The organism is Streptomyces humidus, from assembly GCF_014649655.1.
GTDB classification, from domain to species: domain Bacteria; phylum Actinomycetota; class Actinomycetes; order Streptomycetales; family Streptomycetaceae; genus Streptomyces; species Streptomyces humidus.
Map to the genome: position 1 here is coordinate 1 of NZ_BMTL01000032.1, position 55250 is coordinate 55250.

Genomic DNA, 55250 nt, shown 5'->3' on the forward strand with positions numbered 1-55250 from the left:
CCGAGTACGTCCAGTACGAGTGCTTCCGCCCGGCACGCCGACAGCACGCACCAGACGCCGCTCCTTCTCGGGCGAACATTGCCTGCCGCGGCACTAGTACTGCGTCTGCACGTGCTCCCAGAAGCCGTCGCGCAGCGCGCGCCTGAGGTCCGCCTGGCCGCGCAGGGAGTACTGCAGGATGCCCTCGGCCTCCACGAGGAGGTCCTGGTCGACGGAGCCGGGGAGATAGGGGTGGCCCGGCAGCAGCTCGGCCAGGGTCTCCCTGCCCCGCGCCGCCAGCCATTTCGCCGCGATCTGCGCGCCGACGAAGCGCACGGCCTCCCGGGTGGGGCGGCTCACGCCGGCCGACTCGTAGGCGGCGGTGCGCCGTGAGACGTAGGGCTTGAAGAAGTCGAGGTCGAGAGTGCGCTGGCTGTCGACCTCCCAGAGCAGCGGCTCGGCCTGGTTACGGCCGTCCGGCGCCTCGATGCCCCACAGGTGGACGCGGGCGCCGTACCCCTGGGCGGCCTCCACCGCCGAGACCAGGTCCTCGTCGCCGCCCAGCAGGGCCGCGTCGCTGATCGCGCGATGGCGGGCCAGGGACTCGAGGTCCGAGCGGATGAGGGAGTCGACGCCCTTCTGCTGGTTGTTGGCGTTGAGGTTGCCCAGCCGCACCTTGACGTCCGGCAGCTCGGCGATGGACTGCTGTTCGGCGGTGTGGATGCGGCGCCGGGCGCCGTCGTACCAGTAGACGCGCAGCAGCCGGCTGTCGGCGAAGATCGAGCGGGCGCGGTCGATGAGCGCCTCGATCAGGCCCTCGGCGTCGAGGTCGAAGGCCCGGCGGTCCTCGGTCCCGGCCACCAGGCGTCCCGCCGCCGCGTACAGGTATCCCGCGTCGACGAAGATCGCGTGGGTCGAGGGTGTCTTGGCCACCTCGGCGAGCATGCGTGTGAGCAGCTCGTTCGTGCGGTCGATGCGGGCGGCGAGGGCCGGAAGGTCGTCGTTCATCGTCCCCCATTGTCCTGGTGGTCACGCTGCGAACACAACCGGTCCCGTTCAGTCTCCGCAAAGCCTCTTACTCGCTAGTAATTAGTCGTTCGAAAAATTTCTTTAGCGTAGGGAATGTTCGTAACATGCGCCGTGTTGACTACTCACGTAGCAGCAGGCACAGCAATCCTCCGCGAGGGGGATGACCAGACGAAGGGAGAAGCAATGCGCTTCGAAATCATGCGACTCGACGACGTCGACGGCACGCCCGTGGACAGCACCGTCGTGGACGCCGCCTCCGTCAACCGGATCGTTCAGCAGGCCGCCGCCATCGGGCAGCGGCTGTGGATCCGTCCGGCCGACACCTCGGCCTCATAACACGGTCCCGCACAGGTTTCAGAGCCCCCCACGGCGATGCCGTGGGGGGCTCTGTGTGCGCCGGGGGGGCGTCGGGGCACGTCAGCCGCCCCGGATCACCTGCGTGACGCCGTTGATGATCTGCTGCACGGCGATCGCGGAGAGCATCATGCCCGCGAGCCGTGTCACCAGGACCACGCCTCCGTCCTTGATGACCCGGATGATCAGCAGCGAATACCGCATCACCAGCCACAGCACCCCGTGGATGGCGAGGATCGCCGCCCACACCGACACCTGCGCGGCGACGCTGTCGGCCTTCTGCACGGCGAGGATGACGGACACGATCGCCCCCGGTCCGGCGAGCAGGGGCATGCCCAGCGGGACGAGCGCGACGTTGACGTCCTTGGTCTGCTTCGGCTCGTCGGTCTTGCCGGTGAGCAGGTCCAGCGCGATCAGCAGGAGCAGCAGCCCGCCCGCGATCATCAGCGCGGGCACCGAGACGTGCAGGTAGTCGAGGATCTGGTGGCCCAGCAGTCCGAAGACGGTGATCACGCCGCCGGCCACGCAGACCGCCTGGAAGGCCATCCGCTTCTGCACCTTGCCGGGGCGTCCGGCGGTCAGGGCGAGGAAGATCGGGGTGATCCCGGGGGGATCCATGATGACGAAAAGGGTGAGGAACAGGGAGCCGAAGACGGCGACGTCGAACATCAGTGCGGGAGCCTTGCGGGAGGAAGTCAGAAGGGGGACGCGGGGACGAGCCTCAGGCTCCGCCGGTGCCCGGCACCGGGAACGCTCCGGTGGCGCGCCGGGTGATCTCCGCGTACACCTCGGGATCCGTCGTGTACTCGCCGAGTTCGCACGTCTTGCGGCTGCCGTGGTAGTCCGAGGAGCCGGTGACCAGCAGCCCCAGGTCCTTCGCCAGCCCGCGCAACCGCCCCCGCGTGTCCGCGTCGTGGTCCATGTGGTCGACCTCGATGCCGTCGAGGCCTGCGGCGGACAGCTCGGCGATCACCGACTCCGGCACCGTGCGCCCCCGCTTGTCGGCGGCCGGGTGCGCGAAGACGGTGACCCCGCCCGCGCCCTTGACCAGCCGGATCGCCTCGAAGGGGTCGGTCTCGTGCTTCTCGGCGTAGGCGCGCCCGCCGTCGGCGAGCCAGTCCTGGGTGAAGGCGTCGCCCACCGTGGGGACGACGCCCAGTTCGACCAGGGCGGCGGCCACGTGCGGCCGCCCGACGGACCCCTCCCCCGCGATCCGCGCGACCTGCTCCCAGGCGACCGGCACGCCCAGCTCGTTCAGCTTGGCCACCATCGCGCGCGCCCGCGGCACCCGGTCGTCGCGCACCAGCTCGCGCTCGGCGAGCAGGGCGGGCTCCTCGGGGTCGAACAGATAGGCCAGCATGTGCATGCCGACGCCACCGATCCGGCAGGAGAGCTCGGCGCCGGTCACCAGCGTGAGCCCCGACGGCAGCGCGGCGATGGCCTCGGCGTGTCCGCGGGTGGTGTCGTGGTCGGTCAGCGCGACGACGTCCAGACCGGCGGCGGCCGCGTTGCGCACCAGCTCCGCCGGGGTGTCCGTGCCGTCGGACGCGGTGGAGTGGCAGTGCAGATCGATGCGCACGACGCAGCTCCGGGCGGTGACGGTGACGGAAGAGGACGCTCCAGCATAACCGGTGGCCAAAGCCGCCTGTCACACCCAATACCCCGGAGCACCCCCTACATGCGCTCCACGGGCTCCTCCCGGTAGGGCTCTGGCAGCGATGCCTGGCGCGGGCGCGGTCGCCGCACACGGTGGCGTCAAGGCCCGGGCACGCGAGGCGCGGGAGCTGGAGCCGTGGCGCGCCGGTAAGTCGGGCCACCTGAAGAATGCGAGCTACATCTACGTCCTTCCGTGCGGCCGCTCCTCGATCGGTTTCCGTCCGGACGGGTGATCGTCCTTGACGTGGGCGGGCTCGGGTAGGACCGTGGGGCCCTATGAGGGGCGAACCCAGTTGCCCGAAGTGCGGTGGCCGGGTCAGGGCTCCCGGACTCTTCGCCGATTCCTGGCAGTGCGACGTGCACGGGACGGTGCATCCGCTGCAGCCCGTGATCCCGCCCAGCGTCGAGGCCCTCGGCGTCGTCGTGCACCGCACTCAGGTACCCGTGTGGATGCCGTGGCCGTTGCCGGTCGGCTGGCTCTTCACCGGTGTGACGTACGCGGGCGACGACCGCAGCGGGGGCCGTGCCACCGCCGTGGCCTGCTCCGGGCCCGGTCCGCTCGGTGGAGTGGGTGAGCTGATCCTGGTCGCCGAGGAGCTGGGCGTCGGGCTCGGCGCGCACTACGCGGGCGTGGACGGGCCCGACCCGGGGCCCTATATGAGCGTCGAGAAGCCCCCGCAGGCCAAGGTCCTCGCGGCCGGCCGCCCGACCCCCCTCTGGCATGTGTCCGCCACCCCGGACGACCGCGCGGTCTTCGCGGGCGAGGCCCGGGGGCTGTGGCTGTGGGCGGTGGTCTGGCCCGAGCAGTCCGGGCTGCTGATGTACGACGAACTCGTGCTGACGGACCTGCGGGACGCGGGGGCCGAGCTCGAGCTGGTGCCCTGCGGGGCGCTGTCGCCGCGGCTGCTCAAGCCGTAGAGCCCTGCCGGGCGGGAACCCTGCCGGGAGTCACCGCCGCGACCGCTCCCGCCGGACGGGGCAACTGGCCTTCCCCGCAAGCGTTTCGGTGACGTTCCTCACGCAGCGTCAGTCGAGCGGGACGGACGTCCGGGACGGGTCCCGCAGGTCCGTCCCGTTCGTCAGCCAGCGCTCCTGAAGGGCTTGGGCGCCGTGGACGCGCTTCCAGGCGGCCTCGTTGGGGGTCATGGGAAGCAGCGGCAGGAAGCGGACCGGGTCGAGGGGCTCGTCGAGGTCGAGATCCTCGACGAGGCCGCCCGGCTCGGCGACCAGGACCGAGGTGAAGGCGGCCCCGGGCCACAGCGGCCCGCCCACGTCGAGGGACGCCCCCGGGGCCACGACCACCCCCTCGACCTGCGGGGACGCCGCGAGCACGGCGAGCGGGCGGAGCACCTTGTCGGTGTCGGCGCCGCCCGGCCGGACGGACAGGAGCAGTTCGGCGCGCGGGCCCCGGACCGGGTCCGCGAGCACCGCCGTGGGGTCGCTCATCGGCTGCGCGGACATGCCGAGCGTGGCGTAGCGGACGACGCCGCCCTCGTGGAAGCGCAGCACCTCGACGCGGTCCGCACCGAGGAAGGTGACCGCGGCGCGGGCGTCCGGCTCGCCCAGCGCGGTGCGCAGACGGGCCTCGACCAGAGGAAGAACATCAGCCATGCGGCGAGCATAGAACTCGTCAGTACGGGGCAAAGCAGCGCCTTGACACTTCGGCCGGCTGATACTCTGGCCCGGTGGTTCGGGGCAGCACGCAGAAGCGTCGCTATCTTGCCTCGACGCAGACGAGACTCCCTTACGAGGGACCGGCTGGAGGAGGTGGGGCTGTCATGGATCGAAGTCACCCGTGCAGTACCACTCGCTCTTCCCGCCGCTGATACCGCTGCTCTGGCCTCTTCGCCTCCGGCTGGTCGCCGCCTGTCGCACTCATCTTCCCGCGGAAGAGCACTTCGTTTCGTTTTCTTACTTGATCTGCCCGATCCATCCGGTCTGCCGGATCTCTCCGGTCTGATCCAGCAGCGAAGCTCGCCACCGCGACGGAGCGGTGCTCCCCGCTTTGTGGACGTGCCAAACCTTTTCCCCAGCCCTGAGGGCCGGGGAGGCCCCCGGTCAGGACGTCCCCATTCCGGGCAGTTCCAACCGTCGTGACGGTCTTTCTTTGCTCGTCGCGAAGGAGCCTGCCATGTCGATGATCCGCGACCTCCGTGCCGTCGTCCGCCCTGCCCGCCCCTCTCTGCGCAAGGGGGGCGGGCGTATGGACAACGGCGCCTACGACACCACCCGCGACCCGGGAACCCCGTCGGCCGTCGTCGACTGCGCCGTCTACCGCGACGGCTCGCGGGTCGTGTTCCCGCAGGCGCCGACCCCGCAGGAGGCCATGCGCCAGGTGCGGCGCGACGGAGGCTTCGTGTGGATCGGCCTGCACGAGCCGACCGAGGCCGAATTCGCCGGTATCGCCAGCGAGTTCGGGCTGCACCCGCTGGCCGTGGAGGACGCGGTGCAAGCGCATCAGCGGCCCAAGCTGGAGCGCTACGACGACTCCCTGTTCACCGTCTTCAAGACCATCCACTACGTCGAGCACGACCGGCTCACGGCCAACAGCGAGGTCGTGGAGACCGGTGAGGTCATGTGCTTCACCGGCAAGGACTTCTTCATCACCGTCCGGCACGGCGGCCAGGGTTCGCTGCGCGCACTGCGCCACCGCCTGCAGGACGACCCCGAACTCCTCGCCAAGGGGCCCTCGGCGGTGCTGCACGCCATCGCCGACCACGTCGTCGACGGCTACATCGCGGTCGCGGACGCCGTGCAGGACGACATCGACGAGGTCGAGACCGAGGTGTTCTCGCCGGGCCGCAAAGGCACACCGCGCGGCACGGACGCCAGCCGGATCTACCAACTCAAGCGCGAGGTACTGGAGTTCAAGCGGGCGGTGTCGCCGCTGCTGCGGCCGATGCAGCTGCTGAGCGAGCGGCCGATGCGGCTGGTCGACCCCGACATCCAGAAGTACTTCCGGGACGTCGCCGACCACCTCGCCCGGGTCCAGGAGCAGGTCATCGGCTTCGACGAACTGCTCAACTCGATCCTGCAGGCCAACCTCGCGCAGGCCTCCGTCGCGCAGAACGAGGACATGCGCAAGATCACGTCCTGGGCCGCCATCATCGCCGTGCCGACGATGGTGTGCGGGGTGTACGGGATGAACTTCGACTACATGCCCGAACTGCACTGGAAGTACGGCTATCCCGTGGTCATGTCGGCCATGGTGGCTCTCTGTGTGGGCATCCACCGCACGCTGAAGCGCAACGGCTGGCTGTGAGGGCCGCCCGGAGGGACCCGGCCGGGGCCGGTCGTCCGGATCGGTTCGCAGGGCGTCTGCGGGGCTCGTCGACGCCGGTGAGCGGGGGCCGGTGCGGGCAGCCGCGAGGCGCGGGAGGACGTCGCCGCGATGAGGGTCCCGCCGCGCGAGCGCGGTGGGGCGTGGGAGAGCCGGCGGCCGACGGCAACGCCGCAGAGGTGCGCGCCCGCCCCGGCGTCCACGGGATGATCCGAACGACAGGCCCTCTAGGCTGGGCGGCATGACAAGCGAGCTGCGGGGACAGGCCCTCGTCGACCGGACCCTCGTCGAGGAGGCCGCCAAGAAGTCCGGCCTCGTCTGGGTCCGGGGCGCGGACGGGACGGCCGCGCGGGCGCTGTGGCACGTGTGGCACGAGGGCGCGGTCTGCCTGGTCGGCGACGGGCCCGGCGAGCAGCCGCTGCCGGGGCTCGTCGACGGCGGCCGGGCCGAGGTCACCGTCCGCAGCAAGGACAAGGGCGGCCGGCTGGTCACCTGGACGGCGAAGGTCGTAGAGCTCGCCCACGGCACCGAGGCGTGGGAGGCGGCCGTCGCCGACCTCAAGGGCAAGCGGCTCAACGCTCCCGACGGCGAGGCCATGACCGGGCGCTGGGCGCGCGAGTGCCGGGTGCTCCGCCTGGAGCCGACGGGCGCCACCTCGCCGCTCCCGGAGGGGAGTCTGGCCGCGCGGCCCGTCCCCTCGCCCGCCACCACACGGGAACCGGCCCCCGCCGGACTGCCGAAGCTGCTGCTGCGCCGACGCAAACGCACGTGACGCCCGCCCGGTGAAGGGAACGGCGGGCACCCGGCGACCAGGCGACCCGGCGGCCGGTCACGACGACGGGAGCTGCTGCCCGTAGTCCACCGTCTCGTCCTTCGCCGGCTCCTCCAGGGCGAAGTCCTTGCCCCAGGACGAGAAGCGCAGCGTCCCGGCCCCGCCCGCGCGTTGCAGCAGCAGGGGATACGGCCGGCCCTCCAGCGACACGTCCAGGGTGCCGCCGGAGCCACCGTCGCCGGTGATGCGGACCGTGCGCACGCCGGACTGCTCGTGATGGCCGTCGGTGGCCAGCGCGCCGTGCAGCGTCAGCAGACCGTCGAGGAGGAGGTCCTTGTCCGTGAACCCGCTGAACTTCTTGTACGAGGGGTCGCCCGTCGGCACCTTGACGTACTTGCCCTCGAGCTTGTCGGCGGCCGCCGTGTCGGAGCCGCCGCCGGACGTGCCGTCCCCCTTCTTCCAGAACGCCGCGTCCGCCTTGAGGAACAGCTGCTCGCCCACCCGCAGCAGATGGAAGGTGGCCCCCTGCGCGGTCACCGACCCGGCGCCGCCGTCCGCCTTCAGGCTCATGTCGAGCTTGTACGTGCGCCCGCTGGTGACGACGCTCCCCGACAGCCGCACCGCGTCCACGGAACCCGCGGCCGCCTTGGTCCTGGCCTGGATCTGCGCGGCGGACAGCTTGCCCACCCCGTTCGTGCCCGCGTCCGGATCCTCGCTGCACCCGGCCAGCGCGACGCCCGCCACCAGTGCGCACATCACGCTCGCCGACAAGGTCCGGCGAGTACGGCCCTGGGGAATCGCAGTCACAGAGAAGGCTGCCTTTCTGCGGGGGTGTGCTGAGCGGCGTACGGCAGCGTACCGGGGTCGCGCGGGCCGGGCGGAGCCAGTCCGTCCGCACGGCCCACCAGGGCGTATCCGATCGGGACGGGCTAGCCTGAAGCCCGCAGGAGCGGGCAATTGGGAAAAGAGCATCACCGGCAACAGCGCGCACCGGCGCGTACGACAAGAAGGGGCGGTCATGGCAGCGGGAGCCCCCCGGATCTTCGTCTCGCATCTCTCGGGCATCCCCGTGTTCGATCCGAACGGCGACCAGGTGGGGCGCGTGCGCGAGCTGGTCGTCGTGCTGCGCGTGCGGCGGCGGCCGCCGAGGGTGCTCGGGCTGGTCGTCGAACTGTCCACCCGGCGCCGGATCTTCCTGCCCATGACCCGGGTGACCGGCATCGAGTCCGGTCAGGTCATCACCACCGGCGTGCTCAACGTCCGCCGCTTCGAGCAGCGGCCCACCGAGCGGCTGGTGTTCGGGGAGCTGCTCGACCGGCGCGTCACGCTCGTCGAGACCGGCGAGGAGGTCACCGTCCTCGACGTGTCGGTGCAGCAGCTGCCGGCCCGCCGCGACTGGGAGATCGACCGGGTCTTCGTGCGCAAGGGCAAGAAGGCGACCGCCTTCCGGCGGGCCAAGGGCGAGACCCTGACCGTGGAGTGGTCGGCGGTCACCGGGTTCTCGCTGGAGGAGCACGGGCAGGGCGCCGAGAGCCTGCTGGCCACGTTCGAGCAGCTGCGCCCCGCCGACCTGGCCAACGTCCTGCACCATCTCTCCGCGAAGCGGCGCGCCGAGGTGGCCGCCGCCCTGGACGACGACCGGCTCGCCGACGTCCTGGAGGAGCTGCCGGAGGACGACCAGATCGAGATCCTCGGCAAGCTCAAGGAGGAGCGCGCGGCGGACGTCCTGGAGGCCATGGACCCCGACGACGCGGCCGACCTGCTCTCCGAGCTGCCGGAGGAGGACAAGGAGCGGCTGCTGAGCCTGATGCAGCCCGACGACGCGGCCGACATGCGACGCCTGATGGCGTACGAGGAGCACACCGCGGGCGGTCTGATGACCACCGAGCCGATCGTGCTGCGCCCCGACGCCACCGTCGCCGACGCCCTGGCGCGGGTGCGCAACGCGGACCTCTCCCCCGCGCTGGCCGCGCAGGTCTACGTCTGCCGCCCGCCCGACGAGACCCCGACCGGCAAGTACCTGGGCACGGTCCACTTCCAGCGGCTGCTGCGCGATCCCCCGTACACGCTGGTCAGTTCGATGGTCGACGACGACCTCCAGACCCTGGCGCCGGACGCGGCCCTGCCGGTCGTCGCCGGGTTCTTCGCGACGTACGACATGGTCGCGGCGCCCGTCGTGGACGAAGCCGGCTCGCTCCTCGGCGCGGTGACCGTGGACGACGTCCTGGATCACATGCTGCCGGAGGACTGGCGGGAGACGGAGTTCCACCTGGAGGACGAGCCCGCGGCCGGGCCCGGGACCGAGGGGCCCGGCCGGCATGGCTCCTGAACGCGAGAACACCGGCCGCGAGCGCGCCCACGCCGGCGGGGGCCGTGAGCGCACGCCCACGGGCGCCACGGCGACCGGCCGCACCCGGGCCCGGCTGGACCAGCCGCGGCCGCCCCGGCACCGGATCCTGCCCGAGTGGGACCCGGAGGCCTTCGGCCGGCTGTCGGAGCGCATCGCGCGCTTCCTGGGCACCGGCCGGTTCATCGTCTGGATGACGGTCGTCATCATCGCCTGGGTCCTGTGGAACATCTTCGCCCCGCCGGATCTGCGGTTCGACAACTACCCCTTCATCTTCCTGACCCTGATGCTGTCGTTGCAGGCCTCCTACGCGGCCCCGCTGATCCTGCTCGCGCAGAACCGGCAGGACGACCGCGACCGGGTCAACCTGGAGCAGGACCGCAAGTCGAACGAGCGGTCCATCGCCGACACCGAGTACCTGACCAGGGAGATCGCCGCGCTGCGCATCGGTCTGGGCGAGGTCGCCACCCGGGACTGGATCCGCTCCGAGCTCCAGGACGTGGCCAAGGAGCTGGAGGAGCGGCGGGACGGGCACCGCGAGCACCGCGAACATGCCGTATTCCCGGCAGAACGGTCGCGGGCACGTGACGTAGACGACCGGTGACGGGCTTACCGGCGTCACCGGGGATCCCCGTACCATCGTTCTCATGGCTAGCGAAGACGCGGTGCGCGAAGCACTGGCGACGGTGAACGACCCCGAGATCAACCGCCCCATCACCGAACTGGGGATGGTGAAGTCGGTGGAGGTCGCCGCGGACGGGGCCGTCGCGGTCACGGTGTACCTGACGGTCTCCGGCTGCCCGATGCGCGAGACGATCACCCAGCGGGTGACCGACGCGGTCTCCGCGGTGGAGGGCGTCACCCGCGTCGACGTCACGCTCGACGTGATGAGCGACGAGCAGCGCAAGGAGCTGGCGAACGCCCTGCGCGGCGGCCAGACCGAGCGCGAGGTCCCCTTCGCCAAGCCCGGCTCGCTGACCCGCGTGTACGCGGTCGCCTCCGGCAAGGGCGGCGTCGGCAAGTCGTCGGTGACGGTGAACCTGGCGGCGGCGATGGCGGCCGACGGCCTGAAGGTCGGCGTGGTCGACGCCGACATCTACGGCCACAGCGTGCCGCGCATGCTGGGCGCGGACGGCAGTCCCACCCAGGTCGAGAACATGATCATGCCGCCGTCGGCGCACGGCGTGAAGGTCATCTCCATCGGCATGTTCACCCCGGGCAACACCCCGGTCGTGTGGCGCGGCCCGATGCTCCACCGCGCGCTCCAGCAGTTCCTCGCGGACGTCTACTGGGGCGACCTCGACGTCCTGCTCCTGGATCTGCCGCCCGGCACCGGCGACATCGCGATCTCGGTGGCCCAGCTGGTCCCGAACGCCGAGATCCTGGTCGTGACGACCCCTCAGCAGGCGGCGGCCGAGGTCGCCGAGCGGGCGGGCTCCATCGCCGTCCAGACCCATCAGAAGATCGTCGGCGTGGTCGAGAACATGTCCGGCCTGCCCTGCCCGCACTGCGGGGAGATGGTCGACGTGTTCGGCACGGGCGGCGGACAGTCGGTGGCCGAGGGCCTGACCCGCACGACCGGCGCGAACGTCCCGGTCCTCGGCTCCATCCCGATCGACGTCCGGCTGCGCGAGGGCGGCGACGAGGGCAAGCCGGTCGTCCTGACCGACCCCGGGTCCCCCGCCGGCTCCGCCCTGCGGGCCATCGCGGGCAAGCTGGGCGGCCGGCAGCGCGGCCTGTCGGGCCTGTCGCTGGGGATCACCCCGCGCAACAAGTTCTAGCCGGGCGGGTTCACCGCGCGTTCCCGGCCTTTCCGGCCCGGCACGCGGGTCCCGTGCCCCGCTCCGCCTCGTGACTGTGGGGGACCGTCCAGGTGAGGACGGTCCCCCACAGTCACGAGGCGCGGGCGTAACCGCCGGTCAGGCGTATGTCTCGATGTCCTTGACCATGGCGAAGCCCATGCCGTACGCGCTCATGCCCCTGCCGTACGCCCCCACGTGCACCCCCTGCGAGGTCGAGCCGGCCAGCACCCAGCCGAACTCCGACTCGCGGTAGTGGAACGGGGTCGGCACCCCGTCGACCGGCAGGGACAGCATGGACCAGTCGGGGCCGGCGAGGTCGTCGGCGAGGACCCACGCCGTCTCGGTCTGCTGGTCCAGCCAGTCGTCGCGCAGGCTGTGGTCCATCTGGCCCGGCCAGGTGAAGGACAGCAGCCCCACCCCGGCGAGCCAGGCCGCCGACGACACGGAGGTCGCCTCCAAGAGGCCGGTGCCGTCCGCGCTGCGCCGCACGGGGTTCGCGGCGACGGTCACGACGACCGCGAACTTCCCGCGGTCCTCGCCGGCCGTCTCGTGCCGCACGGAGGGCTCGTCCCCGTGTCCGATGGAACCGTGCTCGACGGCCCCGTCGGCGGCCGTGCCCACCTGCATCAGCCAGCGCGGCCCCGTGAAGGCCTCGTCGAGGCCGTACCAGGGGAAGCGTGCCTCCAGGTAGCCGTCGACCGTACGCCGCGCGGAGGGGACCTGCTGTCCGTCCTCCGCGGGCGGCGTCTGCGCGACTGCCCGACTCGTCGTCTCCATGTGCCCGGACGCCTCCTCGTTCTCGACGGAACGACCGGCCCGCCCCCCTTCGGGCGTACTGGTCCGCTCCGCACAACAACCAGGCAGCATAGCCACCCCGCTCCGGGCTGCCGGGGATCCACCCGGCGCGTGGAGCGTGCGCCCCCTCACATCGGGGGTCGCCGACGGCTCAGGTGGCGTCCGCGTCGAAGGGCGGGCGGTCGTCCTCGGCGGGCTTCTCGGGGCGCTTGGTCATGTCGATACGCGCGCCACCGGACGAGCCCGGCGTGCTCGGCGTGCCCGCGGAGCCCGTCGCGGAGGGGATGTCCGTGTCGCGGCTGTGGACCGCGTCCGTGACCTCGGCCATCTCCTTCTTCAGGTCGAAGCCGTTGCGGATCTCCTTGAGCCCCAGCTCGTCGTTGTCCAGCTGCTTGCGGATGAACGTCTTGGGATTGAGGTCCTCGAACTCGAAGTCCTTGAACTCCGGGCCGAGTTCGCTGCGGATGTCCGCCTTGGCGCTCTCCGAGAACTCACGGATCTTCCGGACGGTGCGCATCACGTCCTGGATGACCTTCGGGAGCTTGTCCGGACCGAAGACGAGCACGGCCAGGACGATGATCGTCACCAGCTCGAGCGGTCCTATGTCATTGAACACCTGAAGCTCCTTGCGATGTCCGCGGTCCTCGGCCCTCGGCCCTCGGCCCTCAGTGGTCAAGTTCGGGTCTTCCGTGGTCCGGGCCGGGTCCACGGTACCTGTCGCACCTGTCCGATCGATACCGTCCCGAGGCCTCCGACCGGGTGTACACGGCCGGTTTTCCGCGTTGTTTGCCTTGCGGGACCGGATTTCAGGGTCCGGCCTGTGACGTTCGCGTCAGTCGAGGCGAGCGGGGCCGGCGTCCGCGCCCGCCGACCGGGCGACGGGCGCACCAGTCTCAGCCGCCGTCGGACGAGCCGAGCACCAGGGTGAGCGTGCGCTCCCGCCCGGCGCGTTCGACGGTCAGCTCGAGCCGGTCGCCGGGGCGGTGGGCGCGGATCCGGACGATCAGTTCCCCGGCGGTGTGGACGCGTCGGCCGTCGGCCTCGGTGATGACGTCGCCGGCCCTGATACCGGCCCGGTCGCCGGGGCCGCCGGCCGTGACCGGGGCGTTTTCGTCGGCGCCCGTGGCGCTGACTCGGGCGCCGTCCCCCGTGTAGTCCGTGTCGAGGCTGACTCCGATGACCGGGTGGGTCGCCCTGCCCGTGTTGATCAGCTCCTCGGCCACCCGCTTGCCCTGGTTGATCGGGATGGCGAACCCGAGACCGACCGAACCGCCCTGGGCGTCGGCCGCGTCGGCGCCGTCGACGCCGGACCGGATGGCGGAGTTGATGCCGATGACCCGGCCCCGCGCGTCGAGGAGGGGGCCGCCGGAGTTGCCGGGATTGATCGGCGCGTCGGTCTGGAGGGCGTCCACGTACGAGACGTCGGTCGCGTCGCCGTCCCCGCCGCCGGCGACGACGGGCCGCTCCCGGGCGCTGATGATGCCGGAGGTGACCGTGCCCTCCAGGTCGAAGGGCGCGCCGATGGCGACGACGGGATCGCCGACCCGGACGTCGTCGGAGTTGCCGAGGTGGAGGGGCTTGAGGCCCTTCACCCCGGTCACCCGGACCACGGCCAGGTCGTAGCCGCTGTCCCGGCCGACGACCTCGGCCTCGACCGTCTGGCCGCCGTCGAAGACGACGGATATCCCGCCCCCGCTCTTCGCGGACTCGACGACGTGGTTGTTGGTGAGGATGTAGCCGAGGGAGTCGAGGACGAAGCCGGTGCCCGTGCCGGACTCGTCGCCGCCGCTGACATGCAGGGTGACGACGCCGGGCAGGGCCCGCGCGGCGATCCCGGCCACGCCGTCCGCGGGCCGCCCGACGGGCTCCGCGGAGGACTGCGACAGGCGTATCGGGCGGAGCCCGCCGTTGCGCTCCAGCGAGGTCCCGACGGCGCCGCCGATCCCGCCGGAGACGAGCGCGACGGCCAGGGCGCCGCCGACCAGCTTGCCGCGCATCTGGCGGCGCCACTGGGTCTCGTCGGCGGACTCCGCCCCGGTGGAACCCGCGAACGGGGCCGCGGCCCAGGGGTCGTAACGCTGCCAGGGACCGGAAGGAGAGCCGGAAAACGAGGGGACGGAGGGGGCGGAGGGGACGGAGGGGGCGGAGGGGGCGGATGACGCGGGGGAAGCAGGGGAGGCCGGGGCCGGCACAGGAGCAGGAACAGGAGCAGCGGGGGACGGCGCGAGGGGCGTGTGCCCCGGCCGCGGTTCCGGGCCCGCGGGGTGGACGGCGGCGAGGGGTGTGACGTCGGTTCCGGGGGCCGGGAACGCGGTCCCGGCCCCCGGAACGGGAACGGGACCGGGAACGACCGCCGGGTGCTGGACCGGGGGCGCCGGGGCCCAGGGGCCGGGTTCACCGTACGGCGGGGTGCCGTACGGATCGGGGTCGTGCAGCGGCCTGCCCTGCCGCTCCTCCACGACCGGCTCGGCCGGCCCCGAGGGAACGGGATCGACGGCGGGGGCGTCGGCGGAGGCGGCCTCGGGGCCGCCTGTTTCCGGCTCCGCCGACGGGTTCGGCCGGGCCGGCTCGAAGTCGCCGCCGGCCCGGTCGGGCGCCGGGCTCGCGGACTCGGCCGTCGTGTCGTCGGCCCGGTCCGCCGGGTTCTGTTCCGACGGGTTCTGTTCCGCCGGGGACGCCTGCGGTCGAGGCAGGCTCCACCACTTCGCCTTCGTGGGCTTCCCCTCGTCCATGCTTCTCTCCCCCAGTCGGGCCGACCGCGACGTCGAGCCGGTGGTACCCCCGGCCCTGCCCGGCGCACTCCGCTGTCGCGCCCGGCTGCCCGGCAGGACGCGATACACGATTCAACCAGGTTCGCCGCGCGAGGCGCAGGGCTCGGGTCAGCGGGTGTGCCGCGTGGACGGGAGGGAAGAAGAGGGGCCTGGAGAGGACGAGGTGAGAGGGACGGGTGCGGCGAGCAGACCGGGGCCGGCGAGTTCGGGGCCGGTGGTGGTCCAGGCGGTCAGGGAGACCGGTGAGTTCGCGCCGAGCGGCCGTATCAGGGGCGACATGACCGCGGCGCCGGCCACCATGGGGGTGGTCAGCCGGTGCAGGGCCTGTTCGACCGGGCTGCCGGGCTGAGCGGGCATCCCCGGCAGCAGCGGGGCCGACGCCTCGGTCGGGACCACCGGAACGTCGCCGAGCCCGCCGCCCTGGGAGAGCAGGGGACCGGTGGCACGGCGACGCTGGTTCTCCGCCGCCGCGGAGCCCGTGCCCGGGGTACGGGCCGGTGTCACGTTGCTTCCGGCGCCTGACCCGGCACGGCCGTCCGCACTGGTGTCGACCGGCGCGACGGTGGTCATGCCGCCCAGCGCGATCGCCGCCAGCGACACCGCGCCGGCGGCGACGAACGCGAAGCGCATGCCACGCGACCGCTCGGCGTCGTGCCGGTCGCCGGCGCGGCCGACGGGGTGGATGCGGAAGCCGCGGTCCGGGGCGGGAGAGAGGACGGAGCCGTGGTCCCCGGCGGGCACATAGCGGAAGTCGAACGGCTCGTCCCGTCTCGTGCCCCTCACTCCGAAGACTCCGCCGCCGAAGCCTCCCCCGCCCAGCGGCGTACCACCGCCGTCGGAGTCACCTCCTGCGGGAAGCCCCTGCAGCCGGGCCAGGAAGCTTTCGGAAGGGGCGGGCGGGGCGACCTCGGCGAAGACGTTCTTCAGCCGGCGCTGCGCGTCGACTTCCGTCTTGCACTTCGCGCAGGTCGCCAGGTGTGCGAGTACGCGCTCGCGGGTGTCGTGACCGAGCTCGCCGTCCACCAGGGCCGAGAGCCGGTCGCCGAGATGCTGCTCCGCGAGGAGCCGCTCGGCTGCGTCGTGTCGGGATGCGTTCACGCGGTCGCGCCCCCTCCTCCCAGAGCGGGCACCCGGGCCACGAAGGAGCGACGCCCCGCGCGGGCCTCGGGCGAACGGTGTGCGAGGGCCTTGCGCAGCTGCGAGCGGCCGCGGTGGATGCGGGAGCGGACCGTGCCCAGCTTGACGCCCAGGGTCGCGGCGATCTCCTCGTAGGAGAGCCCCTCGATGTCGCACAGCACGACCGCGGCGCGGAACTCGGGCGCGAGGGTGTCGAGGGCCTGCTGGACGTCCGCGTCGAAGTGGGCGTCGTTGAAGACCTGCTGCGGGGTGGGCTCCTTGCTGGGCAGCCGCTCGGCCGCGTCGTCCCCGAGGGCGTCGAAGCGGATGCGCTGCTTGCGGCGGACCATGTCCAGGAAGAGGTTGGTCGTGATGCGGTGCAGCCAGCCCTCGAAGGTGCCCGGCGTGTACGTCGACAGGGAACGGAAGACGCGGACGAAGACCTCCTGGGTGAGATCCTCGGCGTCGTGCTGGTTGCCGGTCAGACGGTAGGCGAGCCGGTAGACCCGGCCGCTGTGCATGCTGACGATCTCCTCCCACGTGGGCGGAGTCCACGCCTGCCCGTCCGCGTCGGTGGTGAAGGTCGCGGTCTGGGCTGGGCCGACGGCGATGCCGGCGGAGTGGCTGGGGTCAGCAGCGGTGTCGTTCACGGATTTGGGCCTGACTGCCGACCCGAGAAAGCGCCTCAGCACTCCTCCCCGATCCACAGGCGCGGCCGCACCTCCCCTGTCGGCATTGGTGGTGTCGAGTGGAGCCCCTACCATAGCCACCTCGCCCGTTAGCTCCGGATAAGCGGTTTTACGAGAAATTGATCTGTGCTGATACGGCTCATGCGGCTGCGTCAGCACTTGCTCGGCGCCCTGTCCCACGTCGTGATCCAACCGTGTCCCCCCGTAGTCGTTCCCACCCCTTCAAACGACCGGTCCCATCTGCGGGTTCCCGACGGCAGCGGATACAGTCACGCCCAGGCAACCACGGGGACAGGAGAGGGTCATTACCGGCAACCGGCAGGCAAGCTGGGCGTTCGCCGACGCCTACGCCGCCGAGGACGAAGCGCTGCGCTGGGCCCGTGACCGGGCCCGCGAGGCAGGGCTGCGCTCGGTGTCGCCCAGCACGGGCGCCGCGCTGCGGATGCTCGCCGCCACCGTGGACGCGAAGGCGGTCGCCGAGATAGGCACCGGCACCGGCGTCTCCGGGATCCACCTGCTCCACGGGATGCGCCCGGACGGCGTCCTGACGACCGTGGACCCCGAGCCGGAGCACCAGCAGTTCGCCCGGCAGGCCTTCCGCGCGTGCGGCTTCGCCAGCAACCGGGCCCGGTTCATCCCCGGCCGCGCGCTCGACGTCCTGCCCCGTCTGGCGGACTCCGGCTATGACCTGGTCTTCTGTGACGGCGACCGGCTGGAGCTGCTGGAGTACCTCGCCGAGTCGCTGCGTCTGCTGCGTCCGGGCGGGCTGGTCGTCTTCGAGGGCGTGTTCGCCAACGGCCGCACGGTCGATTCGGGGCCGCAGCCCACGGAGGTCATACGCATCCGGGAGCTGTTGCGGGCGGTGCGCGAGAGCCAGGAGCTGGTGACGTCGCTGCTGCCGGTGGGCGACGGGCTCCTGTGCTCGGTCAGGCGCTGAGTCGCTGAGAGGTTCGGGCCGGGGCGTTGGGCCTTTCGGGCCGGGCAGCCACGGCGAACCGGCGAGAACCCGGGGAAGACAACCGCTCCGGCACCCAGAAGGAGGCCGGAGCGGTCGAAAGTGCTGGGTCGCTTCGCGTCAGCCGACGACCTTCTTCAGGGCGTCGCCGAGCGCGTCGGCCTCGTCAGGGGTCAGCTCGACGACGAGCCGCCCGCCGCCTTCGAGCGGAACGCGCATGACGATGCCCCGCCCCTCCTTGGTCACCTCGAGCGGGCCATCACCCGTTCGCGGCTTCATGGCCGCCATGCTCGTTCCCCTTCCTGAAACCAGCTCATCGCCATAGCCGACGGCCCGTGGAGGGCAGCCGCGGTCCAGCGTGGGACCCGCGGCACCGGCATCGAACACATTGCTTCCAGGCCATTATCCCGCATCTCAGGACCTGATGACCAACATCAGTCGGCATCGCTTGGGCAACGCGCGCGAGCAAAACCACTCAATTCGGCGATGTGGCTGCGATACTGCGCGGCCGCACGCACTTCCGACCGCCGGAATCGGTCCCGAATTCTTTGACGCAGGTCACACGTCGGGTCCGGTCCCCGGGCGGTGATCTCCGCCATGCTGTCCTCGTACAGGGGGCGTACCGGCCGGTAGGACGCCCCTGCCGCGACACGGAGGGGAAACGCCATGGTCGACACCGTGCTCTACGAGGTGAGTGACGGGCTCGCGACGATCACGCTGAACCGCCCCGAGGCGATGAACGCGCTGAACGTCGCGACCAAGGTCGCTCTCCGGGAGGCGGTGCGGTCCGCGGCCGCCGACGACGCCGTACGGGCCGTGCTGCTGACCGCCGCCGGCGAGCGCGCGTTCTGCGTGGGGCAGGACCTCAAGGAGCACATCGGGCTGCTGGCCGAGGGCTCGGAGCAGGTCATGAGCACGGTCGCGGAGCACTACAACCCGATCGTGCGGGCGCTGACCGAGGCGCCGAAGCCCGTGGTCGCCGCGGTGAACGGCGTGGCCGCGGGCGCCGGCTTCGGCTTCGCGCTGGCCGCGGACCACCGCATCGTGTCCGAGACGGCGTCCTTCAACACCTCGTTCGCGGGGGTCGCGCTCACCGCCGACTCCGGCGTCTCGTGGACGCTGCCCCGGGTGATCGGTCCGGGCCGGGCCGCCGACCTGCTGCTCTTCCCGCGCAGCATCAACGCCCAGGAGGCGTACGAGCTGGGCATCGCGAACCGTGTGGTGCCGGCGGACGCGCTGCGCGCGGAGGCGGAGAAGGTGGCCCGGGCGCTCGCCGCGGGGCCGACGGTGGCCTACGCGGCGATCAAGGAGGCCGTCGCCTACGGGTCCGCGCACACTCTCTCCGAGACGCTGGACAAGGAGGACGAGCTGCAGACGCGGGCGGGGGCCTCCGAGGACCACGCGATCGCGGTGCGGGCGTTCGTGCAGAAGGAGAAGCCGAAGTACCTGGGCCGCTGAGGCCGTCCGCCGTCGGGTGTGTGTCCGCGTGCCGGTGCGCGCGTCTCGCTGCGTGTGTGCGTGTGGGGGGGGGCGGGCGGCCGTGCGGCCGTCGGGCCCGGCCCGCCCCCGTCAGCGGGCGCTTCGCCCCACGCACGACGCCAGGTGGTCGTTCACCAGGCCGCATGCCTGCATCAGCGCGTACGCCGTCGTCGGCCCGACGAACCGCAGGCCCCGCTTCTTCAGCGCCTTGGACAGGGCCGTCGACTCGTCCGTGACCGCCGGGACGTCCGCCAGGGTCTCGGGCGCGGGGCGGCCGGCCGGGTCGGGGGCGTGCGACCAGATCAGCTCGTCCAGGTCGCCCGCCGCCCAGCCGGCCAGCACGCGGGCGTTGGCGAGGGTGGCGTCGATCTTGGCGCGGTTGCGGATGATGCCCGCGTCGGCCAGGAGGCGTTCACGGTCCTCGTCGGTGAAGTCGGCGACCGAGGCGATCTCGAAGCCGGCGAAGGCGGCGCGGAAGCCGGCCCGGCGGCGCAGGATGGTGATCCAGGACAGGCCCGACTGGAAGGCCTCCAGGCTGAGGCGTTCGAACAGCGCGTCGTCGCCGTGGACCGGTCGGCCCCACTCCTCGTCGTGGTACGTCACGTAGTCCGGCGTGGACAGGGCCCAGGGGCAGCGCAGCGCTCCGTCCGCCCCGGCGAGGGCGGCGCCGTCGCTCACCGCTGGTCCTCGGGGGCGTGCTTCTCCATGGAGACGTGGGGCGCGCCCGGTGCCCGTGCGCCGGCCAGGGCGGACTCCAGGTCGGCGATGCGCGCGTCGCGCTCGGCGAGTTCGGCGGCGAGGCGGTTCAGGGCGTCGTCGACGTCCGCCATGCGGTAGCCGCGGACGGTCAGCGGGAAGCGCAGGCGGTCGACGTCGGAGCTGTCGACCGGCCGGTCCGGGGGCAGCGGGTCGTGCAGGCGCTCGGGGGCGACCTCCGGCAGCGGGCCGCCGCCCTCGCCGCCGCCCACCACGGCGAGTGTCACCGCGGCGACCACGACGGCGAGCGCGATGACCAGGAACAGGAACATAACCATCGGTGGGTCTCCACACTCGGTGTGCTCGGAGCGGATGTGTGTGGGTCCGATCGTGCCATGCGCGTCCGGCAGTTAGGGTCGCAGGCGGCGGATGTGCAGGACGTACCGGGAGAGGTCACAGGGGATGCTCAGGCTGGGCAGGCGTGAATTCGGCGCGCACGAGCCGGTGATCATGGCGATCGTGAACCGGACTCCCGACTCCTTCTACGACCAGGGCGCGACCTTCCGGGACGAGCCGGCCCTCGCGCGCGTGGAGCAGGCGGTGGCGGAGGGCGCGGCCGTCATCGACATCGGCGGGGTGAAGGCCGGGCCCGGTGAGGAGGTGACCGCGCGGGAGGAGGCCCGGCGGACCGTCGGCTTCGTGGCCGAGGTGCGGCGGCGCTTCCCGGACGTGGTCATCAGCGTGGACACCTGGCGGGCCGAGGTCGGGGAGGCGGTCTGCGAGGCCGGCGCCGATCTGCTGAACGACGCGTGGGGCGGGGTCGATCCGCGGCTGGCGGAGGTCGCGGCGCGGTACGGGGCCGGTCTGGTGTGCACGCACGCGGGCGGCGCGGAGCCGCGGACCCGTCCGCACCGGGTGACGTACGACGACGTCATGGCCGACATCCTGCGGGTGACCGTGGGGCTGGCGGAGCGGGCGGTGGAGCTGGGGGTGCGGCGGGAGTCGGTCATGATCGATCCGGGGCACGACTTCGGCAAGAACACCCGGCACAGCCTGGAGGCGACCCGGCGGCTCGGGGAGATGGTGGAGACGGGGTGGCCGGTGCTGGTCTCCCTGTCCAACAAGGACTTCGTCGGCGAGACGCTGGACCGGCCGGTGAAGGAGCGGGTGGTCGGCACGCTGGCCACGACGGCGGTGTCCGCGTGGCTCGGGGCGCAGGTCTACCGGGTGCACGAGGTGGCGGAGACGCGGCAGGTCCTGGAGATGGTCGCGTCGATCGCCGGGCACCGGCCGCCCGCGGTGGCGCGGCGGGGGCTGGCGTAGCCCTCGCCGCGCCTTCTCGCGCCCTCGCCGCGCCCGCCCGTCCCCTCGCCGGGACCTCGGCCCCGAAGCCCCGCTCGCGCGCCTGGACGGCGTCGCGCTCACTCGCCGGACGGGCCGGACTCCCTTACCGGCCCGCTTCCTTGGACACCAGGGCCACCGCCTCCTCCACGTCGTCCGTGACGTGGAAGAGGAGGAGATCCTTCTCCGCCGCCTTCCCCGAGGCGATCAGGGTGTTCTTGAGCCAGTCGATCAGGCCGCCCCAGTACTCCGTGCCGAAGAGGACGATGGGGAAGCGGGTGACCTTCTGGGTCTGGACGAGGGTGAGGGCCTCGAAGAGCTCGTCCAGGGTGCCGAGGCCGCCGGGCAGGACGACGAAGCCCTGCGCGTACTTCACGAACATCATCTTGCGGACGAAGAAGTAGCGGAAGTTCAGGCCGATGTCGACGTAGGGGTTGAGCCCCTGCTCGAAGGGCAGCTCGATGCCCAGGCCGACGGACGTGCCGCCCGCCTCGCTCGCGCCCTTGTTGGCCGCCTCCATCGCGCCCGGCCCACCGCCCGTGATCACGGCCCAGCCGGCGTCGACGAGGGCGCTGCCCAGCCGTACGCCCGCCTCGTACTCCGGCGAGCCGACCGGTGTGCGGGCGGAGCCGAACACGCTGATCGCCGGGGGGAGTTCGGCGAGGGTGCCGAAGCCCTCGATGAACTCCGACTGGATCCGCAGCACCCGCCAGGGGTCCGTGTGCACCCAGTCCGAGGGAGCCCTCTCGTCCAGCAGCCGCTGGTCCGTCGTGCTCGCCTGCACCTGGCCCCGCCGTCGGAGGACGGGCCCCAGACGCCGTTCGTCCGGCGGCTGCTTCTTGCCCTCGGGGTTCCCTGTAGCCATGGTGAGCTCCCTCCGCTTGCATGCGTTCCGCCTCAGCGTAGATCCAGGCGGGTTACCGGCGGGGGACGTCGGCGTGTCCGCAGCGGACGGCCGCCGGCGGGGCGTCCGGCTCAGGCGGTGAGCCAGGCCCTCAGCCGCTCCTCACCGGCCAGGATCTTGGCCGTTTCCACACGTTCGTCCCTCTTGTGCGCCAAGTGCGGGTTGCCGGGGCCGTAGTTGACGGCGGGGACGCCCAGCGCGGAGAAGCGACTCACGTCCGTCCAGCCGTACTTGGGCAGCGGAGTTCCGCCGACCGCCTCGATGAACGCGGCCGCCGCCGGGTGGGAGAGGCCGGGCAGGGCGGCGGGGCTGTGGTCGTCGACCACGAACTCCGCCACCGCGCAGTCGGCGAAGACCTCGCGCACGTGGGCGACGGCCTCCTCCTCGCTGCGGTCGGGCGCGTAGCGGAAGTTGACGGTGACGACGCACTCGTCGGGGATGACGTTGCCGGCCACCCCGCCCGTGACGCCCACCGCGTTGAGTCCCTCGCGGTACTCCAGGCCGTCGATCACCGGGCGGCGCGGCTCGTAGGCGGCCAGGCGGGCGAGGATCGGGGCGGCCGCGTGGATCGCGTTGGACCCCATCCAGCCGCGCGCCGAGTGGGCCCGCTCGCCCCTGGTCCTCAGCAGGACCCGCAGGGTGCCCTGGCAGCCGCCCTCGACCTGGCCGTCGGAGGGTTCGAGGAGCACCGCGAAGTCGCCGGCCAGCCAGTCGGGGCGGGCCTCGGCCACGTGCTTGAGGCCGTTGAGGTCGGCGGCGACCTCCTCGTTGTCGTAGAAGACGAAGGTCAGGTCGCGGTTGGGCGCGGGGACCGTGGCCGCGATGCGCAGCTGGACCGCCACCCCCGACTTCATGTCGCAGGTGCCGCACCCCCACAGCACCCCGTCCTCGTCCAGCCTCGACGGGACGTTGTCGGCGATCGGCACGGTGTCGATGTGGCCGGCGAGGACGACACGCTCCGCGCGGCCCAGGTGCGTGCGGGCGACCACGTTGTTGCCGAGGCGGTCCACCGTCAGGTGGGGCAGCGCGCGCAGGGCGGTCTCGATCGCGTCCGCGAGGGGCTTCTCGTCGCCGCTCTCCGAACGGAAGTCGACGAGCCACGCGGTGAGCGCCGCGGCGTCCAGGGTGAGGTCAAGCGGGGTGTCGGCCATGACGTCGACCCTAACGCGCCGGTCGGCGCGCCCCTCGTCCCCGCCCGTGCCCAGACCTCTCCTGCTCCTCAGTACTCTCCAGTACCTTGTACGCGTGCCAGAGCCGTCGCCTTCCCCCAAGCGCCGCGGCCGCCTCCTCCGTTTCGGGGCGGCCTGCGTGGTCCTGTCCGCCGTCGCGGGCTATGCCGTGGTCCAGTACGTCTCCGGCGGGCGGGGAGACCCCGGTTGCCGGGTCGTCTCCGCCGACACCGGCGGGGGGACGTACGAGTTCACGCCGGAGCAGGCGGTGAACGCGGCCACGATCGCCGCCGTCGGCACCGACCGGGCCATGCCCGAGCGGGCTGTGGCCATCGCCCTCGCGACCGCCATCCAGGAGTCGGGGCTGCGCAACCTCGCGCACGGCGACCGGGACTCGCTCGGCCTGTTCCAGCAGCGGCCCTCGCAGGGCTGGGGAACCGAGCAGCAGGTCACGGACCCGACGTACGCGGCGGACGTCTTCTACGAGCACCTCGCCAAGGTCCGCGACTACACCGAGCTGCCGCTGACGGTGGCCGCGCAGCGCGTGCAGCGCAGCGGGTACCCGGAGGCGTACGCCAAGCACGAGCAGGACGCGGTGCTGCTGGCCGCCGCGCTGACCGGGACCTCGGCGGCGACGCTGACCTGCGACGGCCGCTCGCGGTCCACGGCGTCCACCGGCCCGGCGGCGGTGCGGGCGGCGCTGACCCGTGACTTCGGGCGCGGCGCGCTGCGGCAGGAGGGCGCGAAGACCGGCTCGCAGGCGGGCTCGCAGTCCGGCTCGCAGACGGGGTCGCAGTCGGGGTCGGGCGCCGGGAAGACCTCGTCCGCCGAGGCCGAGGCCCCCCTCGCCCAGAGCTCGGGGCGGACCCTGACGCTCCCCGTGTCCGAGGACACCACCGCCGGCGGGCGCAGTGTCGGCGAGCGCGGCTGGCAGCTGGCGCACTGGGCGGTGGCCAACGCCTCGGCGCTGCGCATCGAGCGCGTCGCGTACGCGGGCCGGGAGTGGGTCTCCGGGAACACCGACAGCCGGTGGCGGACGACCGGTTCCACCAGCGCGGAGGCCGCCGGGGGCACGGTGGCGGGCAGCGGGGCGGACAGCGTGCGGATCGTCACCGAACAGTAGTGCGGGTCTTCCCCCGGCCGGGTTGTGCGCGGGGCGTTCGCACGGCCGGGTGCTCAGGTTTTCGCGCCGTCACCCTCGCAGGTCGGGAATCCCTTGAGGACAAAGGGCCGTACGGGTTTGACGGACTTTCACATCGGGCGGCCTATGCCCGGTTTCATCCACATCCGATAATGCGACGCATTGCCAACTCTTTACGTCGGCCGTGCGCAACCTTCGCGGGCTTCGAGCGGTAGTCACTGCGTCCGGGCCCGGACAGACAGACAGTCACAGCAGTCACAGACAGTCCTTGTTCTCTCCCGTCGAAGGAGCATCATGTCCCTCCCCCTGACCCGCCGGATCGCCCGCGCCGCGCTGCTCGTCGCCGCAGGAGCGGCCGCCGGGGTCGGTGCGGCCGGCTCCGCCGGTGCGGCCCCCGGCCTTCCCGCCGCTCCGAACCTCGGCGGGCTGACCGCCCTGGACGGAGCGAACGTCGGCCACACGGTGGACGGCGCGGCGCAGAACGTGACCGGACTCGCGGGTGAGACCGGCGGCAAGGCCGTGCAGAAGGCGGCGCCGGCGGCGCAGAAGGCGGCCGGCAAGGCGGCGGGCTCCGCCGGGGACCTCCTCGGGAACACCGCGTCGACCGCCGCGAAGGGCGGACTGCCCACCGGCTCCCTCACGAAGGGCGGGCTGCCGACCGGCTCCCTCGCCAAGGGCGGGCTGCCCGGCGCGCAGACCCTGCCGGTGAAGAGCCTGCCGCTCGGCTGACGGCCGCCCCGAGCGGTGAGCCAGGACGGGGCCCGGGGATGTTCCCTGGGCCCCGTCGGCGCGAGCGGGGACTACAGGCGGTCCACCGCCGCTCGGACCCGCTCGTCCGTCGCCGTGAGGGCCACGCGCACGAACTGCTCGCCCGCCTCGCCGTAGAAGTCGCCGGGCGCCACCAGGATGCCCCGGTCGGCCAGGGCGGCGACCGTGGTCCAGCAGGACTCGCCCCGTGTCGCCCAGAGGTACAGGCTCGCCTCGCTGTGCTCGATGCGGAAGCCGTGGGACAGGAGCGCCTCGCGCAGGAGGGCGCGCCGGGCCGCGTAGCGTGCGCGCTGCTCGCGGACGTGGACGTCGTCGCCGAGGGCCGCCACGACGGCCGCCTGGGTGGGCGCGGAGGTCATCATGCCGCCGTGCTTGCGGATCTCCAGCAGGGGGCCGAGGACGGCCGGGTCGCCCGCGAGGAAGGCAGCGCGGTAGCCGGCCAGGTTCGAGCGCTTGGAGAGCGAGTGGACCGCGACGACGCCCTCGTACGAGCCGCCGTTGACGTCCGGGTGCAGGACCGAGACCGGGTCGGCCTCCCAGCCCAGCTCCAGGTAGCACTCGTCGGAGAAGACCAGCACCCCGTGCCGCCTCGCCCAGGCGACGATCCGGGTCAGCTCCGCCTTGGACAGGACCCGGCCCGTGGGGTTGGACGGCGAGTTCAGCCAGAGCAGCCTGAGGTTCGTCGGGTCCAGGGCCGTGGGGTCGTCGTAGACCTCGTACTGCGCGCGGGCCAGTCGCGCGCCCACCTCGTACGTCGGGTAGGCCAGCCGCGGGTAGGCCACCCGGTCGCCGGGGCCGAGACCGAGCTGGGTCGGGAGCCAGGCCACCAGCTCCTTGGAGCCGACGATCGGCAGGACGTGCCGGTGGGTGACCTCGCGGGCCCCGAGACGGCGCTCCAGCCAGCCGGTGATCGCGTCCCGCAGAGCCGGGGTGCCCCAGACGGTGGGGTAGCCCGGCGAGTCCGCAGCGTCGATCAGGGCCTTCTGGATCAGGTCCGGAACCGGGTCGACCGGGGTGCCGACGGAGAGGTCGACGATGCCGTCCGGGTGCGCTGCGGCCGTCTTCTTGTACGGCTCCAGCTTGTCCCAGGGAAAGGTGGGAAGACGGTCGGAGACTGCGGAGGACACGGTGGCTGGCTCACTTTCGTGACGACGGCAAACGCCTCGGCCCCGTACGGCGATCGGGCGGGATCAGGCCGTACGGGACCGAGGCGGCACGGAGTGCGGGCCGCTGCTGCGGATTACTCGGCCGCCTGCGGCGGCAGCGCGGCGATGACGGGATGGTCGCGCTCGATCAGACCCAGCTTGCTGGCGCCGCCGGGCGAGCCGAGGTCGTCGAAGAACTCGACGTTCGCCTTGTAGTAGTCCTTCCACTCCTCCGGAGTGTCGTCCTCGTAGAAGATCGCCTCGACCGGACAGACCGGCTCACAGGCGCCGCAGTCGACGCATTCGTCCGGGTGGATGTACAAGGACCGCTGGCCCTCGTAGATGCAGTCGACCGGGCACTCTTCGATGCAGGCCTTGTCCTTCACGTCGACACAAGGCTGCGCGATGACGTAGGTCACGCTGTCGTTCCTCCTCGATAGGGCGCCGGCGGGCCTCCTCAGGCTCCGCCGCCTGGCGCGCGGGAGCGCGGCGTCGTCGATGCCCGCCCCTAGTATCTCCGTTCTTGGGCATGATCCGAACAGGAGGGGTGAACCGACCTGTGGAAATCTCGGCCGCCGGACGCCTGGAGGTCCGCATCACCGCCGCTGACGTGGGCAAACGCGTCTCCGTGCGGCGCTTGAGCGGTGCCGCGCCCATAGGGGACAAATTCACCGACACGGTCGGTGTTCTCACATCATGGGACGACGGTGTGCTCGTGATCACACGGAAGACTGGGGAAAGCGTCCGTGTTGACGCGTCCTCGCTCGTCGCCGGGAAGGTCGTGCCGGCCGCGCCCGCACGCCGCCGCGGACCCGCCGCCTCCTACGCGGAGCTGGCCCGGGTCGCCGCCCGGGCCTGGCGTCCCCTGGAGAGCGAGCGGCTCGGCGGCTGGGAGCTGCGGGCCGCCGCGGGCTTCACGCGGCGGGCCAACTCGGTGCTGCCGCTCGGCGACCCCGGGATGCCGCTCGACGCGGCCCTGGACGTCGTACGCGACTGGTACGGCCGGCGCGGGCTGCCCGCCTATGTGCAGACGGCGACGGGCGCCGAGGGCACGGAGGAAGTGCTGAGCGCCCGGCTGGAGGAGCGCGGGTGGGTGCGCGAGGTGACGGCTCAGCTCTGGATCGGGGCGCTGGCGCCGGTCGCCGACCGGGCGGAGGCAGGGGGCGTGGTGACGGCCCGGGAGGCCGACGGGGCGTGGCTGGCGCGGTATCGGCGCAAGGGGGTCGGTGAGGCGGCCCTGAAGGTGCTGGCCGGGGGCTCTCCCCGCGCGGGCGAGGCCGGGAGCGGGGACGGGCCGTCGGTGTGGTTCGCGTCCGTGCCCGGACCGGACGGCGGGGCGCCGGCCGCGATCGGGCGGTGCGTCGTGGACGGGCGGTGGGCCGGGTTCGCCGCCGTCGAGGTCGATCCGGCGCGCCGGCGTGAGGGCCTCGGCACGACCGTGATGGCCGCGCTGGCCCGGCGGGCGCTGGCGGAGGGGGCCTCGGCTGCCTGGCTGCAGGTGGAGGAGGAGAACGCGGGCGCGCGGGCGATGTACGCCGGGATGGGCTTCGTCGCGCATCACGCCTACCACCACTACCGGGAGCCGTCCGCGGAACCCTCACGGGACTCCGCGCGGGAGTCCTCGCGGGAGTCCTCGCGGGAGTCCTCGCCCCGGTCCTCGACGGGGGCGTCGTGAGCGAGCCCGGGAGCGGGATCGACGGCGGCGAGGTGCGCCGGCGGTTCGCCGAGGAGGCGAGGGCCGAGCGGCCCGACCTGGCGCTGCTGTGCCTGCTGATCGGCGCGGCGGCGGATCCGCGGCTGGACGAGGCCGGTCTGGACGCCGCTCAGATCGAGCTGGACCGGCTGGCGGGTCAGCTGCCGTTCCGGCCCGGCGGGCCGCACGCGTGGGCGGTGGCGCTGCGGGATCTGCTCGGCGGGCTGTACGGCTTCGGCGGGTCGGCCGCGGACTACGAGCGGCTGGAGTCGTCGCTGCTGCACGCGGTGCTCACGCGGCGCCGGGGACTGCCGATCCTGCTGTCCGTGGTGTGGATGGAGGTGGCGCGGAGGGCCGGGGCCCCGGTCCACGGGGTCGCGCTGCCCGGGCACTTCGTGGTGGGGTTCGGGCCGCCCGGGGACATCGAGCGCCAGGTGCTCGTCGACCCCTTCGACGGGGGCCGCCTGCTGACCGGCGGCGATGCGGAGCGGTTGGTCGCCGGGGCGACGGGGGCGCCGCTGGAGCCGTCGATGCTGGAACCGGCGGAGCCGCTGGACGTGGTGGTGCGCATCCTGAACAACGTCCGCTCCTGGGCCGCGGCCCGTCCGGAACGCTCCGACGTCGCCCTGTGGGCCGTCGAGCTGGGGCTGGCCGTACCCTCGCACCCGGCCCGACTTCGTTACGAAAGAGGCCAGTTGCTGGTTCAGCGGGGCGACTTCGTCGGCGGGGCCGTCGAGTTGGAGGAGTACGCGTCGCTGGTGGAGGTGGTGGACGAGGCGATGGCGGAGCGGGTGCGCAAGGAGGCGTTCGCCGCACGGGCCCTCCTGAACTGACGCCGCGCGGTCCCGCGAACCCCTCCGCCCCGGTCAGCCGGGCTGCGGCCCGGGCCTCACAGCCAGCCCTTCTCCCTGGCCGTGCGGACCGCCTCCGCCCGGTTGCGCACCGCGAGCTTCTGTATGGCCGTCGACAGGTAGTTGCGGACCGTGCCCGGGGACAGGTGCAGCGCGGCGGCCAGTTCCGCGTTGGTCGAGCCGTCGGCCGCCGCCCGCAGGACCTCCCGCTCGCGCTCGGTCAGCGGGTTGGCGCCCTCCGCCAGGGCCGCCGCCGCGAGGGTGGGATCGATGACCCGTTCGCCCGCGAGGACCTTGCGGACCGCCTCGGCGAGCTGGGCTGCCGGGGCGTCCTTGACCAGGAACGCGTCGGCGCCGGCCTCCATCGCGCTGCGCAGATAGCCGGGGCGGCCGAACGTGGTGAGCACGACCAGCTTCAGCCGCGGCAGGTGGCGGTGGAGTTGAGCCGCGGCCTCGAGGCCGGTCGCGCCCGGCATCTCGATGTCGAGGAGGGCCACGTCGACGTCATGGGCACGGGCGGCCGCCAGGACCTCGTCGCCCCGCGCCACCTGGGCGACCACCTCGATGTCGTCCTCCAGGCCGAGCAGGGCCGCCAGGGCCTCGCGGACCATCGACTGGTCCTCGGCAAGCAGGACCTTGATCGTGCCACCGGTCATGAGCGGGATCCTATGCGGGAGGCGGGGCCGGCCGGGACGCGGGCGGTCAGCCTGAAGCCTCTCTTCAGGCGGCCCGCGTCCAGGGCGCCGCTCGCCTTCTCCAGCCGTTCGGTGAGGCCGGTGAGACCGTTGCCGAAGCCCTTGCCCGGGCCGCCGGAGCCGTCGTCCTCGACGGAGAGCTCGACGACCGGGCCGTCGAGGGTCTGACGCCGTACGACGTCCACCGTGCAGCGGGTCGCGCCGCTGTGCCGTACGACGTTGGTGATCGCCTCGCGCAGCGCCCAGGCCAGAGCGGACTCGCTCTCCTCGGGGACGCCCTCCAGGTCCGGTTCCGCGGGGATCGCGGCGACCACGCCGGCTGCCGTCAACGCGACTTGCGCGCCCGCCAGTTCGGACGCCAGCCGGGGGCGGCGGTAGCCGGTGACCGCCTCGCGCACGTCCACCAGGGCCTGACGGCTGACCTGTTCGATGTCGGCGACCTGCTGGGCCGCCTTGTCGGGGTGGCCGGGGAGCATGCGGCCGGCGAGCTCGCTCTTGAGCGTGATCAGGGACAGCGAGTGGCCCAGCAGGTCGTGCAGGTCCCTCGCCAGCCGCAACCGTTCCTCGTTGGCCGCCAGTTGGGCGACCGTCGCACGGGCCTTGCGCAACTCCACCGTCGTCCGCACCAGTTGGCTCACGCCCGTCATGGCGAACCCGATGAGCAGGACCAGCACGAGGAGGTTGAGGGCCTCCTCCTCGTCGCGGCGCAGGCCGACGAGGAGCATGACCGCGCCGGTGCCCGGGATCGTCCAGAACGCCGCCCGCAGCGGGAGCACGCTCCCGCAGGCCACGGAGACGTAGCAGTACAGCCCGAGCCAGGCGGAGCCCAGGGTGAGGCTCAGGACGGTGGCGAGCACCGCCATGGAGCCGATCAGGGAGCCGACGAGCTTCGGGACGAACGGCACGTCCCCCATGTTGCGGAACAGCAGGCAGAGATAGAGGGCGACGAACACCGCCAGGCCCAGCCAGCCCGCCGCGGTGGCGCCCGCGGTGTGGTTCCCGGAGACGAGGTCATGGACCGGCGAGCTGAGGAAGACCAGCCAGACGCCGATCCAGAGCAGCTTGCGGCGCCACAGGTCGCGCCGGTTGCGGGCCGCCAGGCCCGGCAGGATCCCGGACTCCCGCCGGGCCTCGTACGACTGGTCTTCCGTCATGGCGCTCACGCCTTCAGCGTGTCCTTCCGGTACAGCCAGGCCGCGCCGCCCGTGAACAGGGCGAAGAAGGCGACCAGGACGGCGATGTCCCTGGCGTGCGGGGCCTGGCTCTGTTCGATCGCCTGGCCCAGCGCAGCGTACGCGTGGGTGGGGACCCATTCGGCTATGTCCCGCAGCCAGGCCGGGAAGGTGGCCGTGGGCCACCACAGGCCCCCGAGGATGGACAGCCCGAAGTACGTGATCATCGTGATCGGGCGGACGGCGTCCCCGTCGGCGAGGTAGCCGATCGCGACTCCGAGGGCGGCGAAGACGAGACTGCCGGCCCAGATCGCGGCGGTGAGGGCGCCCCACTGCCAGGCGTCCAGCCGCACGTCCTTCAGGACCGCGGCGCAGACGAACACCACGACGATGGACGGGAGGCTCACCACGGCCGCGGCGGCGGTCTTGGCGAGGACGTATCCGCGGCCCGGGAGCGTGGTCAGCCGCAGCTGCCGCACCCAGCCGTTCTCGCGCTCCTTGGCGATGCGCTCGCTGTTGCCCATCAGGACGGCCGTGAGAGCTCCGAAGGAGGCCATCGAGACCATCATGTACGTCGGGAGGGTCAGGCCGGTCCCGTCGACCTTCGTGGTGGCGCCGGAGGTGCTGGAGATCAGCAGGAACAGGACCGACGGGTAGATCACCGAGAAGAACAGGAACTTGCGGTTGCGCAGGGCGCGGGCGAGCTCCAGCTTGATCAGGTTGTTCACTTGGTCTTCGCCTCCTCGGCGGCGGTGATGGCGACGAAGGCCTGCTCCAGGCCGAGCCCGGCGACTTCGAGGTTGCGGGGGTAGAGGCCGAGTCCGTACAGCGCGTGGACGGTGGCGTCGGCGTCGGCGGACTGGATGCGCACGGTGTGCCCGGACCCCGCGGCGGAGTCGTTGCGGGACACGGTGAGGGCGGTGAGGAAGGGCAGCTCGCGCAGGGCCCGTTCGTCGGTCTCGCCCTCCAGGTCGAAGGAGATCCGCCGCGCGCCCGCCCTGGCCTTGATCTCGGCCGCCGTGCCGTCGGCCAGCAGACGGCCCCGGTGCAGGACCAGCACCCGGTCGGCTATGGCGTCGGCCTCTTCCAGGTAGTGCGTGGCGAACAGGACGGTGCGGCCCTGGTCGGCCTGCTCGCGCATGGTGGCCCAGAAGGACTGGCGGGCGGTGACGTCCATGCCGGTGGTCGGCTCGTCCAGGACGATCAGGTCGCTGTCGCCTGCGGTGGCGAGGGCGAACCGGACGCGCTGGGCCTGGCCGCCGGAGAGCTTGTTCACCTTGCGGGAGGCGATCTGCGCGATGCCCGCACGGGCCATCACGTCGGAGGCCTTGTACGGCCTGGGGTGCAGGGCGCAGGCGAGGCCGACGAGTTCGGCGACGGTGACCTCGTCCATCAGTCCGCCGCTCTGCAGCATCGCGCCCACCCGGCCGGCGACGATCGCCTCGCGCGCGGTGCCCCCGAAGACGCGGACGGCGCCGCTGTCGGGTTGCTTGAGGCCGAGGAGCAGGTCGAGGGTGGTGGACTTGCCGGCTCCGTTGGGTCCGAGCAGCGCCACGGTCTCCCCCGGGCGCAGCGAGAGCGTGAGGCCGTCCACGGCCCGTACGTTCCCGAAGTTCCTGCTCACCTGGTCGAAGTCGACCACGGGTGCTGTCTGCGTCGTCATGACGGTCATCGTCGCGCGGGGGGCCGTCGGGGCGGCAGTGCCGGACGTCCGGGGTGCCGCATGACAGATGTCATGCGGCACCGCCGACGCGTCAGCTGGGGTCGGTGTCGATGACCCCGGTCCGGTTCGTCGTGCTCTTCAGGGCCGGACGCAGGGCGCCGATGACGTCCTGGACCGTGACGGCCGTCTTCTGACCGGTGCCGCGGGTGATCAGGACGCCGTTGAAGGTGCCGCCGTAGAGCTCGGTCAGCGCGGCCTGGTCGTAGCTCTCGACGAGCTTGCCGTTGACGGCCTTGACCCGGAGGAACTTCCACAGGGAGTTCTTCGGGCTGAAGGAGACCGCGTGGGCGGCGTCGGTCATGACCGTGACCTTGCCGGACATCGCCGGTTCGGCGAACTCCTTCATCATGCGGTCGACCTCGGCGTCGGGCACCGTGGGCTGCCTGGTGGTCGTCGGCACCTTCACGCCGGCCGCCGAACCGGTCTCCACCTGGGTGCGGTAGGCCGCCACCACGGCGTCCTGGGCCTTCGCCGCGTCGATGCCCTTGCCGGCCTTGCCGTAGACGGGGACGGCCTTGCCGGGCTCGAACTTGACGGTGCCGTCGGTGGCCGAGCCGGAACCGCCCGCCGCGCTCTGCAGAGCGGCCTGGAGCTTCTCCTCGTCGACGGGCATCGCGGGCTCGACCTCGCGGTGCTGCCCGAACAGCGAGCCGACCACGGAGAGCGGGTTGTAGTCGCTGCGGGCGGCGGCGTCGACCGTGGCCTGGAAGTCGAACTGCAGGCCCGCCTGGTCCGGCTTGAGGGTGACCGTGCCGCCGTCCACGGAGAGCTTCAGCGGCTGCCCGACCCGCTTGCCGAAGGCGTCGTCCAGCTTCTTGACGGCGTCGTCGCGGGTGCCGCCGCCGATGTCGACGCCGAGGACGGCGGTGCCCTTGGGCACGTCGGAGTGGTTCATCAGCAGGCCGGCGCCGTAGAGGCCGACGCCCGCGACGACCACCAGACCGCCGAGCAGCGGGAGCTTGCTGCGACCCTTCTTTTTCTGCTTCTTGGAGCCGCCCGCGGACGGGCTCTTGGCGCCCGGCTGCGTGCCCTTGGGCGGGGTGTGCGGCAGCGGTCCGTCTGCGGACGCGCCGCCCGGTCCGAAGGGCCCGCCCGAGCCGCTCGTGCCGTCGGCCGGGACGACGGGGATGCCGCTGGTGACGGTGTGTCCGGAGACGTTGTCGACCGGACGGCCGCCGTAGCCGCCCGCACCCGGTTCGGGGGCGTGCTTCTGCGGGGTGAGGATCGCGGTGTCGTCGCTCAGGCCCCCGCCGGGGAGCCGGCCGGGGCCCACGCCGGCGCCGACGCCGGGAGCGGCGGACCGCGGCCCGCCGGGACCGCCGGGACCGGACGGCGTACCGGGGCCGCCGGGGGTTCCGGGAGCGCGCGTGGCGCCGGGAGCGCCGCCGTTCACCGGGGGCACCATCGGGCCGTCGCCGGTGACCGGGCCGGTGGTCGGGCCCGCGGGGCCGCCCTGCGGTCCGCTGGGAAGGCCGCGGGGGCCGCCCGGCCCGTCGGGGCCGTTGAAGTCGTAGGAGCCGCTCGGACCGTTCGGACCGCCCGGGAGGCCGGCCTGGCCCCTGGGACCGCCGGGAAGGCCGTGGGAACCGTCCGGGAGGCCGTTCGGGAGGCCTTCCGGGAGGCCGTTCGGGCCGCCGGGACCGCCGTTCGGACCGGGGAGGCCGTTCTGGCCGGTGCCGGAGAAGTACGGCAGGTCGTCGCGGCTCGACTCGGCGCCGCCCCGGCCCTGTGCCTGACCCGGCCCCTGTGCCTGTCCGGGACCTTTTCCTTGTCCCTGGCCCCGGCCCGGACGCGGGCCGTTGCCGAGGGGGCCACCGGCGAGCGCCTCGGTCACGTCGAAGGAGCCCGTGCCGCCGCCGTGCCCTGGTGCCACGGGACCGCCCGTGGCGCCGGAGAGCCCTGCGCCGTTGGAGCCGCCGGAGCGGGCGCCGCCCGGCACGCTCATGGAGCCGACCACCCCGCCGGGACGCCCGGGGCCCGGGCGCGCGCCGCCGGAGGCGGGTGCGCCGGGAGCGGGCGCCGCGGCCGCGGGCGTGCCGGCCCCGGCGGCCGAACCGCCCGGCAGACCGGCTCCGTTGGTCCCGCCACCGCCCTGACCGCCCTTGGCGGGCCCGGACTTGCGCGGCGCGAACCAGTCGCTCCTCTTGTCCTCGGCGCCGGTCCCGGGACCGGCGGGCAGCTCGAACGAGCCGGTGTCGGACGAACTCGGGCCGACGGCGGCCGAAGGCGCGGCCTGCTGCGCCTCGACGCCCGTGTCGGCCCTGCCGCCCGGTCCGTCGTCCGCCGCGTGGTCGGCATCGCCGACGGGCGTGCGCACGACGACCGGCGGAATGGGCCGCGATCCGGGGATGTTGATGCGGATCCGCGTCGTCAGCGTGGTCTCGGTCTTGCGTTCCTCCGGCCGCGCGGCCGAACGGCCCGCGTCAGCACCGCCGTCGGACACCATGGGGGTGCCGTACGGCGGCGTGCCCGAGGGGTATGCGGCTCCGCCGCGCCCGTTGGACCCGTTGGGCCCGGAGGACGGACTGTCAGTTTCACGACTCAAGGCAGGTTCTCCAGGTTGGCTCCGCCGCCCGCCACGACCTCACGGGCAGCTCGGCGGCGCGCACCACCATACTGGCCACTTCTGGCCCGTATCCCACGACCGCCGGGGAAACCCACACGGGACTCCCACGGGCGGGTCACGGTGAAGTGGTACGTCACTTCCCAAGTCGGACGTCGTCGCCGAGCGGTTGCCGCCCCAAACCAATGGTGGCGCAGATCACAGCAAGTGCCATGCCGCCGAGCAGGAAGAGGTACGAGCCGCCGCCCGCGCCGAACAGGAAGTCACCTTCAGGTCGCCCCGCGGTGCACAGCACGACGGCAACCATCCAGCCGACGGCGGGCGCGACGGCACCGGCACGGGTGCCGAGGGCCCGCGCGCCGCCGATGAACAGTCCGGCCGCGCCCGCGAGCGCGAGGATCAGACCGCCGGGGAACGAGCCGGCCTGGACGAGCGCGCCCGCGACGCCGACGACCGCCCCGAGCAGCAGGAGCGCCGTGTAGGCGGCGGCCCGTCCGGCGGAGGGCATCCGCAGCGGCTGGGCGAGCATCGAGCCACGGTCGGACATCAGGCCGCCTCCGCCGTGTCGTCGACGCCCGCGAACAGGTCGGTCTCCCTGTTCCCGGCGGGCCCACCGGCGGACTCACCAGCGGGTCCTCCGCGCACGAGCTCGTAGTACTCGGTCGTGAAGAGGGGCTGGGCCAGCTCGTTGGACAGGACGAAGTACCGGTCCCCCGGGGCGACTTCGATCTGCGTGGCGTGCGCGCGCAGCGCGGCGGCCTTGGCTGCCGCGGGGGCGCCCGTGCCGTCGATCTCGGCGGTGACGCGGTCGTCGTCCACGACGCCCGGCACGTCGGAGACGGCGGCGCTCCTGGTGAAGGGGAGCCCCGGCAGCTCGTCGCGGAGCCGGGCGAAGGCGCCCTCGGCGACGGACCGGGGGACGCGGTTCCAGTACACCTTGGGGATGCGCCACCCGGCAGCCTCGGCCAGTTCCGCGGCCCGCATGGCGACGCGGTGGGCCTGGATGTGGTCGGGGTGGCCGTAGCCGCCGTCGTCGTCGTAGGTGACGAGGACCTGGGGACGCACCTCCAGGATGACCTCGACGAGGGACGCGGCGGCGGCGTCTACATCCGCCTGCCAGAAACAGTCGGGGGCGTCGTTGTCGGGCAGGCCCATCATCCCGGAGTCGCCGTAGCGGCCGGGGCCGCCGAGCAGCCGGAAGTCGTGGACGCCCAGTGCGGCCATGGCCGCGGTGAGCTCACCTCTGCGGTGCGCCCCCAGGGCGGGGCCGGTCAGCTCCCGCAGCTGCGGCGGGATGACCTCGCCGCGCTCACCGAGGGTGCAGGTGACCAGGGTCACATGGACGCCCTCGGCCGCGTACCTGGCCATGGTCGCGCCGTTGTTGATCGACTCGTCGTCCGGGTGCGCGTGCACCAGCAGCAGACGCCGCGCGGGCAGTTCCGTCATGACCCCAACCCTACGAGGCGACGCCCTCCACCGGTCATCCACCCGCCCTCCCGTCACCCGTCGCCGACGAGCACAGGCCCCGACGACTCCCGACAGGGCTCAGGCGCCTTCGCGGTCGCCCGTGAAAATCGATTCGGCGGACGACGCGGTGACGGCCCGGAGGAGCCAGTCCCGCAGCAGGTCCGGGTCGTCGCAGCCGGTGACGCGTTCGCGCACCTCGTCGGAGACGTCGAGGCCACGCGCCTCCAGCACCAGCAGGATGTCCTCGGCACGCCCCTGGGCGCGACCCTCGTCACGGATCTCTTCGGAGATGTACGACTTGTAGAAGGAGAGGTCCACGGCCACCAGGTTCCTCCAGAATTCTCCGGCCGGGCGATTGACGCCGAGGCCTTGAGCGGTGAGCTCGATGATCGGGTCAGCAACAGCTTCGGGCACATTTTGCAGAGCGGTGGACAGGGCTTTCAGTATCCCATCCACTGCCGGGTTCTTCGCGTGGGTGATGGCGGACAGTGCGGCCAGGGCCAGGTCAGCGCTGGCCTCGTCCGGATCGGTGATCAGCGGCATGTTGTGCGGACCTGCCACGAGCGGACGCACCGTGAGGGAGGCCCACCACTGGGGGCCGATGGGCACGGGCTGTGCGGCCCACTCGGCCGTGATCCGGTCCTGGCAGACGACCAGGAGTACGGGCGGCGTCTTGTACTTCGCGAACAGGAAGGACACGTAGTAGGCCCAGCTGGCCGTCTTGTCCGGGTCCTTCGCGCTTTGTGCTTCGACAGCCAGCAAGAACGACTCGTCGCCGTCGAAACGCAGCAGCGTGTCGACGCGCCGTTCGACGGGTCGGGTCTCGGTGAGATCTGTCGGCAGAACCGTCACGCGGTCGGGTGGGACGAACGGGAGGCCGAGCACTTTGGAGACGCCGGTGAACAGACCGGGGTACTCCTGGAAGATGCGGTGCATCGCCTCATGGGACGAGTTGACCATGCGTTTCCTTTGCTTGTGGGGTCTTCAGAGGGCCGCCGCCGACTGTTCTCTGCAGTCGCGGCAGCGGGCGTCCGGCTCGGGTGAGCGGATGCCTCGGTCCCAGCCGTCGCAGTTCCGCATCCGGGGCGGGGCGGGCGGCGGTGGGGACGCCGGTGCACGGAACGGCGGCGGAGGTGGCAGCAGGGCGGTGAGCCGGTGGGCCAGAAGGGCGGCGGGACGGCGGACGCCCTCGGGCGGAAGGTCGGCGGTGAGGGCCTGGCGTACGGCGGCCGGGCTGACGTCCCGCTCCAGCCAGGCGGCGACGCCGAGGGCGAGGTGGGCCGTGTCGCAGGCGGAGAGGAGGAGGCCGGGGTCGTGACGGCGCAGGCCGGCGAGGAGATCGGTTGCCGCCTGGAGGAGAGCGGGGGCGGGGTAGCCGGGGCGCGGGACGGCGGGGAGCGGCTTGCGGGGTGTGCGCGCCTTCGGCTTGGCGGGGGCCGCGGTGTCGTGGGCGTGTCCGGCGGCTGCCGGGCGGCGGTCTTGGCGGCCGGGCTGGTTGCAGGAGACCGCGCGGGTGACGAACCGGCCGCCCGGGACACGGCAGCGCTCGCGGCGCAGATAGCCGTGGGACTCCAGTTCGCGCAGGGCGGCGGCGATACGGGTGGCGCCCTCGGGGAAGCGGGCGGTGAGGGACTTGATGTCGACGCGGGCGCCCTTGGGCAGCGACTGGATGTGCACTCCCAGTCCGATGGCCAGGAGCGACAACTCCCGGTGCTGGGCGAGGTGGTTGCCGATCACCGTGAAGCGGGTGGTGTGCCGGGCGTTGTCGTGGGTGAGCCCGCTCGCGGGGAGGTGCTTTTTGCCCGCCTTACGGGACTCGGGGCACTGGGTCGCGCTAGGGTTTTCCGTATCCATCAGGAAGGTCCTGCTTCCTCGGTGGTCAGGCCCTCGCATCGGGATTGCCGTCCCGGCGGGGGCCGTCGCATGTCTGGTGGGGTGGTGAGCGCTGCGGCTCGGTACTGCGTTGCGCTGAGCGTAAGTCAGGCAACCCGTCACGAATCCAGCCGAGTTGGGCATATTCACTCGCAGGAGTGAGTTTGGCCGACGGGCGGGAGGGGTGGGGCTTGGTCGGGTTCTTTCTCCGCACTCGTGGTCCTTGGGAATGAGCGCCACTTGTCCCGAAGCCTGAGAATCCGGGTTCCGGTGACGGACGCGCGTCGCCTCGTCCGGTCTTCCGGCGGTCAGGAGTCGTGACGGCTCCGAACGTCCTCCGGCGGCAGTACGACCTCGGCCCAGACCGTCTTGCGCGGGTGCAGCTCCGGGGCCCAGCCCCAGCGGTCGGCGAGGGCCTCGACCAGGAGCAGTCCACGGCCGGACTCGGAGTCGCCCTCCGAGCCCGCGGGCCGCAGGCGGGGCGGCCGGTCACCCGCCGTGTCGGTCACCTCGATGCGGAGCGTGTTCGCGATGACGTAGAGCGTGAGGCGGAAGTCCCGGCCCGGTACACGTCCGTGGGTCACCGCGTTCGCGGCGAGTTCGGCGACGATCTGGCCGGCCGGGTCCATCGGCATTCCCCAGGAGCGCAGTTGTTCGACGGTCAGCAGCCGGGCGAGGCGCGCCCCGCGAGGCGTGGGGGACAACCGCACGCTGAAGTTGCGGAAGTGGCGGCCGGGCAGCCGGGTCCCGGAGGAGACGGAATTCTGGATCACGTCACTCAGAGTGGCCGCTCCCGCTTACCGTGAACAGTGATGAAGCCGTTGCGTACGGTGACCGTCCGGGCGTTGTCCGCTCGTGTCAGGACTGTCGGTTCGGATGACGGAGGGGTGCGAATGACACAGGTGAACGGCACACCGGTCCAGGTCGAGGAGGAGGCGGACGAGCCGGGTTGGGAGGTCGACCCGGACGACGACTGGGGTGTCGCCGTGGTGGAGACGGTGGGGCGGCAGCTGAAGCTACGGCGAGAGGCCGTCGGGATGCGCGCCGCCGAGTTCGGGCTGGCGGTCGGGTACGGCGAGGACCTCGTCTACAAGATCGAGAGCGGGAAGCGGATCCCCCGACCCGAGTACCTGGACAAGGCCGACAAGGTGTTGGGAGCGGGCGGACTGCTCTCGGCGATGAAGGAGGACGTGAAGAAGGTCCGGTACCCGAAGAACGTCCGCGAGATCGCCAAGTTGGAGGCGCAGGCGGTCGAGCTCGGGGTGTACGTCGGGCTCAGCCTGCACGGGCTGTTGCAGACGCCGGAGCATGCGCGGGCGTTGTTCGAGGCCCGGCAGCCTCCTTACTCGGAGGAGGAGGTGGAACGTCTGGTCACCGCCCGCATGACACGGAAAGCGGTCTTCGACAAGTCACCCGTGCCCGCGCTGAGTTTCGTCCAGGAAGAGGCTGCCCTGCGTCGTCGCATCGGAGGCACAATGGTGCGCCGCCGACAGCTCGAACACTTGCTGGAGGTGGCACGGCTGCGCAACGTAACGTTCCAGGTCATGCCGACGGAGAGCGGCGCCCACCCTGGAGTGGATGGCAAGATCGAGTTGCTGAAGTTCGCAGACGGTACGGCGGTTGGGCGTTCCGACGGGGCGTTCAACGGCCGACCTACGACCGAGCCGAAGGAACTCCGCATCCTGGAACTGCGCTACAGCACCATCCGGGCCGAGGCACTCACGCCCGGAGAGTCACTCGCCTTCATCGAGCATCTGCTGGGAGAGACATGATCCGCAAGCACCCCACCGGAGCCCACTCGGAACTGGCCTGGTTCAAGAGCAGTTACAGCGACGGCACCGAGGGAGACTCTTGCGTGGAGATCGCCACCACCCCCGGCACCGTCCACGTCCGGGACTCCAAGTACGCCGAAGCCAGCCCCCGCTTCACGCTCTCGCCCAGCGCCTGGGCCGACTTCGTGCCGTACGCGTCCGAGGGCTGACCGAGGGGCAGCAGCGAGTGCCCTGAGCGTTCTTCGCCGCCCGGCGAGCGGGCCGTGGCCGTGAACTCGTTCAGGGCGGCCTGGAGGTCGCGCGGTGAGTCCCGCCTGGGAACCGGAACCGTGGACGGTCAGGAGGGGCTGGTACCCCTACAGGCGGCCGCAGTCGGGCGAGCCCGCGCCGGCTCCCGCAGCCGATCGTCAGCGTTGATCTCGTCCACGCGCCCCCGCCCTCGGCACTGCCGCTTCTGCGACCGGCGCGGGTGCGGAACAGGGCAGCCGTGCGGCGGGCTCCGGTCGGTCGCCCGCCGGAACCCGCACACGACCACGCGTCAGAACTTGATGCTGCCGATCACGCTCGCCACGCTCGTCGTCAGATCGCTGATCGTGGGCGCGACCGTCGAGGAGGCCAGATAGAAGCCGAGCAGGACGCAGACGACAGCGTGCCCGCCCTTCAGCCCCGACTTCTTGACCAGCAGGAAGACGACGATCGCCAGCAGCACCACCGCCGAAATCGAGAGTGCCACGGCGGTTCACCTCCAAGGACCCGGGAACGTGGGGGACAACAGATCGAGGGAACGGGTAAGTCCGTACATCAGCCAGCAGGTTCATACCCACACAGCGCTAGTGATCATAACTATGTGTGGACGCGCATCTCTCGGCGCACAGCCGCACAAGGGGGGAGCATGGCCAATATGGTCGGGGTATGACGACCGACTCCGGCTCCTTCCCCCGCAGGCACGCCCGCACCCAGCGTTTCACCCTCGGCGCGCCGCGTTCGTTCACGGTGGCCCCCGACGGCTCGCGGGTCGTGTTCCTGCGGTCCGGCTCCGGCACGGACCGCGCGGGCGCCCTGTGGGTCCTCGATCCGGCCGACGGCACGGAACGCCTCGCCGCCGACCCGGGCACCCTGCTCGGCGGCGCCTCAGAGGACCTCTCGCCCGAGGAACGGGCGCGCCGCGAGCGCAGCCGCGAGGGCGGCGCCGGCATCGTCGGCTATGCCACCGACGAGGCCGTGGAGCTGGCGTCTTTCGCCTTGTCAGGGCGGCTTTTCACGGCCGAGCTGCGGGCCGGGACGGCCGCCGAACTCCCGGTCGCCGGGCCGGTGATCGACCCCCGGCCGTCTCCCGACGGGCGGCTCGTCGCGTACGTCGCGGGAGGCGCTCTGCGGGTGGTGGGCGCCGGGGGCGAGGACGACCGGGCGGTGGCGCAGCCGGAATCGGACACGGTTTCCTATGGATTGGCCGAGTTCATCGCGGCCGAGGAGATGGGTCGCCTGCGCGGTTTCTGGTGGGCTCCGGAGTCGGATCGGCTGCTGGTCGCGAGGGTGGACGACACGCCGGTGGAGCGGTGGTGGATCTCGGATCCGGCCCAGCCGAAACGTGACCCACAACACGTGCCCTACCCGGCCGCCGGGACGGCCAACGCGGAGGTGCGGCTGTTCGTGTTCGGGCTCGACGGGGTGCGTACCGAGGTCTCCTGGGACCGTTCGCGCTACCCGTATCTGGCGCGGGTGCACTGGTCAGGGGCGGGGGCGCCGCTGCTGCTCGTACAGGCTCGCGACCAGCGCAGTCAGCTGTTTCTGGCGGTGGACACCGAGTCCGGGACGACCCGGATGGTGCATGCCGACGAAGATCGGATTTGGCTGGAACTTTTCCCCGGCGTGCCGTGCTGGAGCCCCTCCGGACAGCTGGTCCGGATCGCGGACGAGGGTGGTGCGCGGGTGCTCGCGGTGGGCGAACGCCCCCTCACCGGAGCCCAGTTGCATGTGCGGGCGGTGCTGGACGTGACGGCGGACGACGTGCTGGTCTCGGCTTCCGCCGGGGAGGACGCGGTCGCGCCGGAGATCGGCGAGGTGCACGTCTACCGCGTCAACGAGCTCGGCGTGGAGCGCCTCTCCCAGGAGCCCGGGGTGCACTCGGCGGTGCGTGCGGGGTCGGTGACCGTCATGGTGTCGGCGGTGCCGGACCGGCCGGGGAGCGTGGCGCGGGTACTGCGCGAGGGGAAGCAGGCGGCGACCGTCCGGTCATATGCGGAGGATCCAGGTCTGTCCCCCCGCGTGACGTTCACCGAAGGGGGCGCACGGCGCATCCCGTGCGCCGTGCTTATGCCTACGGACTACCCCGGTGACACCCCTCTGCCGGTCCTCCTGGACCCCTACGGCGGGCCGCACGGCCAGCGGGTGCTGGCCGCGCACAACGCGCATCTCACCTCGCAGTGGTTCGCCGACCAGGGCTTCGCCGTGATCGTCGCCGACGGCCGGGGCACACCGGGCCGCTCCCCCGCCTGGGAGAAGGCGATCAAGGACGAGGTGGCCGCGATCACCTTGCAGGACCAGGTGGACGCCCTGCACGCGCTCGCCGAACGCTTCCCGCTCGACCTGAACCGGGTGGCCGTGCGCGGCTGGTCCTTCGGCGGCTACCTGGCCGGACTCGCGGCGCTGCGCCGCCCCGACGTCTTCCATGCGGCGGTGGTCGGCGCCCCGGTCACCGACCTGCGCCTGTACGACACGCACTACCAGGAGCGCTACCTCGGCCACCCCGGCGAACACCCGGAGGTCTACCGGCGCAACTCGCTGATCGACGACGAGGGTCTGGTGGACGCGGTCGAGCCGGCCCGCCCGATGCTGATCATCCACGGGCTGGCGGACGACAACGTGGTGGTCGCCCACTCGCTGCGGCTGTCCTCGGCGCTGCTCGCCGCCGGCCGGCCGCACGAGGTGCTGCCCCTGTCCGGCGTGACCCACATGACCCCGCAGGAGCAGGTCGCCGAGAACCTGCTGCACCTGCAGCTGGACTTCCTCCGCCGCTCGCTGGGCCTCGTCCGGCCCTGACACGGGCAACGGGCCGGGGCGACATGATGCGCCCCGGCCCGTTCACGGCACCCGCACGGCCGTACGCTGTTCAGCCTGACGCGTCCGTATATCGGATACGGGTCGGCCAAGTTGCCTGCGTGTTAACGGGGTTGCAGCGCAAACGCACAGGTGTGCGCCGCCCTGGTCAGGCCTCCCGTTCCTCCGGGGGGACCACCTGTTTCTCCTCCGCGAAGTGGCAGGCCGAGGCGTGGGCCGCGGGGCCCGTGGCGAACCGGAACTCCGCCGGGACGGCCAGCGCCGGCACCTCCAGGGCGCAGCGCTCCCGCGCCTTCCAGCAGCGGGTGCGGAAGCGGCAGCCGGAGGGGATGTCCGTCGGGGACGGCACGTCGCCCGCCAGGATGATCCGCTCCCGGTGCTCCCGCGCCTCCGGGTCCGGCACCGGGACCGCGGAGAGCAGGGCCTGGGTGTAGGGGTGCGTGGGGTGGTCGTAGATCTCGGCGTCGCGGCCGGTCTCCACGATCCGTCCGAGGTACATGACCCCGACCCGGTCCGAGATGTGCCGGACGATCGACAGGTCGTGCGCGATGAAGAGGTAGGACAGGTCGAACTCGCTCTGCAGCCGGTCCATCAGGTTGATCACCTGCGCCTGGACCGACACGTCCAGCGCGGACACCGGCTCGTCGGCGACGATCACCTCCGGGCGCAGGGCCAGCCCGCGCGCGATGCCGATGCGCTGGCGCTGGCCGCCGGAGAACTGGTGCGGGTAGCGGTTGATGTACTCGGGGTTGAGACCGACGACGTCCAGCAGGTCCTGGACCCGTCTGCGCCGGTCGCCCTTGGGCGCCGCCTCGGGGTGGATCTCGAAGGGCTCCCCGATGATGTCGCCCACGGTCATGCGCGGGTTGAGGGAGGTGTACGGGTCCTGGAAGACCATCTGGATGTTGCGGCGGACGGCCTTCAGGGCCCGGCCCGACAGCCTGGTGACGTCCTCGCCCTTGTAGCGGATCCGCCCCTGCGTCGGCCGCTCCAGGCTGACCAGCATCCTGGCGACGGTCGACTTGCCGCAGCCGGACTCCCCCACGATGCCCAGGGTCTCGCCCCGGCCGAGCGTGAAGTCGACGCCGTCGACGGCCTTCACCGCGCCGACGTGCTTGCGGAAGACGATGCCCTGTGTCAGCGGGTAGTGCTTGTGCAGCCCGCTGACCTCCAGAACCGGCTCAGCCATGCAGGCACTCCCTCCAGAAGTGGCACGCGCTCGTGCGGTCGGCGCGCCGCTCGGCGGCCCCGGCGATCCCTGCGGCAGCGATCCCAGTGGCAGCGACGGCCCCGGTGACCTCGTACAGCGGCGGCACGTCCGTGCGGCACACGTCCTGGGCCGCCGGGCAGCGCGGGTTGAAGGCGCAGCCCGGCGGGATGTTCATCAGGTTGGGCGGCAGGCCCTTGATGGCGTAGAGCTCCTGGCCCTTCTGGTCCAGGCGCGGGATCGAGTCGAGCAGACCGCGGGTGTACGGGTGGGCCGGGGCCTTGTAGATGTCGTGGACCGGGGCGGACTCGACGATCCGGCCCGCGTACATCACGGCGATGCGGTCGGCGACGTCCGCGACGACGCCCAGGTCGTGGGTGATGAGGATGAGGCCCATGTGGTACTCGCGCTGCAACTCCGCGAGCAGGTCCATGACCTGGGCCTGGACCGTGACGTCCAGGGCGGTGGTGGGCTCGTCGGCGATGATGAGCGCCGGTTCCAGGGCCATCGCCATCGCGATCATGATGCGCTGGCGCATCCCCCCGGAGAACTGGTGCGGGTAGTCCCTGACGCGTTCGCGGGCGGCCGGGATGCGGACCCGGTCCATCAGCTCGACGGCCCTGGCCCGCGCGTCCTTCCTCGACATGCCGCGGTGCACGACGAACATCTCGCCGAGCTGGTCGCCGACCGAGATCACGGGGTTCAGCGACGACAGCGCGTCCTGGAAGATCATCGCCATCTCGGCGCCCCGTACCTTCCTGCGGTCCTCCTCCTTGAGCTTGAGCAGGTCCGTGCCCCGGAAGACGATCTCGCCGGAGGCGATCCGGCCGGGCGGCATGTCGAGGATGCCCATGATCGCCTGGGCGGTGACGGACTTGCCGGAGCCGGACTCGCCGAGCACGGCGAGGGTCTCGCCCGCGTCCACGCCGTAGCTGACGCCGTTGACGGCCCGGGCGATCCCGTCCCGGGTGCGGAACTCCACGTGCAGGTCGCGTACTTCGAGCAGCATCCGGCCGTCACCTCAGCTTCGGGTCGAGGGCGTCGCGCACCGCGTCGCCGAGCATGATGAACGCCAGGACCGTGACGGCCAGCGCGCCCGAGGGCCACAGCAGGGCGTGCGGGGCGTTGCGGATGTAGGGGGAGGCGGCGGAGATGTCGATGCCCCAGGAGACGGTCGGCGGCTTCAGGCCGACGCCGAGGTACGACAGGGTCGCCTCCAGCGAGATGTACGTGCCGAGCGCGATGGTCGCCACGACGATGACCGGGGCGACCGCGTTCGGGGTGATGTGGCGCAGCAGGACACGGGAGTGGGAGGCGCCCAGGGCGCGGGCGGCCTGGACGTAGTCGTGCTGCTTGGCGGTGATCACCGAGCCGCGGGCGATGCGGGAGATCTGCGGCCAGCCGAGCAGCACCATGAACCCGATGACGGGCCAGACGGTGTTGCTCGTCACCACGGAGAGCAGGACGAGGCCGCCGAGGACGACCGGGATGGCGAAGAAGATGTCGGTGATCCGGGACAGGACGGAGTCCCCCGCCCCGCCGAAGAAGCCGGCGAGACCGCCGAGCACGCTGCCGAGCAGGGCGACGCCGAGCGTGGCCAGGAAACCGACCGTGACCGACGTGCGGGCGCCGTAGACCACGCGGGTGTAGACGTCGCAGCCCTGGCCGTCGAAGCCGAAGGGGTGGCCCGGCTGGGAGCCTTCCTGGGCCTTGGACAGCTCGCACTTGAGGGGGCTCATCCAGGTGATGGAGCCGGGCCACAGGGAGATGAAGACCAGGAAGAGGATGACCAGCGCGGCCACGATGAAGACGGGGTTGCGGCGCAGTTCGCGCCAGGCGTCGGACCACAGGGAGCGAGCCCGTTCGCCCGCGGCCCCCTCCGCGTCCCCCTCAGCGTCCCGCTCGGGCGGTCCCGCGTCCGGCGGCCTCTCCAGGGTCTCGCCCTCCGCCGTGGCCAGGTCCATCGCCCCGCCCATGCCGGTGTCGGCGACGGCGCCGTTCTGAGGCGTACGGGCCGCGCCCGGCAGCTGGTACTCGGGCGGCGTCGGCTCAGGCATAGCGGATCCTCGGGTCGAGTACGGCGTACAGGAGGTCGACGAGCAGGTTGGCCACCAGGAAGACCAGGACGAGGACGGTCACGAAGCCGACGACGGTCTGGGTGTTCTGGCGGAGGATGCCCTGGTAGAGCTGGTAGCCGACGCCGTGGATGTTGAAGATGCGCTCGGTGACGATCGCGCCGCCCATCAGGGCGCCGATGTCGGTCCCGATGAACGTCACGACGGGGATGAGGGAGTTGCGCAGCAGGTGCCGGGTGACGACCCGGCGCCGGGGCAGCCCCTTGGCGACGGCCGTGCGCACGTAGTCGGACCGCTTGTTCTCCGCGATGGAGGTGCGGGTCAGCCGGGTGACGTACGCCAGGGACACGGAGGCCAGCACCAGGCCCGGCACGATCAGTTCGCCGAAGGTGGCCTCGGTGGAGACCGAGGGCTTGATCCAGCCCCACTCGACGCCGAGCAGCAGTTGCAGCAGCAGACCGGTGACGAAGGTGGGGACGGAGATGACCACGAGGGTGAGCAGCAGCACCCCCGTGTCGACGGGCCGGCCCCGGCGCAGGCCCGTCACGACGCCGAGGACGATGCCGATGACGATCTCGAAGAGGATCGCGACGATCGTCAGCCGGACGGTGACCGGGAACGCCGACGCCATCAGCTCGGTGACCGGCTGGCCGTTGAACGCCGTGCCGAAGTCTCCGGTGAAGATGTTCCCCAGGTAGGTCAGGTACTGCTGCCAGACCGGCTTGTCGAGGCCGAACTCCTTCCTCAGCTGGGCGGCGGTGGCCGGGTCGCACTGCCGGTCGCCGCACAGACCCGCGACGGGGTCGCCCATCACGTTCACCATCAGGAAGATCAGCAGCGTGGCCCCGATGAACACCGGGATCATCTGGAGCAGACGCCGGACCACGTACCGGCCCATGGCGGGTCAGCCGACCTTGATCTCGTCGTAGACCGGGACGGAGAACGGGTTGAGCTTGACGTCGGAGAGCCGCTCCGAGTAGCCGGCGCTGCCGTTCTGGTACCAGAGCGGGATGGCGGCCATGTTGTCGCGGACGACCCCCTCGGCCTGCTGGAAGAGCTGCACGGCCTTGGCGCTGTCGGTCTCGGTGTTGGCCTGGTTGACGAGCGAGTCGAACTGCTTGTTCGACCATTTGCCGTCGTTGGAGGAGGCATTCGTGTAGTAGAGCGGCTGGAGGAAGTTCTGGATGAGGGGGTAGTCCATCTGCCACCCCGCCCGGAAGGGGCCGCTCATCTTCCGTTCGCCGATCTGGGTGCGGAAGTCCGCGAAGGTGCCGACCGGATTGCCGACGCAGGCCTTCTCGTTGTCGAGGGCGTTGTTGATCGAGTTGCAGACCGCGTCGACCCACTGCTTGTGCGATCCGGCGTCCGCGTTGTAGCTGATCTTCACCTGGCCGCCGGGGAGGCCGCCGCCCTCCTTGATGAGCTGCTTCGCGGCCACGGGGTCGTAGTCGCAGGCGTCCCCGCACAGGCCCGCCTTGAAGCCGCCCTCCGCGCCGAGCACCGGGGAGGTCCAGTCGGTGGCGGGGGTGCGGGTCTTCTGGAAGATCGTCTCGGTGATCTGCTTGCGGTCGATGGCGCGGGACAGGCCGGTGCGGACCTTGGCCGAGCCCGCGGTGTTCCACTTCGGGTCGTAGAACGGGAAGGCGAGCGTCTGGATGATGCCGGCCGGCGTGTTGAGGTAGCGGTCGCCCAGGTCGGCCTTGACGTTCTTGAGCTGGGCCGCGGGCACGTCGTCGACCACGTCGAGGTTGCCGGCCAGCAGGTCGGTGTAGGCCGTGTTGTTGTCGGTGTAGACCTTCAGGGTCACGCCGCCGTTCTGCGCCTTGTCGTCGCCCGGGTAGCCGTCCCACTTCTTCAGGACCATCTGGGAGCCCTTGGTGTACGAGTCGATCGCGTACGGACCGTTTCCGACCGGTTTCTTCAGCCAGCCGGCGTGGTCGCTGAAGAAGGACTGGGGCAGCGGCGCGAACGCGGGGTAGCCCAGGGTGTCGGGGAAGGTGGAGAACTTCTGCGTGAGCCTGACGGTGAAGGTCCTGTCGTCGACGACCTTCAGGCCGGAGAGGGCGGCGGCGGTCTGCTTGCCCGTCTCGGGGTGCACCTGGGCGTAGCCGTCGATGTACTGGAAGAAGTACGCGGTCTTCTGGTTGTTCTTCAGGCTCGCGCCGTAGTTCCAGGCGTCGACGAAGGACTTCGCCGTCACCTTCTCGCCGTTGCTGAACGTCCAGCCGTCCTTGACGGTGATGGTGAAGTTCTGGGAGTCCTTGGTGTCGATCTTCTCGGCCAGCATGTCCTCGGCCGCCCCCGTCTGCGGGTTGTACTTCTTCAGGCTGCGGAAGATCATGTCGAGGACCTTGCCGCCCTGCACCTCGTTGGTGTTGGCCGGCTCCAGCGGGTTCTGCGGGTCTCCCCAGGACGAGCTGAGCACCGCGCCGCCGTCTCCGGCCCCGCTCGCCTGGCCCCCGCAGGCCGTCGCCGTGAGCGCCGCTGCCGCCGCCAGAGCGGCCCACCTGGCGTGCGTGGCTCCCCGCATGGATGCCTCCTCGTTGACCGCGCGCCTGTCCTGAAACGGCGACGTGCCGCCGACGCCAGGATTCTGATCCTCTGCCAGTCAATATCGGCATATTGCGCAAAAGGTGCACCCTCACCACACCCGTACGGGTTGTGTCGGGGCCGGGAGGCGGTCGATCGGCCCGGCCGGGCCGTCCGGGGGCGTGCCCGGAGCACGCGGACGTCCCGCGCCTGCACGGCACGGGACGTCATGGAGCCGTTCTCGGGCGTCCGCTCAGCGGGGCGGCGCCTTGAAGACCACGTGGACCGCGCCGTGCGGCGACAGCGAGATCAGCAGGTTCGACGACAGGGCCGCCGCCAGCCGTTCCAGCAACGGCAGCGTCGGCACCCCGCGTCCGTGTTCCAGCCGCGACAGCGCACCCTGGCTCATGCCCGCCTGCGCGGCGAGCCGTTCCTGGGTCAGCCCCAGCTCCAGCCTCCTGGCCCGTACGGCCACCCCGAAGGGTCTCCCGAGCCACTCGCCCGGCACCGGGCCGCCGGCGCCGGCTCCCCTGCGATGCGTCGCAGCCAACACTTCGTCACTCTCCCCGTTCGTCACAGCAGTCGGCGCCCCGCGCACGCCGGAAGGGGCACGCGAGCCGCTCTGCAGGTCAGGACCGCCCGCCGACGGCGGGCGGTTCCGGGCTTGGGGAAGACTTGAGGGGGGCCTGTCATACCGCTCGATGCATGGCGTTCCAGGATGAGACGTTCCTCACGGCATACAGACCGAGTGATGGTGACGTAGCGCGCAGAAGCACCCAATCGCACGCGTCCGCGTCTTCTCGCGTTCCCGTCCGCGCGGTTTGCCCGGCACCGGTCGCGGCTGTCAATGCCCGTCGGCGAACAGGGCGGCGGCCGCGTCCGGCCGGCCGTTTGCACTCCGTCGGCGCACGGCCGATTCTGGCGTCGCGCTCCGGTGATCACCCGCCCGACTGCCCACCGCGGCAGGCCGGCAGGGCTTCTCACGGGGGTTCTGGTGAGTACGTCGAGACCGCCTGGAGCGCACACAGGCAGCCCGGCGCGAGCCGTCTGCCGGCTTACTCACTCGAAGGGAAAAGTGCGTGCGGAAGATCGCAAGTACCCTGATCACCACCGCCGTCGTCGCGGGCGGCATCGTGGGCGGCGTGGCCGCGCCGGCCTCGGCCGCGTGCGCGCCGAACCCGGGAACCGGCTACCACATCACCAACAAGTCCACGGTGAGCACGCCGACCAACCTGCACAGCGACTGGATGTACGACAACCTCGGCGGCAACCTCACCTACAACCACTCGGCGACCGCCACGGTGAGCGCCAGCGGCACGGCGGGCGTCGAGGCCGAGGCCGGGGTCATCTTCGCGAAGGCGAGCACGTCGTTCAGCGTGACCGTCGGCAAGTCGTGGTCGAAGTCCAACAGCTGGACGTACTCGATCCCGGCGAAGAACAAGGCGGGCAAGACCAAGGTCCGCATGACGATGTTCCACGAGTCGAAGAAGTTCAAGGCCACGAAGTTCACGTACTACTACGACGGCCACTGCAAGTACCACGAGAGCACGAAGTGGGCGAAGTGGTTCACCGCCCCGGTCAAGAAGGACGCCAACGTCTGGGGCCTGGAGTGGAAGTAGCGTGACGAGAGCGGCCCGCCGGGAATCCCGGCGGGCCGCTCTCGTGTGTGCGGGCGCGCGTCGCCCGTCGGGTCACCCCGCGTGGACGACGTCCTTCTCCTCCGCGAAGTGGCAGGCCGACTCGTGGGCCGCCGGCGTGTCCAGCCCCTTGAAGCGCTCGGGGACGGCCAGGAGAGGAGTCTCCTCGGCGCACTTGTCCTGGGCCTTCCAGCAGCGGGTGCGGAAGCTGCAGCCGGACGGCGGGTTGGCCGGCGACGGCACGTCACCGGTGAGGATGATCCGCTCGCGGCCCTCTCGGGCGTCCGGGTCGGGCACCGGGACCGCCGACAGCAGCGCCTGCGTGTACGGGTGCGTCGGGTGCTCGTAGATCTGCTCGTCGGAGCCGATCTCGGCGATCCGGCCGAGGTACATCACGCCGACCCGGTCCGAGATGTGCCGGACGATCGACAGGTCGTGCGCGATGAAGACGTAGGACAGGTTGAACTCGTCCTGCAGTCGCTCCATCAGGTTGATGACCTGGGCCTGGACGGACACGTCCAGGGCGGAGACCGGCTCGTCGCAGATGATGACCTCGGGGTTGAGCGCCAGGCCGCGGGCGATGCCGATGCGCTGACGCTGACCGCCCGAGAACTGGTGCGGGTAGCGGTTGATGTACTCCGGGTTCAGACCGACGACGTCCAGCAGCTCGCGCACCCGCTGACGCCGGTCGCCCTTGGGGGCCACCTCGGGGTGGATGTCGAAGGGCTCGCCGATGATGTCGCCCACCGTCATGCGCGGGTTGAGCGAGGTGTACGGGTCCTGGAAGATCATCTGGATGTTCCGGCGGACCGCCTTCAGCGCCCGCCCGGACAGCTTGGTGATGTCCTGGCCCTTGTAGAAGACCTCGCCGGCCGTCGCCTTCTCCAGGTTCATCAGAACCTTGGCGACCGTCGACTTGCCGCAGCCGGACTCCCCCACGATGCCCAGGGTCTCGCCCTGGTACAGGTCGAAGGAGACACCGTCGACGGCCTTCACCGCGCCGACGTGCCGCTTGACGATGATGCCCTGCGTCAGCGGGAAGTGCTTGACGAGGTTGCGCACCTGGAGGATCGGTTCGCCCCGCTCGACGGGCGCGTCGAGAGCGGCGACCTTCTCCTCCACCGAGTGCGCGTCGGCGACCTCCAGCGGGGAGACGTTGGGCGTGGCGTCCCCGGGCTCGGTGGCCTCGGTCGTGTCAGCCATGGATCGTCTCCTTCCAGAAGTGGCACGCGCTGGCGCGGCCGGGCAGTGCCGTCCCGTCCTGCTCGGTCACCTGGACCAGCGGCGGGACGTCCGTGCGGCACACGTCCTGCGCGCGGTCGCAACGGGGGTTGAAGGCACAGCCCCGCGGCACCTTCAGCAGGTTGGGCGGCAGGCCCCGGATCGCGTAGAGCTCCTGGCCCTTCTGGTCCAGACGCGGGATCGAGTCGAGCAGACCGCGGGTGTAGGGGTGGGCGGGGCGCTTGTACAGCTCGTGCACCGGCGCGGTCTCCACGATCCGGCCCGCGTACATCACCGCGATCTTGTCGGCGACGTCCGCGACCACACCGAGGTCGTGGGTGATGAGGATCAGGCCCATCCGGTACTCGCGCTGCAACTCCGCGAGCAGGTCCATCACCTGGGCCTGGACGGTCACGTCGAGGGCCGTGGTCGGCTCGTCGGCGATGATCAGGTCGGGCTCCAGGGCGAGCGCCATCGCGATCATGATGCGCTGGCGCATACCGCCCGAGAACTGGTGCGGGTAGTCGTTCACCCGTGCCGCGGCGGCCGGGATCTTCACCCGGTCCATCAGCTCGACGGCCTTGGCCTTCGCGTCCTTGCGGGACATCCCCTGGTGGACGCGGAACATCTCACCGAGCTGGAAGCCCACGCTGAGCACGGGGTTGAGGGAGGACAGCGCGTCCTGGAAGATCATCGCGATGCGCGCACCGCGGATCTTGCGCCGCTCCTCCTCGGACATGGCGAGCATGTCCCGACCGTGGAAGCGGATCTCGCCCTGGGGGATGCTGGCGGGCGGCATGTCGAGGATGCCCATGATGGCCTGGGCCGTCACGGACTTGCCGGAGCCGGACTCGCCCAGCACGGCGAGGGTCTCCCCGGAGTTCACGGAGTAGTTGACCCCGTTGACGGCCCGGACCACGCCCTCGCGGGTGTGGAACTCGACGTGCAGGTCCCGCACGTCGAGCAGCGGGCCGGTGTCCTCGCCGTCACGCGGAGCCGGGACGGCGTCTGTCTGATCGATGATGGTCACGTACGCCTCCCTCAGCGCATCTTGGGGTCGAAGGCGTCGCGCACCACGTCGCCGAGCATGATGAACGCCAGCACGGTGATGCTCAGGGCGCCGGCCGGGAACAGCAGTGCGTGCGGCGAGGTCAGGAACCGGTCCTGGGCGTCGCTGATCATCAGACCCCACGAGATGTTGGGGTACTGGATGCCGATGCCCAGGTAGGACAGCGCGGCCTCGGCCGCGATGTAGACGCCCAGGTTCATCGTGGTGATGACGATGACGGGGGCGAGCGTGTTCGGCAGGATGTGCCGGAACGCGATCCGTCCCGGGCCCGCGCCGAGCGCACGGGCGGCCGCCACGTAGTCGTTGTACTTGTTGGAGATGACCTCGCCGCGCATGATGCGGAAGACCTGGGGCCAGCCCAGGACCGCCATGATCAGCGACACCGACCAGACGTCGCCGCCGCCCCAGATCGACATGATCAGCAGACCGCCGACGAGCAGCGGCAGGGCCGAGAAGACCTCGGTGACACGGGACAGCACCGCGTCGATCCAGCCGCCGATCAGGCCGGCCAGCATGCCCACCAGACCGCCGATCAGCGTCGTGGCGATGGTGGTCACCACGCCCACGATGATCGAGTTGCGGGCGCCGTACACGGTCCGCGTGTAGATGTCGCAGCCCTGCACGTCGTAGCCGAACAGGTGGCCCGAGGTGGGCGGGGTCATGGAGTTCTGGAGCTGGCAGAAGCCGTCCGAGAACGGGGAGCGCGCCGTGAACAGGCCGGGGACGACCGCCAGGGCGAGCAGGAGCAGGATGACGAGCCCCGACACGATGAACATCGGGCGCTTGCGCAGGTCGGCCCAGCCGTCCTTGAGCAGGCTGGCCTGACGTGCCGCCGCCTTCTCGTCGGCCTCGATCTCCTTGGCGAGGGCGGCCTCGTCGGTGGTCGGCCTCTCTATCGTCTTCTCACTCATAACGGATCCTCGGGTCGAGCACGGCGTACAGCAGGTCGACGAGCAGGTTCGCGACCAGGTAGATCAGCACCAGGAGGGTGACCAGCCCGACGACGACGGGCCGCTCGCGCAGATAGAGGGACTGCGCCAACTGCTGGCCGATGCCGGGCATGTTGAACACGCGCTCGGTGATGATGGCGCCGCCCATGAGGGCCCCGAGGTCGAAGCCCAGGAAGGTGACGACGGGGATCAGGGAGTTGCGCAGGGCGTGCAGACCGATCACCCGGCGCTGCGGCAGACCCTTGGCGATCGCCGTGCGCACGTAGTCCGCGCGGACCGACTCCGTCATGCTCGCCCGGGTGAGCCGGGCGATGTACGCCATCGAGGTCGTGGCCAGCACGATGGCCGGGAGGATGTAGCTCTGCGGCCAGCCCTGCTGGATGCCCGCCACCGGTGTGATCTTGAGGTTCACGCCGAACTCGAGCTGGAGCACGCTGCCCAGGACGAAGACGGGGATCGAGATCAGCACCAGCGTGGAGACCAGCACCACGTTGTCGAGGAACTTGCCGCGCTTCAGCGCGGCGAAGATGCCCGCGACGATGCCGATGACGGCTTCGAGGGCGAACGCGGTCAGTCCCAGCTTCAGCGTGATGGGGAACCGCTGGGACACGAGGTCGGAGACGGCGCGTCCGTTGTACGTCTCGCCGAGATCACCGGTGAAGACACCGCTGATGTAGTGCCAGTACTGCAGGTACAGCGGCTGGTTGAGGTGGTAGTGGTCGCGCAGGATCGCCGCGATGTTCGGGTCGGCGCGCTTGTCGCCGGCCAGTGCCTGGATCGGGTCGCCGGGCAGAGCGAAGACCAGGCAGAAGATGATGAACGTGACGCCAATCGCCACAGGGATGACCTGCAGGAGGCGGCGCACGACGTATCGGCCCATCGGTACTCCAGAGGGGGATGCTCGACCCGCCCGCTGCCGGGAAGGCGGCACTGTCGGACGGGAGACGGCAGAAGGGGTGAGCAGGGGAAGGCCGGTGACCGACCCCCCTGCTCACCCTGTTCCGCTGTGTGTCGGAACTGCTCAGACTCGGGTCAGCTGAGCTTGACCGTGTCCCACAGGATCTGGTGACCGGCGACCTTCATCGACTTGATCTTGTCGCTGAAGCCCGCGTTCATCGTGTAGAAGTACACCGGGATGTACGGCAGGTCCTTGAGCAGGACGTCGTCCGCCTGCTGGTACAGCTTCACGGCCTCTTCGTGCGTCGGGGCCTGGTCGCCCTGCACGAGGAGCTTCTCGAAGTCCTCGTTGACGTAACCCGAGTAGTTCGAGCCGTTGGCGATGGCGTCCTTGGAGAAGACCGGACGGAGGTAGTCCTCCGCGTCCGGGTAGTCCATGCTCCACGCCATCCGGAAGGCGCCGCTGTACTTCTTGGCGTCCAGGTCGTTGAGGATCGTCTGGAACTGCTCGAACGGCTTGGCCGTGACCTTGACGCCCAGGTTCTGCTGGATCTGGTTGGCGACGGCCTCGACCCAGTCCTTGTGGCCGCCGTCGGCGTTGTAGCCGATCTC

57 protein-coding genes (1 of these 57 running past the window's edge) are annotated in these 55250 nt (G+C 71.6%); 18 read left to right on the plus strand and 39 right to left on the minus strand.

Features of this window, described 5'->3' with window-relative positions; all coding sequences use genetic code 11:
- Positions 1-93: 93 nt before the first annotated feature.
- Complete coding sequence (locus tag IE239_RS31085; RefSeq protein WP_190152775.1) at positions 94-987, minus strand: NYN domain-containing protein; 894 nt, start codon at positions 985-987, stop codon at positions 94-96.
- Between the two features lie 204 nt (positions 988-1191).
- On the opposite strand from IE239_RS31085, the gene IE239_RS31090 reads away from it, so the two are divergent.
- Entirely contained in the window at positions 1192-1344 is a 153-nt protein-coding gene (locus IE239_RS31090) for a DUF8834 family protein (protein WP_007384531.1), read from the plus strand.
- An 81-nt stretch (positions 1345-1425) separates the two neighbouring features.
- On the opposite strand, the gene IE239_RS31095 is transcribed toward IE239_RS31090, so the two are convergent.
- Both IE239_RS31095 and IE239_RS31100 read right to left on the minus strand, forming a co-directional pair.
- Entirely contained in the window at positions 1426-2031 is a 606-nt protein-coding gene (locus tag IE239_RS31095; RefSeq protein WP_190152776.1) for a MarC family protein, read from the minus strand.
- A gap of 52 nt (positions 2032-2083) precedes the next feature.
- Positions 2084-2941, minus strand: coding sequence for a PHP domain-containing protein (locus tag IE239_RS31100; RefSeq protein ID WP_190152777.1), 858 nt, complete (start codon positions 2939-2941; stop codon positions 2084-2086).
- 353 nt (positions 2942-3294) lie between these two features.
- Here IE239_RS31100 and IE239_RS31105 point away from each other — a divergent pair, with 353 nt between their 5' ends.
- The gene (locus IE239_RS31105; RefSeq protein ID WP_190152778.1) at positions 3295-3936 is read left to right on the plus strand and encodes a DUF6758 family protein; all 642 of its coding nucleotides are present in this window, start codon (positions 3295-3297) and stop codon (positions 3934-3936) included.
- A gap of 108 nt (positions 3937-4044) precedes the next feature.
- On the opposite strand, the gene IE239_RS31110 is transcribed toward IE239_RS31105, so the two are convergent.
- Positions 4045-4629: a suppressor of fused domain protein gene (locus tag IE239_RS31110; protein ID WP_190152779.1), complete on the minus strand. Its 585-nt coding sequence runs from the start codon at positions 4627-4629 to the stop codon at positions 4045-4047.
- Positions 4630-5149: 520 nt separating this feature from the next.
- On the opposite strand from IE239_RS31110, the gene IE239_RS31115 reads away from it, so the two are divergent.
- Together IE239_RS31115 and IE239_RS31120 are read left to right on the plus strand one after the other, a co-directional pair.
- Entirely contained in the window at positions 5150-6280 is a 1131-nt protein-coding gene (locus IE239_RS31115) for a magnesium and cobalt transport protein CorA (RefSeq protein WP_190152780.1), read from the plus strand.
- 259 nt (positions 6281-6539) lie between these two features.
- Entirely contained in the window at positions 6540-7070 is a 531-nt protein-coding gene (locus tag IE239_RS31120) for a hypothetical protein (RefSeq protein ID WP_190152781.1), read from the plus strand.
- Between the two features lie 57 nt (positions 7071-7127).
- Here IE239_RS31120 and IE239_RS31125 read toward each other — a convergent pair whose 3' ends face one another.
- Complete coding sequence (locus tag IE239_RS31125) at positions 7128-7877, minus strand: hypothetical protein (RefSeq protein WP_190152782.1); 750 nt, start codon at positions 7875-7877, stop codon at positions 7128-7130.
- Positions 7878-8088: 211 nt separating this feature from the next.
- On the opposite strand from IE239_RS31125, the gene IE239_RS31130 reads away from it, so the two are divergent.
- Genes IE239_RS31130 through IE239_RS31140 form a run of 3 tightly spaced genes read left to right on the plus strand, consistent with a single transcriptional unit; the run spans position 8089 to position 11198 of the window.
- The gene (locus tag IE239_RS31130) at positions 8089-9399 is read left to right on the plus strand and encodes a magnesium transporter MgtE N-terminal domain-containing protein (RefSeq protein WP_190152783.1); all 1311 of its coding nucleotides are present in this window, start codon (positions 8089-8091) and stop codon (positions 9397-9399) included.
- Entirely contained in the window at positions 9389-10021 is a 633-nt protein-coding gene (locus IE239_RS31135; protein WP_190152784.1) for a DUF1003 domain-containing protein, read from the plus strand. Before IE239_RS31130 ends, IE239_RS31135 begins: the two co-directional genes overlap by 11 nt.
- A gap of 43 nt (positions 10022-10064) precedes the next feature.
- Positions 10065-11198 (plus strand): Mrp/NBP35 family ATP-binding protein, encoded by a 1134-nt coding sequence (locus tag IE239_RS31140; RefSeq protein ID WP_190152785.1) that lies wholly within the window; start codon positions 10065-10067, stop codon positions 11196-11198.
- Positions 11199-11336: 138 nt separating this feature from the next.
- Here IE239_RS31140 and IE239_RS31145 read toward each other — a convergent pair whose 3' ends face one another.
- The 5 genes from IE239_RS31145 to sigE all read right to left on the minus strand — a co-directional run bounded on the left by IE239_RS31145 (position 11337) and on the right by sigE (position 16665).
- A complete protein-coding gene (locus IE239_RS31145) occupies positions 11337-11996 on the minus strand; it encodes a hypothetical protein (RefSeq protein WP_190152786.1) in 660 nt (219 codons plus the stop codon).
- Between the two features lie 169 nt (positions 11997-12165).
- Positions 12166-12630 (minus strand): sec-independent translocase, encoded by a 465-nt coding sequence (locus IE239_RS31150; protein ID WP_190152787.1) that lies wholly within the window; start codon positions 12628-12630, stop codon positions 12166-12168.
- Positions 12631-12907: 277 nt separating this feature from the next.
- Positions 12908-14746 carry a trypsin-like peptidase domain-containing protein gene (locus IE239_RS31155; RefSeq protein ID WP_190152788.1) on the minus strand — a complete coding sequence of 613 codons (1839 nt, stop codon included), beginning with the start codon at positions 14744-14746 and terminating at the stop codon, positions 12908-12910.
- 147 nt (positions 14747-14893) lie between these two features.
- On the minus strand, positions 14894-15883 hold the full coding sequence (locus IE239_RS31160; protein ID WP_190152789.1) for an anti-sigma factor family protein: 990 nt from the start codon (positions 15881-15883) through the stop codon (positions 14894-14896).
- Positions 15880-16665 carry an RNA polymerase sigma factor SigE gene (gene sigE / locus IE239_RS31165; protein WP_229878419.1) on the minus strand — a complete coding sequence of 262 codons (786 nt, stop codon included), beginning with the start codon at positions 16663-16665 and terminating at the stop codon, positions 15880-15882. Before sigE ends, IE239_RS31160 begins: the two co-directional genes overlap by 4 nt.
- A gap of 163 nt (positions 16666-16828) precedes the next feature.
- Between sigE and IE239_RS31170 the strand changes: the two genes are divergently transcribed.
- Positions 16829-17527: an O-methyltransferase gene (locus tag IE239_RS31170; protein WP_190152865.1), complete on the plus strand. Its 699-nt coding sequence runs from the start codon at positions 16829-16831 to the stop codon at positions 17525-17527.
- Between the two features lie 138 nt (positions 17528-17665).
- Here the strand turns inward: IE239_RS31170 and IE239_RS31175 are convergent, their stop codons facing one another.
- Positions 17666-17833 (minus strand): DUF3117 domain-containing protein, encoded by a 168-nt coding sequence (locus tag IE239_RS31175; RefSeq protein WP_003966491.1) that lies wholly within the window; start codon positions 17831-17833, stop codon positions 17666-17668.
- Between the two features lie 378 nt (positions 17834-18211).
- On the opposite strand from IE239_RS31175, the gene chcB reads away from it, so the two are divergent.
- Entirely contained in the window at positions 18212-19003 is a 792-nt protein-coding gene (gene chcB, locus IE239_RS31180) for a 2-cyclohexenylcarbonyl CoA isomerase (protein ID WP_190152791.1), read from the plus strand.
- A gap of 111 nt (positions 19004-19114) precedes the next feature.
- On the opposite strand, the gene IE239_RS31185 is transcribed toward chcB, so the two are convergent.
- Entirely contained in the window at positions 19115-19702 is a 588-nt protein-coding gene (locus tag IE239_RS31185) for a DNA-3-methyladenine glycosylase I (RefSeq protein WP_190152792.1), read from the minus strand.
- Entirely contained in the window at positions 19699-20058 is a 360-nt protein-coding gene (locus tag IE239_RS31190) for a DivIVA domain-containing protein (RefSeq protein ID WP_190152793.1), read from the minus strand. The genes IE239_RS31185 and IE239_RS31190 overlap by 4 nt, the downstream gene beginning before the upstream one ends.
- Before the next feature lie 124 nt (positions 20059-20182).
- On the opposite strand from IE239_RS31190, the gene folP reads away from it, so the two are divergent.
- Positions 20183-21043, plus strand: a complete 861-nt coding sequence (gene folP / locus IE239_RS31195) for a dihydropteroate synthase (RefSeq protein ID WP_190152794.1) — start codon at positions 20183-20185, stop codon at positions 21041-21043.
- Positions 21044-21167: 124 nt separating this feature from the next.
- Here the strand turns inward: folP and IE239_RS31200 are convergent, their stop codons facing one another.
- A complete protein-coding gene (locus IE239_RS31200; RefSeq protein ID WP_190152795.1) occupies positions 21168-21926 on the minus strand; it encodes an LOG family protein in 759 nt (252 codons plus the stop codon).
- Positions 21927-22036: 110 nt separating this feature from the next.
- Complete coding sequence (gene dapE, locus IE239_RS31205) at positions 22037-23116, minus strand: succinyl-diaminopimelate desuccinylase (protein ID WP_190152796.1); 1080 nt, start codon at positions 23114-23116, stop codon at positions 22037-22039.
- Positions 23117-23210: 94 nt separating this feature from the next.
- Between dapE and IE239_RS31210 the strand changes: the two genes are divergently transcribed.
- Both IE239_RS31210 and IE239_RS31215 read left to right on the plus strand, forming a co-directional pair.
- Entirely contained in the window at positions 23211-24257 is a 1047-nt protein-coding gene (locus IE239_RS31210) for a heavy metal transporter (RefSeq protein ID WP_190152797.1), read from the plus strand.
- A 312-nt stretch (positions 24258-24569) separates the two neighbouring features.
- A complete protein-coding gene (locus IE239_RS31215; protein ID WP_190152798.1) occupies positions 24570-25004 on the plus strand; it encodes an ATP-binding protein in 435 nt (144 codons plus the stop codon).
- Between the two features lie 71 nt (positions 25005-25075).
- On the opposite strand, the gene IE239_RS31220 is transcribed toward IE239_RS31215, so the two are convergent.
- Both IE239_RS31220 and fdxA read right to left on the minus strand, forming a co-directional pair.
- Complete coding sequence (locus tag IE239_RS31220) at positions 25076-26170, minus strand: bifunctional succinyldiaminopimelate transaminase/glutamate-prephenate aminotransferase (protein ID WP_190152799.1); 1095 nt, start codon at positions 26168-26170, stop codon at positions 25076-25078.
- Positions 26171-26283: 113 nt separating this feature from the next.
- Positions 26284-26607: a ferredoxin gene (gene fdxA, locus IE239_RS31225; protein WP_190152800.1), complete on the minus strand. Its 324-nt coding sequence runs from the start codon at positions 26605-26607 to the stop codon at positions 26284-26286.
- Positions 26608-26747: 140 nt separating this feature from the next.
- On the opposite strand from fdxA, the gene IE239_RS31230 reads away from it, so the two are divergent.
- Together IE239_RS31230 and IE239_RS31235 are read left to right on the plus strand one after the other, a co-directional pair.
- Entirely contained in the window at positions 26748-27863 is a 1116-nt protein-coding gene (locus IE239_RS31230) for a GNAT family N-acetyltransferase (protein WP_190152866.1), read from the plus strand.
- Positions 27860-28714 carry a transglutaminase family protein gene (locus IE239_RS31235; RefSeq protein ID WP_190152801.1) on the plus strand — a complete coding sequence of 285 codons (855 nt, stop codon included), beginning with the start codon at positions 27860-27862 and terminating at the stop codon, positions 28712-28714. Before IE239_RS31230 ends, IE239_RS31235 begins: the two co-directional genes overlap by 4 nt.
- A 56-nt stretch (positions 28715-28770) precedes the next feature.
- Here IE239_RS31235 and IE239_RS31240 read toward each other — a convergent pair whose 3' ends face one another.
- From IE239_RS31240 to IE239_RS31285, 10 genes are all read right to left on the minus strand, one after another.
- On the minus strand, positions 28771-29388 hold the full coding sequence (locus tag IE239_RS31240; protein WP_190152802.1) for a response regulator transcription factor: 618 nt from the start codon (positions 29386-29388) through the stop codon (positions 28771-28773).
- Positions 29385-30581, minus strand: a complete 1197-nt coding sequence (locus IE239_RS31245; protein WP_190152867.1) for a sensor histidine kinase — start codon at positions 30579-30581, stop codon at positions 29385-29387. Before IE239_RS31245 ends, IE239_RS31240 begins: the two co-directional genes overlap by 4 nt.
- 5 nt (positions 30582-30586) lie before the next feature.
- Positions 30587-31327: an ABC transporter permease gene (locus IE239_RS31250; protein WP_190152803.1), complete on the minus strand. Its 741-nt coding sequence runs from the start codon at positions 31325-31327 to the stop codon at positions 30587-30589.
- Positions 31324-32271: an ABC transporter ATP-binding protein gene (locus tag IE239_RS31255; protein WP_373308174.1), complete on the minus strand. Its 948-nt coding sequence runs from the start codon at positions 32269-32271 to the stop codon at positions 31324-31326. The genes IE239_RS31250 and IE239_RS31255 overlap by 4 nt, the downstream gene beginning before the upstream one ends.
- A gap of 82 nt (positions 32272-32353) precedes the next feature.
- Positions 32354-34867, minus strand: coding sequence for a peptidoglycan binding domain-containing protein (locus IE239_RS31260; protein WP_190152805.1), 2514 nt, complete (start codon positions 34865-34867; stop codon positions 32354-32356).
- 154 nt (positions 34868-35021) lie between these two features.
- On the minus strand, positions 35022-35432 hold the full coding sequence (locus IE239_RS31265) for a DUF6113 family protein (RefSeq protein ID WP_190152806.1): 411 nt from the start codon (positions 35430-35432) through the stop codon (positions 35022-35024).
- Positions 35432-36331: an N-acetyl-1-D-myo-inositol-2-amino-2-deoxy-alpha-D-glucopyranoside deacetylase gene (gene mshB / locus IE239_RS31270; protein WP_190152807.1), complete on the minus strand. Its 900-nt coding sequence runs from the start codon at positions 36329-36331 to the stop codon at positions 35432-35434. Before mshB ends, IE239_RS31265 begins: the two co-directional genes overlap by 1 nt.
- Positions 36332-36430: 99 nt before the next feature.
- The gene (locus IE239_RS31275; protein ID WP_190152808.1) at positions 36431-37312 is read right to left on the minus strand and encodes a hypothetical protein; all 882 of its coding nucleotides are present in this window, start codon (positions 37310-37312) and stop codon (positions 36431-36433) included.
- A 24-nt stretch (positions 37313-37336) separates the two neighbouring features.
- Positions 37337-38206, minus strand: a complete 870-nt coding sequence (locus IE239_RS31280; protein WP_190152809.1) for a helix-turn-helix domain-containing protein — start codon at positions 38204-38206, stop codon at positions 37337-37339.
- 326 nt (positions 38207-38532) lie between these two features.
- Positions 38533-39006 carry an ATP-binding protein gene (locus tag IE239_RS31285; protein WP_373308176.1) on the minus strand — a complete coding sequence of 158 codons (474 nt, stop codon included), beginning with the start codon at positions 39004-39006 and terminating at the stop codon, positions 38533-38535.
- Positions 39007-39117: 111 nt separating this feature from the next.
- Between IE239_RS31285 and IE239_RS31290 the strand changes: the two genes are divergently transcribed.
- Both IE239_RS31290 and IE239_RS31295 read left to right on the plus strand, forming a co-directional pair.
- Positions 39118-39996, plus strand: coding sequence for a helix-turn-helix domain-containing protein (locus IE239_RS31290; protein ID WP_229878421.1), 879 nt, complete (start codon positions 39118-39120; stop codon positions 39994-39996).
- Positions 39993-40205, plus strand: coding sequence for a DUF397 domain-containing protein (locus IE239_RS31295; protein WP_190152811.1), 213 nt, complete (start codon positions 39993-39995; stop codon positions 40203-40205). The genes IE239_RS31290 and IE239_RS31295 overlap by 4 nt, the downstream gene beginning before the upstream one ends.
- A gap of 329 nt (positions 40206-40534) precedes the next feature.
- Here the strand turns inward: IE239_RS31295 and IE239_RS31300 are convergent, their stop codons facing one another.
- A complete protein-coding gene (locus tag IE239_RS31300) occupies positions 40535-40729 on the minus strand; it encodes a hypothetical protein (RefSeq protein ID WP_190152812.1) in 195 nt (64 codons plus the stop codon).
- Positions 40730-40908: 179 nt separating this feature from the next.
- On the opposite strand from IE239_RS31300, the gene IE239_RS31305 reads away from it, so the two are divergent.
- Positions 40909-43035 (plus strand): S9 family peptidase, encoded by a 2127-nt coding sequence (locus IE239_RS31305; RefSeq protein WP_190152813.1) that lies wholly within the window; start codon positions 40909-40911, stop codon positions 43033-43035.
- Positions 43036-43201: 166 nt separating this feature from the next.
- Here the strand turns inward: IE239_RS31305 and IE239_RS31310 are convergent, their stop codons facing one another.
- The 6 genes from IE239_RS31310 to IE239_RS31335 form a co-directional block, all read right to left on the minus strand.
- Positions 43202-44242, minus strand: a complete 1041-nt coding sequence (locus IE239_RS31310) for an ABC transporter ATP-binding protein (RefSeq protein ID WP_190152814.1) — start codon at positions 44240-44242, stop codon at positions 43202-43204.
- A complete protein-coding gene (locus tag IE239_RS31315; RefSeq protein ID WP_190152815.1) occupies positions 44235-45269 on the minus strand; it encodes an ABC transporter ATP-binding protein in 1035 nt (344 codons plus the stop codon). The genes IE239_RS31310 and IE239_RS31315 overlap by 8 nt, the downstream gene beginning before the upstream one ends.
- A gap of 7 nt (positions 45270-45276) precedes the next feature.
- Positions 45277-46317, minus strand: coding sequence for an ABC transporter permease (locus IE239_RS31320; protein WP_190152816.1), 1041 nt, complete (start codon positions 46315-46317; stop codon positions 45277-45279).
- Positions 46310-47233, minus strand: coding sequence for an ABC transporter permease (locus IE239_RS31325; protein ID WP_190152817.1), 924 nt, complete (start codon positions 47231-47233; stop codon positions 46310-46312). Before IE239_RS31325 ends, IE239_RS31320 begins: the two co-directional genes overlap by 8 nt.
- A 6-nt stretch (positions 47234-47239) precedes the next feature.
- A complete protein-coding gene (locus IE239_RS31330) occupies positions 47240-48865 on the minus strand; it encodes a peptide ABC transporter substrate-binding protein (protein WP_190152818.1) in 1626 nt (541 codons plus the stop codon).
- A 252-nt stretch (positions 48866-49117) separates the two neighbouring features.
- Entirely contained in the window at positions 49118-49417 is a 300-nt protein-coding gene (locus IE239_RS31335) for a helix-turn-helix domain-containing protein (RefSeq protein WP_190152819.1), read from the minus strand.
- A 526-nt stretch (positions 49418-49943) separates the two neighbouring features.
- On the opposite strand from IE239_RS31335, the gene IE239_RS31340 reads away from it, so the two are divergent.
- Complete coding sequence (locus IE239_RS31340; RefSeq protein ID WP_190152820.1) at positions 49944-50483, plus strand: hypothetical protein; 540 nt, start codon at positions 49944-49946, stop codon at positions 50481-50483.
- Between the two features lie 72 nt (positions 50484-50555).
- Here the strand turns inward: IE239_RS31340 and IE239_RS31345 are convergent, their stop codons facing one another.
- The 5 genes from IE239_RS31345 to IE239_RS31365 all read right to left on the minus strand — a co-directional run.
- Positions 50556-51704 carry an ABC transporter ATP-binding protein gene (locus IE239_RS31345; RefSeq protein ID WP_229878422.1) on the minus strand — a complete coding sequence of 383 codons (1149 nt, stop codon included), beginning with the start codon at positions 51702-51704 and terminating at the stop codon, positions 50556-50558.
- The gene (locus IE239_RS31350) at positions 51697-52752 is read right to left on the minus strand and encodes an ABC transporter ATP-binding protein (RefSeq protein WP_190152821.1); all 1056 of its coding nucleotides are present in this window, start codon (positions 52750-52752) and stop codon (positions 51697-51699) included. The genes IE239_RS31345 and IE239_RS31350 overlap by 8 nt, the downstream gene beginning before the upstream one ends.
- Positions 52753-52763: 11 nt before the next feature.
- On the minus strand, positions 52764-53702 hold the full coding sequence (locus IE239_RS31355; RefSeq protein WP_190152822.1) for an ABC transporter permease: 939 nt from the start codon (positions 53700-53702) through the stop codon (positions 52764-52766).
- Positions 53695-54621, minus strand: a complete 927-nt coding sequence (locus IE239_RS31360) for an ABC transporter permease (RefSeq protein WP_190152823.1) — start codon at positions 54619-54621, stop codon at positions 53695-53697. Before IE239_RS31360 ends, IE239_RS31355 begins: the two co-directional genes overlap by 8 nt.
- A 152-nt stretch (positions 54622-54773) precedes the next feature.
- Positions 54774-55250: the 3' end of a peptide ABC transporter substrate-binding protein gene (locus tag IE239_RS31365; protein WP_190152824.1), read on the minus strand. The gene runs 1140 nt beyond the window's last position; 477 of the gene's 1617 nt are visible here — the last part of the coding sequence; its start codon lies beyond the right edge, outside the window; it ends in the stop codon at positions 54774-54776.

What these genes read in the sequence shown, in the direction of transcription:
- IE239_RS31085 (WP_190152775.1), bottom strand. Translation starts at nt 987, where the DNA reads ATGAACGACGACCTTCCGGCCCTCGCCGCCCGCATCGACCGCACGAAC.
- IE239_RS31090 (WP_007384531.1), top strand. Translation starts at nt 1,192, where the DNA reads ATGCGCTTCGAAATCATGCGACTCGACGACGTCGACGGCACGCCCGTG.
- IE239_RS31095 (WP_190152776.1), bottom strand. Translation starts at nt 2,031, where the DNA reads ATGTTCGACGTCGCCGTCTTCGGCTCCCTGTTCCTCACCCTTTTCGTC.
- IE239_RS31105 (WP_190152778.1), top strand. Translation starts at nt 3,295, where the DNA reads ATGAGGGGCGAACCCAGTTGCCCGAAGTGCGGTGGCCGGGTCAGGGCT.
- IE239_RS31110 (WP_190152779.1), bottom strand. Translation starts at nt 4,629, where the DNA reads ATGGCTGATGTTCTTCCTCTGGTCGAGGCCCGTCTGCGCACCGCGCTG.
- IE239_RS31115 (WP_190152780.1), top strand. Translation starts at nt 5,150, where the DNA reads ATGTCGATGATCCGCGACCTCCGTGCCGTCGTCCGCCCTGCCCGCCCC.
- IE239_RS31120 (WP_190152781.1), top strand. Translation starts at nt 6,540, where the DNA reads ATGACAAGCGAGCTGCGGGGACAGGCCCTCGTCGACCGGACCCTCGTC.
- IE239_RS31130 (WP_190152783.1), top strand. Translation starts at nt 8,089, where the DNA reads ATGGCAGCGGGAGCCCCCCGGATCTTCGTCTCGCATCTCTCGGGCATC.
- IE239_RS31135 (WP_190152784.1), top strand. Translation starts at nt 9,389, where the DNA reads ATGGCTCCTGAACGCGAGAACACCGGCCGCGAGCGCGCCCACGCCGGC.
- IE239_RS31140 (WP_190152785.1), top strand. Translation starts at nt 10,065, where the DNA reads ATGGCTAGCGAAGACGCGGTGCGCGAAGCACTGGCGACGGTGAACGAC.
- IE239_RS31145 (WP_190152786.1), bottom strand. Translation starts at nt 11,996, where the DNA reads ATGGAGACGACGAGTCGGGCAGTCGCGCAGACGCCGCCCGCGGAGGAC.
- IE239_RS31155 (WP_190152788.1), bottom strand. Translation starts at nt 14,746, where the DNA reads ATGGACGAGGGGAAGCCCACGAAGGCGAAGTGGTGGAGCCTGCCTCGA.
- sigE (WP_229878419.1), bottom strand. Translation starts at nt 16,665, where the DNA reads ATGGTAGGGGCTCCACTCGACACCACCAATGCCGACAGGGGAGGTGCG.
- IE239_RS31175 (WP_003966491.1), bottom strand. Translation starts at nt 17,833, where the DNA reads ATGGCGGCCATGAAGCCGCGAACGGGTGATGGCCCGCTCGAGGTGACC.
- chcB (WP_190152791.1), top strand. Translation starts at nt 18,212, where the DNA reads ATGGTCGACACCGTGCTCTACGAGGTGAGTGACGGGCTCGCGACGATC.
- IE239_RS31190 (WP_190152793.1), bottom strand. Translation starts at nt 20,058, where the DNA reads ATGGTTATGTTCCTGTTCCTGGTCATCGCGCTCGCCGTCGTGGTCGCC.
- folP (WP_190152794.1), top strand. Translation starts at nt 20,183, where the DNA reads ATGCTCAGGCTGGGCAGGCGTGAATTCGGCGCGCACGAGCCGGTGATC.
- IE239_RS31200 (WP_190152795.1), bottom strand. Translation starts at nt 21,926, where the DNA reads ATGGCTACAGGGAACCCCGAGGGCAAGAAGCAGCCGCCGGACGAACGG.
- dapE (WP_190152796.1), bottom strand. Translation starts at nt 23,116, where the DNA reads ATGGCCGACACCCCGCTTGACCTCACCCTGGACGCCGCGGCGCTCACC.
- IE239_RS31215 (WP_190152798.1), top strand. Translation starts at nt 24,570, where the DNA reads ATGTCCCTCCCCCTGACCCGCCGGATCGCCCGCGCCGCGCTGCTCGTC.
- IE239_RS31240 (WP_190152802.1), bottom strand. Translation starts at nt 29,388, where the DNA reads ATGACCGGTGGCACGATCAAGGTCCTGCTTGCCGAGGACCAGTCGATG.
- IE239_RS31245 (WP_190152867.1), bottom strand. Translation starts at nt 30,581, where the DNA reads ATGACGGAAGACCAGTCGTACGAGGCCCGGCGGGAGTCCGGGATCCTG.
- IE239_RS31255 (WP_373308174.1), bottom strand. Translation starts at nt 32,271, where the DNA reads ATGACCGTCATGACGACGCAGACAGCACCCGTGGTCGACTTCGACCAG.
- IE239_RS31265 (WP_190152806.1), bottom strand. Translation starts at nt 35,432, where the DNA reads ATGTCCGACCGTGGCTCGATGCTCGCCCAGCCGCTGCGGATGCCCTCC.
- mshB (WP_190152807.1), bottom strand. Translation starts at nt 36,331, where the DNA reads ATGACGGAACTGCCCGCGCGGCGTCTGCTGCTGGTGCACGCGCACCCG.
- IE239_RS31275 (WP_190152808.1), bottom strand. Translation starts at nt 37,312, where the DNA reads ATGGTCAACTCGTCCCATGAGGCGATGCACCGCATCTTCCAGGAGTAC.
- IE239_RS31280 (WP_190152809.1), bottom strand. Translation starts at nt 38,206, where the DNA reads ATGGATACGGAAAACCCTAGCGCGACCCAGTGCCCCGAGTCCCGTAAG.
- IE239_RS31290 (WP_229878421.1), top strand. Translation starts at nt 39,118, where the DNA reads ATGACACAGGTGAACGGCACACCGGTCCAGGTCGAGGAGGAGGCGGAC.
- IE239_RS31295 (WP_190152811.1), top strand. Translation starts at nt 39,993, where the DNA reads ATGATCCGCAAGCACCCCACCGGAGCCCACTCGGAACTGGCCTGGTTC.
- IE239_RS31305 (WP_190152813.1), top strand. Translation starts at nt 40,909, where the DNA reads ATGACGACCGACTCCGGCTCCTTCCCCCGCAGGCACGCCCGCACCCAG.
- IE239_RS31310 (WP_190152814.1), bottom strand. Translation starts at nt 44,242, where the DNA reads ATGGCTGAGCCGGTTCTGGAGGTCAGCGGGCTGCACAAGCACTACCCG.
- IE239_RS31315 (WP_190152815.1), bottom strand. Translation starts at nt 45,269, where the DNA reads ATGCTGCTCGAAGTACGCGACCTGCACGTGGAGTTCCGCACCCGGGAC.
- IE239_RS31320 (WP_190152816.1), bottom strand. Translation starts at nt 46,317, where the DNA reads ATGCCTGAGCCGACGCCGCCCGAGTACCAGCTGCCGGGCGCGGCCCGT.
- IE239_RS31325 (WP_190152817.1), bottom strand. Translation starts at nt 47,233, where the DNA reads ATGGGCCGGTACGTGGTCCGGCGTCTGCTCCAGATGATCCCGGTGTTC.
- IE239_RS31330 (WP_190152818.1), bottom strand. Translation starts at nt 48,865, where the DNA reads ATGCGGGGAGCCACGCACGCCAGGTGGGCCGCTCTGGCGGCGGCAGCG.
- IE239_RS31345 (WP_229878422.1), bottom strand. Translation starts at nt 51,704, where the DNA reads ATGGCTGACACGACCGAGGCCACCGAGCCCGGGGACGCCACGCCCAAC.
- IE239_RS31355 (WP_190152822.1), bottom strand. Translation starts at nt 53,702, where the DNA reads ATGAGTGAGAAGACGATAGAGAGGCCGACCACCGACGAGGCCGCCCTC.
- IE239_RS31360 (WP_190152823.1), bottom strand. Translation starts at nt 54,621, where the DNA reads ATGGGCCGATACGTCGTGCGCCGCCTCCTGCAGGTCATCCCTGTGGCG.